The sequence below is a fragment of the Pseudomonas sp. MEJ086 genome, from assembly GCF_030209025.1.
GTDB classification, from domain to species: domain Bacteria; phylum Pseudomonadota; class Gammaproteobacteria; order Pseudomonadales; family Pseudomonadaceae; genus Aquipseudomonas; species Aquipseudomonas fulva_A.
In genome coordinates this window covers 57,672-106,282 of record NZ_JARVSV010000021.1, presented here as the reverse complement: position 1 = coordinate 106,282, position 48,611 = coordinate 57,672, and the positions used below count along the sequence as shown (strand labels likewise).

Genomic DNA, 48,611 nt, shown 5'->3' with positions numbered 1-48,611 from the left:
GTTGGCCCGGTGATGCGCCCGCAAGCGGGCTCCTACAGAAATGGGTGTTCGACACCCGCGAGGCAGCCGCGTCGACCGCGGCGCGCGGGGCGCCTACGAAAGCGTGAAGACTCCAGCCCGTAGGAGCCCGCTTGCGGGCGATGCGATGGCGGCCTTGCCGCGGAATCGGCATTGGCCCGGTGATTCGCCCGCAAGCGGGCTCCTACAGAAATGGGTGTCCGGCACCTGCGAGGCAGGCGCGTCGACCTCGGCGCGCGGGGCGTCTACGGAAGCATGAAGATTCCAGCCCGTAGGAGCCCGCTTGCGGGCGATGCGATGGCGGCCTTGCCGCGGAATCGGCGTTGGCCCGGTGATTCGCCCGCAAGCGGGCTCCTACAGAAATGGGTGTTCGACACACTCGAGGCAGACGCGTCGACCGCGGCGTGCGGGGCGCCTACGAAAGCGTGGAGACTCCAGCCCGTAGGAGCCCGCTTGCGGGCGATCCGATTGCGGCCTTACCGCTGAATCGGCATTGGCCCGGTGATTCGCCCGCAAGCGGGCTCCTACAGAAAGGGGTGTCCGACACACTCGAGGCAGACGCGTCGACCGCGGGGCGCCTACGGAAGCATGAAGATTCCAGCCCGTAGGAGCCCGCTTGCGGGCGATGCGATGGCGGCCTTGCCGCGGAATCGGCGTTGCCCCAATGATTCGCCCGCAAGCGGGCTCCCACAGAAATGGGTGTTCGACACCCGCGAGGCAAGCGCGTCGACCTCGGCGCGCGGCTCACACAAAAACGCGACTGCAGGCCAAACGCTGCTGCAGGAGCGGCGCCTGCAAGAAGCGCGGCCGCTGCCCGCTGATCAGATCCTGAAGCTGTCCACCAGTTGCTTGAGGCGCCCGACCTGCTGATCCAGCTCGGTACAGGCATTGAGGCTGGACTGCAGGTTGCGTACGCCATCCTGGTTGAGGGTGTTGATCTCGGTAATGTCCATGTTCAGGCTTTCGATCACCGAGGTCTGCTCTTCGGTGGCGGTGGCCACGGACTGGTTCATGCCATCGATCTCGCCGATACGACGGGTCACGCCGCGCAGATTCTCACCCGCCTGCCCACCGATGCGTACGCTGTCATCGCTGAAGCGACGGCTCTCGCCCATGGTCATCACGGCGTCACGAGCACCAGCCTGCAACTGCTCGATCATCTGTTGAATTTCCTGCGCCGAGCTCTGGGTGCGTTGCGCCAGGTTGCGCACTTCATCCGCGACCACGGCGAAACCACGCCCGGCCTCACCGGCACGAGCCGCTTCGATGGCGGCGTTGAGCGCCAGCAGGTTGGTCTGCTCGGAAATCCCCTTGATCACATCGAGAATCTGACCAATATCGTTGCTCTTCTGGCTCAGCACTTCGATATGGCTGCCGGATGCCTGAATCTTGTCAGACAGATCACCCATGGAGCCCAGCGTGCGCTCAACCATGTTCTGCCCTTCTTCGGCGTCACGACGGGCATCGCTGGCCTGCAGAGATGCATCGGCCGCATTGCGGGCGATCTCCTGGGCGGCGGCGCCGAGCTCGTTGATGGCTGCGGCAACGCTGTCAGTACGTGCCGCCTGCTCGCTGGAGTTGCCCATGGAGGCATTGGACGCTTCGACCACGGTGCTCACGCGGGCATGAACTTCGCGGGTCGCCGAGGCCACCTCGCGGATCGACTCGTGGATACGCTCGACGAAGCGGTTGAAGGCACCCGCCAGCTCGCCGAACTCGTCACCGGAATCGATCTTCAGGCGCTGGGTCAGATCGCCCTCGCCTTCGGCGATGCCGCCCATGGCGTGGCTCATCACGTGCAGCGGGCGCAACAGGATACGAATCAGCGCGCCCAGCAGCAGCAGGATGGCGATCACGCCGATGACCGTGGACATCAGCGCCGAGATGCGGAACTCCTGCAGAGCGGCGAACGCCTTGCCCTGATCGACGGAAAGGCCGACGTACCAGCGCACCCCTGACAGGCCCTGCACCGGCAGGAAGGTGACGATGCGCGCGCTGCCATCGACGGCCGCTACATCCTGCAGACCGGACTCGAGGCGCGGTGCACCACTGGGGAACAGATCAGGCAGCTTCTTGAGCACCAGGCTCTTGTCAGGGTGCACCAGCACCGTGCCTTTTTCGTCGACCAGGAAGGCATAGCCCATGCCACCCAGATCGAAGGAATTCAGAATGTCGTCAACCGTCTGCAACTTCAGGTCGCCACCCACCACACCTTGAAGGCTACCACCCGTGCTCACAGGGCGAGTGATGGTGATCAGCAGGCCGTCGCGGGGATCCGCCGCCAGGTAGGGCTCGGTCAAGCCCGGGCCGCTGCTGCCCGCAGCGCTCTTGTACCAGGGACGCTGGCGCGGGTCATAGCCGGCGGGCAACTCGCTGGGGGGAAACTGGGTGTAGGTGCCATCATTCTGGCCGTAATAGGCATACAGGAAGGCCGAAGCGATGCTGCGGTGCTGCAGATTCCTGGCCAGTGGCTCAGCCGCGCTGTCGTCCTGAACCGACTCGGCCAGGTTGTCCAGCAACTGCATGCGGCCATTGAGCCAGTGCTGAATGTTGCCGGTGGATACCTGACCGACGTCGTGCAGGTAGTTCGCCAGGTTGTCGCGAATCGAGGTGCGCTGCAGGTAGTCGTTGTACAGCGCGAACGATGCGAAGGCGGCAATGACCACCAATGACGCAGCCAGCATGATCTTGTGACTGAACTTGAGGGTGCGCATAGAAGGTCTCGCTGAAAGTAGGACTGAATACGGCTTGCGATCAGGCTATCGGCTCGAAGCGGCCAGCCTTTAGGAAGGCGAACATCAACAGGGCGACCAAAACGGCTGTCCATCGGACAGGCGAAAGGGAATTTTCCTGGGGCGCCCCACGTGCTAGTGTCGGCAACTTTGTCGCCGCCTTACAAAGGACACGTCGGATCATCATGAACCACGCCCTCGCCCAGCTGCAGCCCTACCCGTTCGAGAAACTGCGCGCCCTGCTCGCCGGCGTACAACCCGCCGCCGATCGTTCGCCCATCGCCCTGTCGATTGGCGAGCCGAAACACCGCTCCCCCGCGTTCGTTGCCCAAGCGCTGACCGACAACCTCGAACAACTGGCGGTCTACCCGACTACGCTGGGCATTGCTGCGCTGCGCGAAGCCATCGCCACCTGGTGCGAACGCCGCTTCAAGGTGCCGACCGGCTGGCTCGACCCCGCGCGCCACGTGCTACCGGTGAACGGCACCCGTGAAGCGCTGTTCGCCTTCACCCAAACCGTCGCCCAGCGTGACGTCGATGGCCTGGTGGTCAGCCCCAATCCGTTCTATCAGATCTACGAAGGCGCAGCCCTGCTCGCTGGCACCCAGCCGCATTACCTGCCGTGCCTGGCCGAACTCGGCTTCAATCCGGATTTCGATGCGGTGGCGCCCGAGGTCTGGCAACGCTGCCAGATTCTCTTCCTCTGCTCGCCCGGCAACCCGACGGGTGCGCTGATTCCCGTGGCAACGCTGAAGAAGCTGATCGCCCTCGCCGACCAGTACGATTTCGTCATCGCCGCCGACGAGTGCTACAGCGAGCTGTACTTCGACGAGACCAACCCGCCTGCCGGCCTGCTGACCGTCTGCGCCGAGCTGGGCCGTAGCGACTTCAAACGCTGCGTGGTGTTTCATAGCCTGTCCAAGCGTTCCAATCTGCCAGGCCTGCGTTCGGGGTTCGTGGCGGGCGACGCGGAGATTCTCAAGGCCTTCCTGCTGTACCGCACCTACCATGGCTGCGCCATGCCGGTACAAACCCAGCTGGCCAGCATAGCCGCCTGGCAGGACGAGGATCACGTACGCGCCAACCGCGATCTGTACCGCGAGAAGTTCGCCGCCGTGCTGGAAATCCTCGATGGCGTGCTCGACGTGCAACACCCGGATGGCGGCTTTTACCTGTGGGCCAGAACACCGGGCGACGATGCCGAATTCACCCGTGCACTGTTCGCCCGGGAGCACGTCACCGTGGTGCCCGGCTCCTATCTGTCGCGGGAAGTCGATGGCCTCAATCCCGGCAGCGGCCGTGTGCGCCTGGCACTGGTCGCACCGCTCGAGGAATGCGTGGAAGCCGCACGGCGTATCCGACGCTTCATCGAACAGGCCTAGGCCGCATGGCGGCGCCACCTCGAGGAGGCGCCGCCGTCAACTCGCTGTGCGAGTGACGGTGAGGACCACTGCCGCGATACGTTCTACGTCCTCGTAGCCCGGTTTTTCCAGCTCCTCACCGAACACGTCGGGGTCCACCTCCTCGTAGCGCCAGGCCAACGAGGAGTCGCCCAGCGTGCGCTGTATATAGGCGAGGAAGGGATCGCCGGCAGCGGTCATCGCCACACCGGTATAGAGCAGCAGACTGCCCCCCGCTGCCAGTCGGGTCACCGCGGCCTCGACGATGGCCTGCGACAATCCCGCTCCTAGCTCACCGCCACCGTCACGGTAAGCGCGGCTCTCGCTGTCGAGCATGTAAGGCGGGTTGGCCACGATCAGATCGAACTCACCCTGCACACCGTCGAGCAGATCACTGTGCAGGGCCCTGAGGTTTTCGGCGCCAGCCAGCGCAGCGTTGACCTGAGTGAAGGCCAGCGCCTGGGGATTGATATCCACGGCCAGCACCTCGGCCTCCGGACGCGCCAGCGCGATGCACTGCGCGCCAGGCCCGGCGCCGCAGCCGATATCCACCGCACGACGGATGGAAGTGGACGAAGGCGTGCCGAGAAATGCATCGATGGCTCGAACGAAACGATAGGTATCGGGACCGAAGAACACCGCATCGGCCTGCGTTGTCGGATAGCGCGAATGGACGAACAAGCGATCGCCCAGGCTGGAGTAACGCACGGCACTGCGCAGTTGCTCGGCGTCTTCGACCAGAACGCCTGCAGCGCGCATCAACTCGAGCAAATCAGCGCCGACCATGCCCCGCACGAAAGGGCGGCTCCAACCGAAGACCCCCTGCAGATCCTGAGCGAGCGCATTGCCCGGTCGGCCATTGACGCGCTCATGGGTCAGCGGTGTGACGGTGGTGAATCGATAGCCTCGCTCGGTGAGCGCCTGACCAAGTTGCACTAGAGCCTGCTGGGGTTCGTTAAGCATCGGTGCTCCGACAGCGATTACTGGAGATAGGTATTGAACAGGCGCGTTGCCAGCAACCCTGCGGGGGTGAAGTGGCAGGCAGGCGACATCAGCTCGATCAGCTTTTCCGCCTGCTGGCGGGCTGGCAGCGCACGCAGGGTCGCATGCAGGGCCTGAGCCTCGTCATCCAGGCCGCTCGTCTGCATGGCGTTGGGCTGCGCGGTACTTCGACGGTTGCGACCGCGACTGCGCGCGGCAGTCCAGTCGCCGGCAATCCAGTCATGCAGAATCTGCTGCTCGTAAGCGCTGAACACACCGAACATGGCCGCCCGATCACCCTGCACGAGCTGCCAGAAGCGGCTGTTCTGCGGGTCCTCGTTGCGACGAATCCAGCCGCGTTTCTCCAGCGCCTCGAGCAAACCGCGCACCTGACCCGGCTGGCTTAGCCATTGATTGATGGTGCGTCCCTCGATGCGGCAATAGTCGGAGTGCACCTGAGTGGCGACTTCGCGCTTGCGCTCCAGCATGCCGCACAGTTGTTCGTCGAGATCGAATGCGCCGATCACCGCCGTGGAACCGACACCCAGCTCATTGAGCTGATAGCCGCGCATCACCCGCTGATAGAAGGCATCACGGTCGCCCACTACCGGCAGATTCTCCAGCACGGCCTGCACGGCTTTTTGCGCATGGCCGGTGCTGGCATTGTCGATGGTCACGTGCAGCTGGAAATAATAGGGGTCGATATCCAGCTCGGTGAGCTCGTAGCTGGTGATCAGCAGGTGCAAGGGGAGTTGTTCATAGCCGAGGTTGTAGCCGATCACCTCCGGCAGATACTCATCAGCCAGGTGCCCGAGCGCCAGTTGCTGGGCACCCTGGAGAAAATGCTCGTCTTCCAGCTCCGCCAGCTCATCGCAACCGTTCTGGCTGAGCAGTTGCTTGTACAGCACCACATGGTTCATGGCGGCAACGCCATCGCCCAGTTCCTCGAGGTAGGTACGCAGCAGTGGCCGCAGACTCGGCTCCTGCCAGTGCTTGAACAAGCCATAGAGCCAGGCACCGTCCACCAGTTTGGTGGGCGCCACATGGCGCAGGAAATACACGGCGTGCGCCCGATTGCTGAAATAGCGCCGTGGCTCGCCCTGACGCCGCGCCTCCAGATACTGCGCATAAGCCTGCGTGGTGCGCTGCGCAGCATCGCGCATCCAGTTCAACAGCGCCTCCGGCTGGGCTGGCATGTCACAGGGCTGCCGCTCTGCCTGCTCCAACTGCGCATCGAGGAAGCTGCGCGCCTGATCCACGACACCGTCGGCCAACCGTGGCTGCAGCAATCGCTCATAGAGGGTGCGCGCAGGACCAGCCTGCAGAAAGCTGTAGCTTTCCCGAGGCGTTGTGAAGATCGGCATCAATGTGGTCATGGTCGGAGCCTTGCGTGGGCAGTTCGAAGGCGCTGTGGAAACGGTGAGGTCGAGAACAGCGCTCGGGTGATTCCATGGGTGGCCGTCTTGCCGACTTGCAGGATTGCTCCGGCGAATCGGCCTGGGCCTTATGGAATAAGGAGGACGCTGCGCGAAGAAAGATTCAACTCAGGGGATAGGCGGTAGCGGCCGTATCGAGGCCGCTCGTCAAGACCGCAGGTGTGAGACAGTCAGCCAGAAGGACGGCCAACGGACTGGCAGCGCAGACGCGAGAACGCCAGGCGACGGGCTGCCAGCCTGGCTGCGAGGCGAGCAGGCTCCTTGGCGGCGGAAACATCGAGTTCGCATGGCTCACAGGCATTCGAATCGGCGCACCGACGATTGGAAAGCTAGCGGCCTGCCGTCGCCGGTCTCAGGCTGGACGGCACAGCACCCAGTCATGCAGCAACACCCGCAGTTCGTCGAACTTCACCGGCTTGGCCAGGTAGTCGCTCATCCCGGCGGCCAGGCAGCGCTCGCGGTCACCAGACTGGCTGTGGGCGGTGATCGCCAATACCGGCAGCTCGGCGCAGCCAGGCAACAGGCGCAAAGCCCTGCAGGTGGCGAAACCGTCCATCACCGGCATCTGGCAATCGAGCAGCAATGCATCGACCGACTCGCGCTGCAGACACTCCAGCGCCTCGGCGCCGTTGTCCGCGGTGCGAACCCGGTAACCGAGCTTGAGCAACATACCGCGAATGACCAACTGGTTGATGGCGTTGTCCTCGACCACCAGCACGGTGCATTGCTCCGGCACCCGCACCGGGCTGCCCGTGGCGCGACGCACCACGGGCTCGCTGCCGCCCTTCTGCATCGGCAATGTCAGCGTCAGGCTGAGCCGGAAGATGCTACCGCCACCACCCGCGCGATTGGGCTCGTAGGCCAGGCTGCCACCGAGCAGATCGACCAGTTGTCGACAGATGCTCAGGCCGATGCCGAGGCCGCCATACTGGCGGGTCATCGACGTATCGAGCTGATGGAAGCGGCGGTACAGGTCGGACTCGCGGACATCCTCCAGGCCGATGCCGGCATCGATCACCTCGAAGCTCAACGGCAGGCTGTCCAGCGTCGCTTCGCCTTCCCCCCTTACGCGCAGACGCACCTTGCCGGCGGCGGTGAACTTGATGGCGTTATCCAGCAGGTAACCCAGCCCTTGGGCCAACTTCAGGGCATCGCCTTCCACGGTGTCGGGCAGGCGCTCGTCCAGGTCGAGGGAAAACGCCAACCCCTTGTCGCGGGCACGGCCTTCGTAATTGGCGCATACGCCGTCGAGCAGCCCGCGCAGGCTGAAGGTTTCACGCCGCGGGTAAAGTCTGCCGGACTGCAGTTCGGTGAGGGCCAGGATGTCGTTGACCATCTGCATCATGTCCCGCGCCGAACGCGTCGCGGTTTTCTGGTACTGCTCGACTTCCGGCTCCAGCCGCAAGGTCTGCATCAGCTCCAGAGAGCCGATCACGCCATTCATCGGTGTGCGCAACTCATGGGTCACGGTGGCCAGGAAGTCGTCCTTGAGGCGGTTGCTGTCGGCCAGTTCGTGGTTCAGCGCCTCCAGTTTGGCACTGGCACTCTGCAGAATGCGCGCGCGCTCCTCCTTCATGCCGTTGATACGATCCGCCAGGGCCAGCGACAGCAAAGCCACCTCGATCGCGCTACCGATCTGGCTCGCGTACATGGTCAGGAACACGTTGGGCAGGTAGCCGAGGACCATCAGGGTGTTGACCACACCGCCGATCAGAAAGGCCGCCCAGGCGATGATGAAGTAGCGCGCCACCCGCATGCCGCGCAACCAGGCCAGCCCCCCGGCAATCGACACCACCAGGGTGAACACCAGCGCCAGCACGGTAGCCAGACGTAACGAGACAGCGTAGCTGACGGTCAGCGCCAACACCATCACCGCCGTGCCCCAGAGCATCAGCAGCAACAGGCTGCGGTCTACCCAGGGGCTGTGCTCGCCGGTCTGCAGGAAACTGCGCGCGAACTGACAGCCGAACAGCGCCGTGGCACCGATCAGGAACGGCGTGGCGACGTTCGCCCACCAGGGGCTGTCAGGCCAGAAGAACTCGATGCCGGCACCGTTGACCGAGACCTGGTAGAGCCCGAACGAGGCGATGTAGAGGATGTAATAGAGGTAACTGGTATCACGTACGCTGATGAAGATGAACAGGTTGTAGATCAGCATCACCAGCAACACGCCGTAGATGACGCCCAGCACGTAGATGCGCGCTGGCTGCTCCTCGAGATAGGCGGTGGGCGACCAGAGAGTCAGCGGCGCCTGGATGGAGCCCTGGCTCTCGAGCCGCAGGTAGATTCGCCGTACCTGTTCCGGCTTGAAGTCGAGGGGGAACAGGTAGTTGTTCTGGCGGATCTCGCGGCTGGAAAACGGCAGCGCATCACCGGTTCGCTGGGTCAGGCGAAAGCGGCCATCTGCGCCCTCCTCATAGAGCTCCAGCCGATCCAGCGGTGGATAGGCCAGTTCCAGCAGCCAGTGCTGATTTTGGCGGCTGTGCTCGGAGTCGTGGGGCCGGTACTGCAGGTCGATACGTACCCAGAAGGCCGAGCGCGAATAGCCCGCATTGAGTACCGGTTTGTCGTGATCGCGAAAGCTGCCCTGCAGGGCGCTGGAGGTGACGTCGTCGATGCTCTTGTCGCCGCGCACATCCTCGAACACCGACATCGCCTGGCCGAGCGGCAGGGCTCGGGTGTTCTCGTCGAACACGGCCGGCCCCGCAGCGCTCGCCAGTACCGGGCAGATCGCCAGAAGAATGATCAGAAAAAAACGCATGAAGCCCCGCTGATGACCCTGTTGCACAGTACCGAAGAGCCCCACGCCCCCATGATGATACTGGCTTGCACGGTTCGAATTGCAAATTCGCGCAACTCTAGGGTTTGTTTGCGCCTAAGCGCAAGCCGCGTCGCTGCGCAACATCTCACCAGGCCGGACAGCGATCCGCTAGACGGGAGAGGCCGGGAATGGGCTGGCCGTCCGCGTCAGGCTCTGCAGCTCAGCGGGCGGGCAGACGCAGCAGCGCCTCGCTGATCGCTTCGGCCAGGTATTCGATGGAAAACACCCCGCCGTAGGTCCAAGTCGAACGCATGGCGCCGAAGCGGCCTTCGCGCACGAACGGCATGGCGTTCCAGAGCGGTGTATCGAACAGCTGGTCCTGTGCGGCGAAGGGCTCGATATGCAGAATCACACCGTCTTCGATGCGCCCCAGGGTGGTCACTGGCGATTGCACGATGCCCCAGGGACTACGCGGCAGCGGGTAGGCAGGCTGCAGATGCAGCAACTGCATGGCGTGATCGGCCATGGAGTTGGCGCCATTGATGAACACCGCCGTGGGCGATGAAAAGCGGATCACCGTAACCTTCGGCAAACGCCCGCGGAAATGCTCGACCAGACGGCGATGCAGTTCATCGACCCGTGCCTGCATCGCCGCCAACTCACGCAGCGCCTGTTCCTCGCGCCCGAAACGCTGCGCCAGCGCCAGGTAGTTGTCACGGGCGGTGAGATAATTGTCGTGCTGCTGGCTGAAACTGCTGTAAGCGGCCACCGGCGCGATGCGCTCCAGCTTGCCGCGGATGTCCTCGAGCAGCGGTGGAATGACGATCAGTTCCGGCTTCAGTTGCGCCAGCAATTCCAGATTCGGCTCGGTACGCGAGCCGGCGCTTGGCACCTCGTCCGGCAGGCGTGGGCGCACCACCCAGGTGCGGTAGTCCTCGGCGTCGGCCACGGCAATGGGGGTGATATCCAGTTTCAGCAGGTGCTCAGCCGCTTCCCAGCTCAACGCCACCACCCGCGGTTGTGCACCGGCGAAGCCGGCCACCAGGCACAACAGCAGCGACACAGCGCGCAACAGATCCTTCATGCCAGGCGCCTCTTGACCAGCAGGTAAACGAAATAGCTGCCGCACACCACCGACGCGACGATGCCGACCGGCAGTTGCAAGGGAAAGATCAGCACGCGACCGAACCAGTCTGCCAGCAACATCAGCACGCCGCCCAACGCCGCAGCGAGCAACAGCTGCGACACCACCCGCCGCGCACCAAGAATCGCCGCCATGTGCGGTGCCAGCAAGCCGAGAAAGGCCACCGGTCCCATCAGGCTGGTGACCAGCGCGCAGAGTAGCGACACCAGCACCAGCAGCGCCAGACGTGCAGCAGGTACGTTCAGGCCACGGCTCAGCGCCACTCCATCGCCGATGGAGATCAGCGTCAGTGCGCGGTGGCAGAGCAGGCTGAGCACGCCCAGTAGCAGCACCCCGGCAGCCAGCCACAGCGATTGCGCCGCCGAGACCCGGTAAGTCGAACCCGCCAGCCAGCCAAGCAGTGCGAAGGAATCGGCCGTGCCCTTGGCCAGACCAAACTGCAACGCCGCATTGAGCAGTGCCGTGAGGGAAATGCCCACCAGTGCCATCAGCGCCGGCGAATACTGATGGCGACGGCCTAGCAGCAGGAGCACGGCGAGCACCGCGAGGCTGCCGATGAAGGCCGCGATCGGCGCGGTGAAGCCCAGCAGCGAACCGCCAAAGATCATCAGCGCCAGCATCACCGCCAGGGTCGCGCCCGCCGAAAGACCGAGGATATCCGGGCTTGCCAGCGGGTTGCGCAGCAGTCGCTGCAGCAGTACCCCGGCGATGGCCAGGCCACAGCCCGCTGCGGCGGCGGTGAGCACGCGCGGCCAGCGCAACGCCCAGATCAGCGAAGACGGCCACTCGAACTGCCAGCCCGCGCTGCTGCGCCCCAGGCAGATGCTCAGCAGCACGGCCACCAGCGTCAGCCCCACCACCAGCAGCGCATGGCGTCGCCGCACTCGCTCCGGCCCCTCCGGCAACGCCAGACCACGGGCGTCATCGGCGGACAACTGGCGCCGCGACAACCACAGCAGAGCGGGGGCGCCGATCAGGGCCGCTGCCGCGCCACTGGGTACCAGGTCCGCCGTCCAGCGATTGGCCAGCAGTGCCAGGGCGTCGGTGGCGAGTAGCAACACGGCGCCTAGCAGTACGCTGTAGAGCAGTTCATCACGGGAGCGGCGGGCACCGAACAGACGTGCCAGATTGGGCGTGAGCAGACCGATGAAACCGATCAGCCCCACAGCGGTGATCGCCACGGAGGTCATCCAGATCGACACCATGAACAGTGCCAGCATCACCGGCCACAGGCTCAGGCCGCGGGACTGGGCGCCGTCACTGCCCAGTTGCAGCAGAGTCAGCGGGCGTGGTGCGAGCACAATGACCAGCAGCCCGATCAACAGCTTGGGCCATAACCAGCCTACCCAGTGCCAGTCGATCTGCGCGAGATCCCCGGCGCCCCAGACGAACAGCCCGCTGGTGTACTGGTTGTTGAGCAGCACCAGACCTGCAGCCAGCGCGCCGAGCAGCAGATTCAGGGCCATACCCGCCAGCACCACCGGCAACCCGGCGATGCCGTTGCGCCCGGCGATCACCAGCACCAGCCCCACCGACAGCAGCGCTCCACACAGCGCCGCCCAATGGCCATGAGTGGCCGCGACCGTCGGCACCAGCAAGGTGGCACAGACCAGCCCCAGCCAGGCACCGGACGAAGCGCCGATGGTCATTGGAGACACCAGGCGATTTTGCGTCAGTTGCTGCAGCACGCTGCCGGACAGCCCCAGCGCCGCACCGACCAGCAGGGCCATGACCAGCCGCGGCAGCGCCGAGAGGTTGAATTGCAGGGCATCGAAATCATTCTGCACCGCACCGCCGAGTACCGCCCATTGCTGTGCCAGCGGCAATGCAGTGCTCAATTGCAGGTGCACCACCATCAGCGCCAGCAGCAGGCCGAGGGTCAGGCCATAGCGCAGCGCTTGCCTGCCGGACGCTCTGGATAAAGCGTTCTGCCGCACTTCGCTGACGCCCATGCTCAGGCCACCACGGCGATCTTGCGGGCGCTGCCAGGCTGCTCGATCAGTTCGATGTCGATGTCGTAAAGCTGGCTGAGCAGCGGGTTGTTCAGCAGTTCCTCCGGGGAACCATCGAAGAACACCCGCCCCTGCTTGAGCGCGACGATACGGTCGGCATAGCGGGCTGTCAGATTGATGTCATGGAGGATGGCGACGATACCGCGGCCAGTCGCCAGATTGAGCTCGCGCAGCAGCGTCATCAGTTCGTACTGATGGGCCAGATCCAGCGCCGAGGTGGGCTCATCGAGCAGGATCAGCGGTGACTGCTGGGCCAGCAGCATGGCGATCCAGGCCCGCTGCCGTTCGCCGCCGGACAGGGTATCGGCGAGGTGATCGGCGTACTGTTCGACATCGGTCTGCGCCATGGCCTGTTCGATCATCCGTTGATCCTCGGCTTGCCAGCGGCCAAGCAGACCACGCCATGGAAAGCGCCCGAGGCGCACCAGTTCGCGTACGGTGAGCCCGGCCACATCCGGCAGGCGTTGCGGCAGGAAGGCCACCCGACGGGCGAACTCACGTTGACTGAAACTGGCCAATGGCTTGCCGTCGAGCTGCAGCGTACCGGTGTCGGGCTGCAACTGCCGGGCGATCAGGTTCATCAGCGTCGATTTGCCCGAGCCGTTGTGCCCGAGGATCACGGTGAACTGGTCGCCGGCCAGTTGCAGCTCGTCCAGCGCCAGGGTCAGGCGACCGTCGCGGCGGACCTCGATATCATTCATTCGCAGCATTCGAGACTCAGCTCCTGACGCAGGCGCGCCAGGCGCTCCTCCTGTTTGAGTTTCGGACAGGTACTACATAGCTGGCCATCGGCGCGGCGGAAGTGCTGGCAGCACACCTTGCGGCCCAGGGCCAGACGTTCGCGGCCGTCGTCCAGGCGGACGTCGATCAGCGTGCTGTCGCCCTGCAGATCGAGGGCCTCCAGCCAGCGCCGTTCCAGTTGGTGCAACTGGGCATTGCTCAGCGCCTGCTGACGCTGGATCAGCAGCAGCGCCGCCAGCACGTAGTCGGCTTCGAGGCGGCGCGCCATCTTCTGATGCATGGCGGCCACCGCGTTGTACTCCTGCAACTGGCGCGCCACCAGTTGCTGCAGTTGCCCGGCAGCGAAATCGATCAGGGCATCCTGGCTGGCCTGCCGCGGGCAGTGCTCGGGCAGGCAGAAGCCCGACACCACACCGTCGCACACGGACTGCCCCATGTCGTTCAGACAAGGCACGCGGCCGGCCAGATGCACGCCAAGCAGGCTCAGGTAGATCGGCTGCCAGATCAGCAGCGTCCAGGTGCGGGTGTTCCAGTAATGCGGCCCGGCTTCGGGACAGGCGAGCTGCCAGTGTTGGTAGAGCGCAGCAATGCGTGCGGGGTTATCGGAGGCTCCGCAGGCAAGCTCGTCGCGGCCACTCGAACCCACCCGTCCGGAAAGCCCCGGCAGGGTACGTGCGGTCACCTCGATAAGGTGCAGAAGATCGGCGTTGGCCTGGTACATCGCAGGTCGGCCCCGGAATGATTCGTGACGGCTGGCATCGGCGCGGCAGCGTGGCGCTGGTGCAAGACACGAATTTAACCACGCCCAACGCTAATGCACCAGATTATCATTCGCGCGAAGAGCCCGCCGTTGGCCCCGCCTTGATCAGCAGCGGAAACACTGCAGCGGTGATCAGCAAGCCAAGCGCCCCCACCCAGAACGGCATGTGCTGACCGTAATGGCTGACCAGCAGGCCGGCGCCGTAGGATGCCCCCATGGTGCCCAGGCACTGGAAGATATTGATCTTGCTGAAGTCCACGCCATAGTTCTCCGGCGTGCTCAATTCGAACAGCAAGGCATCCAGACGGACCGTGACCTGATACAGCGCCCAGCCGAACAGCACGCGCCCCAGCAGAATCAGCCACTGGTTGTCGAAACCCTGAATGAAGGTCGCAGCCGCCCCCAGCAGCAGACCGGCGAAGATGCCATCACGGGTCGCCCCCTTGACCGTCGAACGCCTGCTCCACCACAGCGCGAACACCGCCACGGCGCCGGGCAGCGAATACACGAAACCGGCCATCAGCTCGCTGTTCCAGCTCGCCACTTGCTGCCAGTACACGGCGAAGAATGGCCGGGTGACGTAGGCGACGAAGTAGAACAGCAACATCACCACGCACAGCCGGTAGATCGCCAGCAGGCTACGCTGCCCACTGCCGGCTGGCGTCTCACCCGTACTGCTGCCCGCGTCTCCGATCTCGCCGCTGCGCGGCAGGTGGCCGCGGATCAGGTGCATGCAGATGGCCATCTGAATGAAGTCGCCGGCAGCCATGATCAGAAATACATCGCCGATAGCCAGCACTTGCAGCACCAGCCCGCCCGCGGCTGCGCCGAGAATCGCGCCGAAGTGCACCACCACCGACAACGTACCGATGGTCTGGGTGTGGCTGTCGTGCTGCTGCAGACTCATCACGTAGGGGTACATCAGCAGGTAGCTGCCCTTGAACACGATCATCAGCAACGACACCACCCAGAACAGCGGCAGCGAATCGATGAAGGTCAGGGCCGCGGTCAGCGTGCCGGCCATGAACTGCGCGCCGATCAGAATGCGCACCGGATGCACGCGCCTGGCCAGACGCGCCCACAGCGGAAACACGGCCATCACCGTCAGGCTGATCGCCGCCAGATAAAGACCAACATGCTCCGGCGGGGGATTGTCGAAACGCTCGGCGAAATACTGCGGATAGAAGGGAATGATCAGGTTGTCGGTGACCACCGCCAGGGCGGTCATGGCAATCAGATAGAAGCGCAGGTTCATGGGTCGGCGACAGCGAGGGCTGGGCGTTGCATGATGCACGGGGCTACGCACAAATGCGAACCGTTACGCTTGATGGTGGGGATGCGCCAGTCCCTTCGCGAGACTATCCAGCCTCACCGCGGCGCATAAAATGTTAAGCTCGCGCCCCACGAAAATGCCGCCGGCCACCCGCTGGTGCGAGCCCGATAAACCAGGTAGGACGCCTGCCGCCCTACCCTAACAGGCTGTTGAAAACACCACCCAGGTAGCAGTTGCTTCGTGAAACAGGCTGAAAATGCTCGTATACAGCGGTGAACTCCGCTTTTCTCACCTGTTTTCGGGGCTGCCATCAGCCCCGCATCGGCTACCTCGCCCACGTTTTTCAATGACCTGGTAAACCGGAACCCGCGACACAGATGATCGACTTCGGCCTCCCAGATTATGAACGCAGCAGTGCTCGCCTTGCCCCCTCGCGCCCGGTAGTGCTGTGCCTGTCCGGCCACGACCCGAGCGGAGGCGCCGGCCTGCAGGCGGACATCGAAGCGCTGCTGGCACAGAGCTGCCATGCCGCCCCAGCGGTTACCGCCCTGACCGTGCAGGACACGGTCGATGTCAGCGACTTCCGCGTGCTCGACCGCGACTGGGTGCTGGCCCAGGCCAATGCGGTGATCGCCGACATGCCGGTAGCCGCAGTCAAGCTGGGTATGCTCGGCTCGGTGGAAATGGTCGAAACCGTGCTGATGATCATGGACAAGCTGCCAGGCGTGCCGCTGGTCTGCGACCCGGTACTGCGTGCCGGCGGTGGCGGCGCCCTGGGCAAGGACGAAGTTGGTTTCGCCATGCGCGAGCGTCTGTTCGCGGTATCCACCATCGCCACGCCCAACCTGCCGGAAGCACGCATCCTCGCCGACCTGCCAGACGGCACGGCCGATGAATGCGCCAACCGGCTGCTGCCGCACATCCGCCACCTGCTGATCACCGGTGGCCATGGCGACGAAAGCGATGTGGTGCATAACCGGCTGTACCTGCGCGATGGCAGCCAGCACACCTTCACCTGCCCGCGCTTGCCCGGCAGCTACCACGGCTCCGGCTGCACCCTGGCCAGCACCCTCGCCGGACGCATAGCCCTTGGACAGGATTTGATCAGTGCGGTCGAAACTGCCCTGGATTACACCTGGCGCACCCTGCGCGACGCCGAGCGACCGGGCCGCGGTCAGTACGTACCACGCCGCCTGCCACTGGACTTCTGCTGATGGCCGCGCCCATCAGGTTGCGCGGCCTGTACGCCATCACCGATAGCCAGTTGCTCGCCGGTGGCAAGCTGCTGCCCTATGTCGAGGCTGCCCTGGCTGGCGGCGCGCGCGTGCTGCAGTACCGTGACAAGTCCGGCGATGAAGCACGCCGCCTGCGCGAGGCCGAGGCCCTGCGCAGCCTCTGCGAACGCTACGGCGCTGCGTTGATCATCAACGACGATGCCGAGCTGGCCGCCCGCCTGGGCGTCGGCCTGCACCTGGGCCAGGAGGATGGCTCGCTGGCCGTGGCCCGCGCCCTGCTGGGACGCCAAGCGATCATCGGCGGCACCTGCCACGCCCGCCTGGAGCTGGCCGAGCAGGCGGCCCGCGAAGGCGCCAGCTATGTGGCCTTCGGGCGATTCTTCAACTCCCACACCAAACCTGGCGCACCGGCGGCCACTGCCGAGCTGCTGGCCAGTGCCAAGGCGTGCGTGCAACTGCCGATCGTCGCCATCGGTGGCATCGACCTGCACAACGCCGCCCCCTTGATAGAAAGGGGTGCCAGCATGCTCGCGGTGATCCACGCCCTGTTCGCCGCCGATTCGGCTGCAGAGGTCGAACGCCGCGCGCGCGCCTTCAGCGCCCTGTTCCAACCGGCCTAATTCATTTTCAAGAGGCTCCATCATGTCCCGCTCCGAAATCCTCTTCGCCAACGCCCAGAAACACATCCCCGGCGGCGTCAACTCGCCGGTTCGCGCCTTCAGGAGCGTTGGCGGCACGCCACTGTTCTTCAAGCACGCGGAAGGCGCCTACGTGACGGACGAGGACGACAAGCGCTATGTCGATTATGTCGGCTCCTGGGGGCCGATGATCCTTGGCCACAGCCACCCTGAAGTGATCGACGCAGTACGCCGCCAGCTCGACCATGGCCTGTCCTATGGCGCGCCGACCGCCATGGAAACCGAAATGGCCGACCTGGTCTGCGCACTGGTGCCGTCCATGGAAATGGTGCGCATGGTCAGCTCCGGCACCGAGGCGACCATGAGCGCCATCCGTCTGGCGCGTGGCTACACCGGCCGCGACAGCATCATCAAGTTCGAAGGCTGCTACCACGGCCACTCCGACAGCTTGCTGGTCAAAGCCGGCTCCGGTGCACTGACCCAGGGCGTGCCGAACTCCGCGGGCGTGCCAGCGGCCTTCGCCAAGCACACCCTGACCCTGCCGTTCAACGACATCGATGCGGTCGCCGACATGCTCGGCAAGGTCGGTAGCGAGGTCGCCTGCATCATCGTCGAGCCGGTCGCCGGCAACATGAACTGCGTACCGCCAGCACCCGGCTTCCTCGAGGGCCTGCGCAGCCTGTGCGACAAGCACGGCGTGGTACTGATCTTCGACGAAGTGATGACCGGCTTCCGGGTTTCCCTTGGCGGTGCCCAGGCGCATTACGGCGTGACGCCGGACCTGTCGACCTTCGGCAAGATCATCGGCGGCGGCATGCCGGTGGGCTGCTTCGGCGGCAAGCGCGCGATCATGGAACGCATCGCTCCCCTCGGCCCGGTCTACCAGGCTGGCACGCTGTCCGGCAACCCGCTGGCCATGGCCGCCGGCCTGACCACCCTGAAGCTGATCAGCCGGCCTGGCTTCCACGCCGAACTGAGCGACTACACCAGCACACTGCTGCAGGGCCTGCAGGATCGTGCCGATGCGGCCGCCATCCCGTTCGTCACCACCCAGGCGGGCGGCATGTTCGGGCTGTATTTCAGCGGCGCTGACGACATCGTCACCTTCGACGACGTGATGGCCAGCGATGCAGAGCGCTTCAAGCGTTTCTTCCACCTGATGCTGGAAGGCGGCGTCTACCTGGCACCGAGTGCTTTCGAGGCAGGTTTCACCTCCATCGCCCACGGCGAGGCCGAGCTGAAACTGACTCTGGACGCCGCCGAACGCGCGTTCGCCAACCTCAAACAGGCATGATGAGCGGTCAGCAGCGTGCGGCGGACCTTCATTGCCGCGCATAATGGTGGAACCTGTCGTTGTGCGGCTGATCGTCTATAAGAGGCGTCAGCCGCCGATTCGAGCCAAATCGGGGTACGATTCGCACGCGACAGCGATGCGCGCGCGCCACGATGGGGCAGAAAAGCAGGCAAACACTTTGTAAGAACGCTGCGGCTTATTTCATAATGTGATGGCGGACGCATTCTTTCCGCCGTCATTCACCCTGTCAGCACCTCGAGGTATCTGGATCTTCATGAAGCGCACCGGCCGCACCCTGTCTCTGGGCTGCCTGTTGCTCCTGCTGCCATTGCTTGCACTGGCGGACGGAAACTCATTGCTGATCCCGGCGACCGGCAGCTGTTCGCTGAACGTCGCCCCCGAAGACCTGCCAGACGCCCTGCAGGCCTGCCAGCAGAGTGCCGACGGCGGCGACGCCCAGGCGCAATACGAGCTTGGCGAATTCTATTACGACGGCAGGGCCACCGAGCGCGACCTCGCCCAGGCACTCAACTGGTTCGAGCGCGCATCGCTACAGGGGCATGCGCAGGCGCAATACCATCTGGGCATGATGTTCTTTCGTGGCGAAGGCGTGGCCGCCAACAACGTGCAGGCCTATATCGTGCTGAAGATGGCTGCGGTCAATGGCTCGGACGAAGCCATGGACAGCGCTGACGAAGTGTCCCTGCAGATGCCCAGAGCGGAACTGGAAGTGGCCACCCAGGTACTGGGGCAGATCTTCCGCAACTACCTGCAGGAACTGCAGGCCGCCGATGGCCTCTCCCCTTTCGCACCGCTGAAATAGCAACGGCGGTGCAACGAAAAGCCGTAGCGCGAGCTGCGGATCGCTTGCGCTGAAACCTATTTTTCCGGCATGGGCATGGGGAACGGCATGATGTTGCCTCCACCCTTGGCCTCGCTGATCTTCGGCGTACCCAGACGCTCGACTTCGTCGATGCGCACGATCGAATGCATGGGCACGAAACTGCGCACCACGCCATCGAACTGAGCCTTGAGCTTTTCTTCGCTTGGGTCGACGACGACCTGGGTACGTTCGCCGAAGACGAATTCCTCGATTTCCAGGAAGCCCCACAGATCGCTCTGGAAGATCTGCTTGGCATACATCTCGTACACCTGGCCCTGATTGAGGAAAATCACCTTGTAGATCGGTTCACGCTTGGTCATGGGTAACGATTGGCTGGCAGTCGAAAAGGGCGCGAATCTTAGCACGGCTCTCGACTGCTTCGTCGCCCCTCTTGTCCATCGATTGTGGCCTCTGTCGACCAAGCCCCCTATAATGCGCGGTCATTTTCCGGGCTGGCCTGCATGGCCGTCGCCGAGGCGACGTCGGAGATGTTTCCTGAACACCTTTTCAATCATTCCAGGCAGTGCCATGACCAAGAAGCTCTATATCGAAACCCACGGTTGCCAGATGAACGAGTACGACAGCTCGCGCATGGTCGACCTGCTGGGCGAGCATCAGGCTCTGGAAGTGACCGATCGCCCGGAAGACGCCGACGTCATCCTGCTCAATACCTGCTCGATCCGCGAAAAAGCCCAGGACAAGGTGTTCTCCCAGCTCGGCCGCTGGCGTGAGCTGAAGCTGGAAAACCCGGATCTGGTGATCGGCGTCGGTGGCTGCGTGGCCAGCCAGGAAGGCGCGGCGATTCGCGACCGCGCGCCCTACGTCGATGTGGTATTCGGCCCGCAGACCCTGCATCGCCTGCCGGAGATGATCGACGCCGCGCGCAGCACCAAGATCGCTCAGGTGGATATTTCCTTCCCGGAGATCGAGAAATTCGACCGCCTGCCCGAGCCACGAGTCGACGGCCCCAGCGCCTTCGTATCGGTGATGGAAGGCTGCAGCAAGTACTGCACATTCTGCGTGGTGCCCTATACCCGCGGCGAAGAAGTCAGCCGACCGCTGGACGATGTGCTGGCCGAAATCATCCATCTGGCCGAGAACGGCGTGCGTGAGCTCACCCTGCTCGGCCAGAACGTCAACGGTTACCGCGGCACCACGCGCGACGGCGGTATCGCCGACTTCGCCGAGCTGCTTTACCTGGTAGCCGCCGTCGATGGCATCGATCGCATTCGCTACATCACCAGCCACCCGCTGGAATTTTCCGACGCGCTGATCAAGGCTCACGCCGAGATCCCGGAGCTGGTGAAATTCCTTCATTTGCCCGTGCAGTCGGGCTCGGACCGCATTCTGGCGGCGATGAAGCGCAACCACACGGCGCTGGAATACAAGTCGCGCATCCGCAAACTGCGGGCGGCAGTGCCGGACATCGTCATCAGCTCGGACTTCATCATCGGTTTCCCGGGCGAGACCGAGAAGGATTTCCAGCAGACCATGAAGCTGGTGGAGGACGTCGGCTTCGACTTCTCCTACTCGTTCATGTACAGCTCGCGTCCCGGTACGCCGGCCGCCGACCTTGTCGACGACACCCCGGAAGAGGTGAAGAAAGAGCGCCTGCAGATGCTGCAGCACCGCCTCAACCAGCAAGGCTTCGAAAACAGCCGTCGCATGGTCGGCAGCGTGCAGCGCATTCTGGTCAGCGACTTCTCGAAAAAGGACCCGGGCAAGCTGCAGGGCAAGACCGAGAACAACCGTTTCGTCAACTTCCAGTGCGACAATCCGCGGCTGATCGGCCAGTTCGTCGATGTGCATATCGACGAAGCGATGCCGCATTCGCTACGTGGCACACTGATCGAGCGCCACTGAGCCCTTCGCCCAGCGAAGGCAGCCAGCCACAAGCGCAGCGCGGTCGTCGGCCGCGCTTTCCCCCGGCGACAGCTAGCGCTATTCTCTGCCTTCAACCCAGCCGACTGGCGGCCAAAATACGACTTTGAATACTTCCATAGAACCTCATCGCTTCACCCTCGAACCTTTCGAAGCCAAGCGCTTCGCCAATCTCAGCGGGCAATTCGACGAGCACCTGCGCCTGATCGAATCTCGTCTGGGTATCGAAATCCGTAATCGCGGCAATCAGTTCGAACTGCTTGGCGAGGCACAACAGACCCAATCTGCTGAAAATCTGTTGCGCCGTCTCTATCGCGAAACTGACAGCACCGAGCTGTCGCCGGATATGGTGCACCTGTTCCTGCAGGAGTCGGGCATCGAGGAGCTGAACAACCCCAGCGCCCATCTCAACATCGCCCTGCGCACCCGCAAGGGCATGATCCGGCCACGCGGCGCCAACCAGCAGCTCTACGTCAAGGCGATCCTCGACCACGACATCAATTTCGGCATCGGCCCGGCTGGTACCGGCAAGACCTACCTTGCCGTCGCTGCTGCAGTGGACGCGCTGGAACGTGAGCAGATCCGCCGTATCCTGCTGGTGCGTCCGGCGGTCGAGGCCGGCGAGAAGCTCGGCTTCCTGCCAGGTGACCTGTCGCAGAAGATCGACCCCTACCTGCGCCCGCTGTATGACGCGCTCTACGAGATGCTCGGTTTCGAGCAGGTCGCCAAACTGATCGAGAAACAGGTGATCGAGGTCGCGCCGCTGGCATACATGCGCGGCCGCACGCTGAACAACAGCTTCATCATTCTCGATGAAAGCCAGAACACCACGATGGAACAGATGAAAATGTTCCTGACCCGGATCGGCTTCGGCTCCACCGCAGTGATCACCGGCGACATCACCCAGGTCGACCTGCCGCGCGGAACCAAGAGCGGCCTGACTCACGTGATCGACGTGCTCAAAGGCGTGCCAGGCATCAGCTTCACCCACTTCAAGCCCAAGGACGTGGTGCGCCACCCCCTCGTGCAACGCATCGTCGAGGCCTACGAGCGCTTCGATGCCGAACATCAGCCGTTTGACCGCCGGCCGGCGGACAACGACCCGGGTGCCAGGTCCGACAGATGATCGAGCTGGATCTGCAAGTCGCCAGTGACGGCGACCACCTACCCACCATTGGTGCCTTTCAAGCCTGGTGTGAGCTGGCCCTGCGCCAGCGCACGGCAGACTCGGAGCTGACCATCCGCCTGGTCGACGAGACCGAAGGCCGCGAACTCAATCACACCTGGCGACACAAGGATTACGCCACCAACGTATTGTCCTTTCCCGCCGACGTGCCTGATGATTTGCTGGATATCCCGTTGCTTGGCGACCTGGTGATCTGCGTGCCGGTGGTCGAGCGCGAGGCTATCGAGCAAGGCAAGACGCTGGAGGCGCACTGGGCGCATCTGGTGATACACGGCTGCCTGCACCTGCTCGGCTATGACCACATCGATGATGAGGAAGCCGAGGAGATGGAAGCGCTGGAACGATTATTGCTCGCCGAGCTGGGTCATCCCGACCCGTACGCCGGCGACGAATGAAAGCAAGGATCCCGAGTAAACCCCCATGAGCGAAGACCGATCGAGCAACGAGCAAAAGTCCTGGCTGAACAAGCTGACCCAGGCTTTTGCTCATGAGCCGAAGAACCGCCAGGAACTGCTGGAAGTCCTGCGCGATGCGCATCAGAACAAACTGCTCGACAGCGAGGCCCTGGCCATCGTCGAGGGCGCCATTCAGGTCGCGGACCTGCAGGTCCGCGACATCATGGTGCCGCGCTCCCAGGTGGTCACCATCAAGGCCACCCAGTCCCCGAAAGAATTCCTCCCGGTGATCATCGAGGCGGCGCACTCGCGCTACCCGGTGATCGGCGAGAGCCTCGATGACGTACTCGGTATCCTCCTCGCCAAGGATCTGCTGCCGCTGCTGCTCGGCGACCAGCCCGACTTCAACATCCGCGACATGCTGCGCCCGGCCACCTTCGTGCCTGAGTCCAAGCGCCTCAACGTGCTGCTGCGCGAGTTCCGCGCCAATCACAACCACATGGCGGTGGTGATCGACGAATACGGCGGCGTCGCCGGCCTGGTGACCATCGAAGACGTGCTTGAGCAGATCGTCGGTGATATCGAGGACGAACATGACGTCGAAGAAGACAGCTACGTCAAGCCGCTGCCCAGCGGCGACTTCCTGGTCAAGGCGCTGACGCCCATCGATCACTTCAACGAAGCCTTCACCACCGACTTCTCGGATGACGAATTCGACACCGTCGGCGGCCTGGTGATGAGCGCCTTCGGTCATTTGCCCAAGCGCAACGAAGTGACGGTGATCGGCGAGTTCCGCTTTCGCGTGCTGAACGCCGACAGCCGCCGCGTGCACCTGCTGCGTCTGACGCCGCTGGCGCGCTGACACGCTGTAGCGCCCTGCCAGGCGGGGCGCCTGCCACTCTCCTCTTTCGAGCATTCCGATGAATCGACTGTTCCGCCCCGGCTGGCCCGGCAATCTGATCGCTCTGCTGGCAGGTGCGCTGACCACCCTGGCGCTGGCACCCTACGACATCTGGCCGCTGGTGCTGCTGTCGATCGCCCTGCTCTACCGCGGCCTGCGTGAACTGACAACACGCCAGGCAGCATGGCGCGGCTGGTGGTACGGTTTCGGCCTGTTCGCCTCCGGCACCAGCTGGGTATACGTGAGCATTCACGACTACGGCGCCGCTTCGCCGCCCCTGGCTGCCTTTCTGACTCTGGGCTTCGTCGCCGGGCTCGGTCTGTTCTTCGCACTGGCCACCTGGTTGTGGGCACGCTGGCTACGCCGCGATGCAGCGCTGGCAACCGATGCCTTGGCGTTCGCCGCCCTGTGGGTTGCCCAGGAAGCATTTCGAGGCTGGTTTCTCACCGGGTTCCCCTGGCTCTACGCAGGTTACAGCCAACTGGACGGGCCACTGGCCGGTCTGGCTCCGGTAGGCGGTGTGTGGCTGCTGTCTTTTGCCCTGGCGCTGAGCGCTGCACTGCTCGTCAACCTGCCACGCCTGTACCGGCACAAGCCGCAATTGGCCGTGGCTCTGGCGCTGCTGATCGCGCCCTGGCTGGTCGGCGCTCTGCTCAAGGGTCATGCCTGGACTTCACCTGCCGGCGAGCCGCTGAGCGTCGCGGCGATTCAAGGCAATGTGGAGCAGAATCTCAAGTGGGACCCGGCGCAGCTCAACGCACAATTGGCGCTGTACCGGGACATGAGTTTCAGCAGCAAACCGACCGACTTGCTGATCTGGCCGGAAACCGCCGTGCCGGTCCTCAAGGAACAGGCCATCGGCTACCTCAGCGTGATGGACCGCTTCGCCAGTGACCGTCAGAGCGCGCTGATCACCGGTGTGCCGATCCGCCAGCCCAACGAGCGTGGTGAGCTGCGTTACTACAATGGCGTCAGCGTGGTGGGCCAGGGCAGCGGCGATTACCTAAAGCAGCGCCTGGTACCGTTCGGTGAGTACGTGCCGCTGCAGGAAGTCTTGCGCGGCCTGATCGCTTTCTTCGACCTGCCGATGTCCGACTTCGCCCGCGGCGAGCACGACCAGCCCCTGCTGGAAGCCAAAGGACAGCGCATCGCGACCTTCATCTGCTACGAAGTGGTCTACCCGGAGTTCGCTGCCGAAATGGCCGCGCAGAGCGACCTGCTGCTGACGGTGAGCAACGACACCTGGTTCGGTAAATCCATCGGCCCACTGCAACATCTGCAAATGGCGCAGATGCGTGCTCTGGAAGCGGGTCGCTGGATGATCCGCGCCACCAACAATGGGGTGACCGCATTGATCGACCCGTTCGGCCAGATCACCGAGCGCCTGCCGCAGTTCGAACAGGGCACGCTGTACGGTGAAGTGCAGCCCATGCAGCACCTGACGCCATACCTGCAGTGGCGCTCCTGGCCGCTGATCGTCCTCTGCAGCCTGCTGGCGGCCTGGGCCCTGATTCAGCGCCGCCGGGATGCGGTATAACGCCAAGGGCAGACCGGGCTGAGCCGGACGGCGGGCTCGGCGGTGGGCTGAAGCCCACCCTACCCCAGGGCATGAACGTAGGGTGGCGCTTTAGCCCACCAAAACCATTCAACGCCGATAGTGGCCGGAGGTTCAAAGCATGCGCTTTGGCACCTCGGGCTGTAGGCGCTGTGGTGGTGGGCTGAAGCCCACCCTACTCCCAGGGGCATGAACCGTAGGGTGGCGCTTTAGCCCACCAAAGCCATTCAACGCCGATAGTGGCCGGACATTCAGAGCATGCGCTTCGGCACCTCGGGCTGTAGGCGCTGTGGTGGTGGGCTGAAGCCCACCCTACCCCCAGGGCATGAAACGTAGGGTGGCGCTTTAGCCCACCAAAGCCATTCAATGCCGATAGTGGTCGGAGGTTCAAAGCATGCGCTTTGGCACCTCGGGCGTGGGCGCGGTGGTGGTGGGCTGAAGCCCACCCTACTCCCAGGGGCATGAACCGTAGGGTGGCGCGTTAGCCCACCAAAGCCATTCAACGCCGATAGTGGCCGGAGGTTCAAAGCATGCGCTTCGGCACCTCGGGCTGTGGGCGCTGTGGTGGTGGGCTGAAGCCCACCCTACCCCCAGGGCATGAAACGTAGGGTGGCGCTTTAGCCCACCAAAACCATTCATGCCTATGGTGGCCGGACGTTCAGAGGATGCGCTTCGGCACCTCGGGCTCTGGGTGTTACGGCGGTGGGCTGAAGCCCACCCTACCCCAGGGCATAAAACGTAGGGTGGCGCTTCAGCCCACCAAAACCATTCAACGCCGATAGTGGCCGGAGGTTCAAAGCATGCGGTTCGGCACCTCGGGCTGTGGGCGGTTTGGGTGGTGGGCCGAAGCCCACCGGGGCGCGTGTGTCGCGGGCTTGACGCACCCCGGGAGCTTACGCCCGCAAGGCAACGGATAGGCTTGCGCCCCATCGAATCGTTCACCACTAACGCCGGTAAGCCAGCGGATAGGCCAGCGAGCCGATCGCTTCATTGAGCAACAAGGTGCTTTGCCAGAAAGCCTTGCCCTCTGGCAGCCAGCCACCCAGGGGGCGGTCATTGGGTACGCCGATGAACCCCACGGGTGCGGCTACCACCTCGAAGCCCGCCTGCTCGAAACTCCAGCGCGAACGTGGCATGTGCCAGGCCTGGGTAACCAGCACCACGCGGCGCACGCCTTCGGGCTGCAGCATGGCAGCGCTTTCCTGCGCATTTTCCCAGGTGGTGCGGCTGCGCTCTTCGCGCCAACGCACTTCGACCCCCAGATCCTCGCGCATCACCTCGGCCATCAGCGCCGCCTCGCTCGGCGGTCGACCGAAATGCAGCCCGCCAGTGGTCAGAACCGGCAACCCGGAGGCCTTGGCCAGGCGTGCTGCATAGCGGGTGCGCTCCAGCGCCATCGCACTGGGCTGATCGCCGCCCCAGGCCGGGTCAGCAGAATCGCGCCCGCCGCCCAGAACGATGATGGCGTCCGCATGCTGCGCCAGGCCAGCCCACTGTTCATGGGCAACCGCCGGCTCACGCTCTATCGCTCGCGCCATCCACTCCACGGTGATCGGCAGGCTCATCAGCCACAGGCCACCCAGGCCGACCGTGAAACAGCAGGCCGCCAGACGCGGAAAGCGCCGACGCAGAAACCAGGCGAGTAACAGCAGAAGCAGAAGAATGCCGGGCGGCATGAAGAATTGCTTGAGCATGTAGCGAAGCGGCATCGAGCACCTCCGGGAAAGGGTCGAAGCCTAGAGGCTGGCGCCGTTTCAGCGCAAGCCGGCAATCGTCGAGACGCAGAAGCGATGTCGACAGCAGCTACGCATCGGGCAGAACCACCGCGGATGGCCGCCACGGCTGGCCCGGACGAGAAACCTGGTGGCGCTTGAACGGAGGCGCCAGTGGCTCCAGGCTCACCATGCCTGAGCGATACTGCTGCGCAGCAGTGGCGTGCCAGCCCTTCAACCAGTCCTGATCACTGGCCAGATAGGCCCTGATCAGTTCCAACTCGGCAACGGACAGACCGCGCACCTCCATATCCCCGGACGGCTTGTCGGACAGACGCGCCAGACTGTCGGCATCATCGAGCGCCAGCGTCAGCCGCTGCAGCAATCGTCCGTAAGGATCGTCCTGGTTTTCAATACCTGTCGAATGCCCCATCGCACACCTCGTGGCTGGACGCCATCAGGCAAGCTTAGCGTTCGCTCCGCAGAGAGCCGGGTACCGCGACAAACGGTGATGCCCCCGCCCGACAGAGCAATCAGCGTTTCCCTCCGTCAAGGGGGGTCATGTATGCTACGGCGTTTCCCGAAAGCCCCTTTCCCTAGCGCAAAGTAGCCATGCACGAACAGTATCAGCCACGCGAAATCGAAGCCGCCGCGCAATCCCACTGGGATTCGCAGAACTCCTTTGTAGTCAGCGAACAGCCCGGCAAGGAGACGTTCTACTGTCTGTCGATGTTCCCCTACCCGAGCGGCAAGCTACACATGGGGCACGTGCGCAACTACACCATCGGCGACGTGATAGCGCGTTACCAGCGCATGCAGGGCAAGAACGTCCTGCAGCCCATGGGCTGGGACGCTTTCGGCATGCCGGCGGAAAACGCCGCGATGAAGAACAACGTGGCGCCGGCCAAGTGGACCTACGAAAACATCGATTACATGAAGACCCAGCTCAAGAGCCTGGGCCTGGCCATCGACTGGACCCGTGAAGTCACCACCTGCAAGCCGGACTACTACCGCTGGGAACAATGGCTGTTCACCCGCCTGTTCGAAAAAGGCGTGATCTATCGCAAGAACGGCACCGTCAACTGGGACCCGGTCGACCAGACCGTGCTCGCCAACGAGCAGGTCATCGATGGCCGCGGCTGGCGCTCCGGCGCGGTGATCGAGAAGCGCGAAATCCCCATGTACTACTTCAAGATCACCGCCTACGCGGATGAACTTCTGAGTAGTCTGGATGAACTGGATGGCTGGCCTGAACAGGTCAAGACCATGCAGCGCAACTGGATCGGCAAATCGCGCGGCATGGAAGTCCAGTTCCCCTACGATCAGGCGTCCATCGGCGAAACCGGCACCCTGAAGGTGTTCACTACCCGCCCCGATACCCTGATGGGCGCGACTTACGTCGCCGTGGCCGCCGAACATCCGCTGGCCACCCTGGCGGCGCAGAACGACCCCGAATTGCAAGCGTTCATCGCCGAATGCAAAGGCGGCAGCGTGGCTGAAGCCGACGTTGCCACCCAGGAGAAGAAGGGCCGGCCGACCTCGCTGTTCGTCGCACACCCGCTGACTGGCGAAAAGCTGCCGGTCTGGGTCGCCAACTACGTGCTGATGCACTACGGCGACGGCGCAGTCATGGCCGTACCCGCTCACGACGAGCGCGATTTCGAATTCGCCATCAAGTACCAGTTGCCGATCAAGGCCGTGGTACGGACCAGTGCCGGTGACGAAACACCTGCACCCTGGCAGGCCGCGTACAACGAACATGGTCAACTGATCAATTCCGGCGAATTCGACGGCCTGGATTTCGAAGGCGCATTCGACGCCATCGAGGCGGCGCTGATGCGCAAGGCGCTGGGCAAATCGCGCACCCAGTTCCGTTTGCGCGACTGGGGCATCAGCCGCCAGCGCTATTGGGGCTGCCCGATCCCGATCATCCACTGCGATACCTGCGGTGACGTGCCGGTGCCGGAAGATCAACTGCCGGTCGTGCTGCCCGAAGACGTGGTGCCGGACGGCGCCGGCTCGCCCCTGGCACGCATGCCCGAGTTCTACGCATGCAACTGCCCGAAATGCGGCGCACCGGCCAAGCGTGAAACCGACACCATGGACACCTTCGTGGAATCGTCCTGGTACTTCGCACGCTACGCCTCGCCACACTACACCGGCGGCATGGTCGACCCGGCCGCAGCCAACCACTGGCTGCCGGTGGACCAGTACATCGGTGGCATCGAACACGCGATTCTGCACCTGCTCTATGCGCGCTTCTTCCACAAGCTGATGCGTGACGAAGGCCTGCTGTCGTCCAACGAGCCGTTCAAGAACCTGCTGACCCAGGGCATGGTGGTTGCCGAAACCTACTACCGCACCCTGGATAACGGCGGCAAGGACTGGTTCAACCCGGCCGATGTCACCGTCGAGCGTGATGCCAAGGGCAAGGTGATCGCTGCCAAGCTGGCAAGCGACGGCCTGCCGGTAGAGATCGGCGGCACCGAGAAGATGTCCAAGTCGAAGAACAACGGCGTCGACCCCCAGGCGATGATCGATGCCTACGGTGCCGATACCTGCCGTCTGTTCATGATGTTCGCATCGCCGCCGGACATGAGCTGCGAATGGTCCGACGCCGGCATCGAAGGCGCCAACCGCTTCCTGCGCCGTGTCTGGCGCCTGGCCCAGAGCCACGTCAGCCAGGGCCTGCCGGGGGTGCTGGATACCACCAGGCTGGACGACGCGGGCAAGGAAGTGCGCCGCGCCATCCATCTGGCGATCAAGCAGGCTTCCCAGGATGTTGGCCAGCACCACAAGTTCAACACGGCCATCGCTCAGGTGATGACCCTGATGAACGTGCTGGAAAAGGCGCCTCAGGACACCGACCAGCAGCGCGCACTGCTTCAGGAAGGCCTGGAAACCGTCGCCCTGCTGCTCGCCCCGATCACCCCGCACATCAGCCACGAACTGTGGCAGGAGCTGGGTCACGAGGAAGCGATCATCGACGCCTCCTGGCCAGCCGTGGACGAATCGGCTCTGGTGCAGGACAGCCTGCAACTGGTGATTCAGGTCAACGGCAAGCTGCGCGGCCAGATCGACGTGCCGGCCGACGCCAGCCGCGAAGCGGTCGAAGCCGCTGCGCGCAGCAACGAAAACGTACAACGCTTCACCGAAGGGCTGACGATCCGCAAGGTCATCGTGGTGCCCGGCAAGCTGGTCAACATCGTCGCCAACTGAGGCGACAACTGAGGTGTCGGCATGCTGCCGGCACCGGGTCAACGTATCGGCAACGCAGGCACCCGTGCCTGCCCATGCTGGCCAGCGGAGCCGGCGGGACAAGGGGATAACGAGATGATCAAGCGCAATCTGTTGGTAATCGGTCTGGCTGGCCTGCTCGGCGCATGCGGCTTCCAGCTGCGCGGCACCGGTGACGTGCAGTTCGCCCTGAAGGAGCTGGAGGTCAGCGCCCGGGACAGCTACGGCGATACCGTACGTGACGTACGCGAAGTGCTGGAGAACAACGGCGTGCGCGTGTTCCCGGGGGCCGCCTACAAGCTGTACCTGGCCAACGAACAGGAAAGACAGCGCTCCGCCAGCTACACCAGCTCCGCGCGCAGCGCCGAGTACGAGCGCACCATGACCCTGAACTACGAGATTCGCGGTGCCAAGGATCTGTTGCTGCTGAGCAACCAGCTCGAAGTGCAAACCTATTACGTGCAGGACTCCAACAACCTGATCAGCAACGATCAGGAATCGGCGCAACTGCGCACCGAGATGCGTCGTGACCTGGTACAGCAACTGGCCCAGCGCCTGCAGCAGATCACTCCGGAGCAGCTCGACGCACTGCAGCAAACCGCTGAAGCCAAGGCCAAGGCTGAAGCCGAAGCCCTGGAAGCTGCACGCCAACGCGAAGCCGCACAGCCGCAGCAGTCGCCCATCGAACTGCCGGTGCAGTAAGAACCTTGTTCGCGATCTTGGTGTACTTGGCAAAGAGAACCCGTATCCCTATGGATCGACGGCAATAAGGCGCAAGCGCTCATCGGCGCAGTATCTGTGGGAGCGGGCCATGCCCGCGATTTTTCGCGCGCATGGCGCGCTCCCACAGTGGATCGGCGAACGGCTGCTTTAGCCATTGCGCTGCCAGTGCGCGTGAAGGCTCGTCGAAAATCGGGCCCCGGCTCCAAGACGGATGGGGTCGCTCCTTCGGCCCTTAGGTTTAGAAACTCATGAAACTCCCCCCCGCCCAACTCGGCAAACACCTTCAGGGTTCCCTGGCTCCGGTCTACGTGGTCTGCGGCGACGAAGCGCTGCTCTGCCAGGAAGCCACCGATGCCATCCGCAGTGCCAGTCGTGCTCAAGGCTTCACCGAGCGCGAGGTGTTTCACGCCGAGGCCAACTTCGACTGGGGCATGCTCTATGAAGCCGGCGCCAGCATGTCGCTGTTCGCCGACAAGCGCGTCATCGAACTGCGCATTCCCAATGGCAAGCCAGGCGACAAGGGTGCTGCAGTGATCATCGAGTATCTTGGCCGGCCGCCGGAAGACACCCTGCTGCTGATCAGCCTGCCCAAACTCGATGGCAGCGCGCAGAAGACCAAGTGGGCCAAGGCTCTGATCGATGGCCCGCACTGCCAGTTCGTGCAGATCTGGCCGGTGGACGCCAACCAGTTGCCGCAATGGATTCGTCAGCGCCTGGCCCAGTCGGGCATGAATGCCACTGCCGACGCGGTGGACCTGATCGCCGCCCGGGTAGAAGGCAACCTGCTGGCCGCCGCCCAGGAAATCGAGAAACTCAAGCTGCTCGCCGATGGCCAGCAGATCGATGCTGGCACCGTTCAGGCGGCCGTAGCCGACAGTGCCCGCTATGACGTTTTCGGCCTGATCGATGCCATCCTCAATGGCGAAGCCGCCCATGCCCTGCGCATGCTCGATGGCTTGCGTGGCGAAGGCCAGGAATCGCTGTTCATCGTGGTGATGCTGGCCCGCGAGCTGCGCCAGCTGGCCAACCTGTCCTACCAGTTCAGCCAGGGCATCCCGCTGGACAAGGCCTTCGCCTCGGCCCGCCCGCCGGTCTGGGACAAGCGTCGACCGCTGGTGAGCAAAGCCCTGCAACGTCACTCGCCGGCACGCTGGAATGCGCTGCTGATGGATGCCCAGCAGATCGATGCCCAGGTCAAGGGCCAGGCGGCGGGCGATCCGTGGGCGAGCCTGTCGCGCCTGGTGCTGATGATGGCCGGCCAGCGTCTCAAGCTCGGCACCTGAAGCCTCCAGCGCGTATGGACATGGCTCCCGCAGCGGCGCATCATTGCTGCCGCTCGCACCGGCGCGAGCACTGATCGAGGACCTGCCATGTGCAAGAAAGCACGCCCGAACAAGGCCAAATCCATCATCGCCCAGCCGCTGTTCCGCTCACGCCAGGAACGCCCCGGCAAAGGAAAAGGCAGCTACCGCCGCCAAGCCTCCCAGCAGAACTGGGAGGCTTTTTCGTTTCTGGGGCTGTCGAAAAAGGCGGCCTGACCACTCGCACAGCCCGCATTACCGCTCATCCGTGCTAAGGTGGTCGCCTGCAAAACGTGTTGAGATGACCATGCCCAACCTGTTCATTCGCGGCCTGCCTGCCACCGCTGCGGCCAGCTTCCTGCTTTTGCTCACGGCCTGTGCCGATGCCCCTGCCCAGCCCCTGGCCACCCCGAGCGCTACGCAGGGCAATACCCCGACCAACGCCGCATTCACCCAGCCCGTTCAGGAGCAGTTGAGCTTCGAACAATGGCGTGACCTGTTGCGCAGCGACGCGATCGCCGCCGGCATCAGCCCGACCCTGTTCGACCGTGCCTTCGCTGGCGTCGTGCCGAACCCGGACGTGGTCAAGGCCGACAGCAGCCAACCCGAATTCAGCCGCCCGGTGTGGGAGTACCTCAACGGTGCCGTCTCCCCCAGCCGTGTCGCTCGCGGTCGTATCCTGCTGACGCAAAACCGTGCCCTGCTCAATCAGATCGAGCAGCGCTATGGCGTCGACGCAGAGACCCTGGTCGCCATCTGGGGCATGGAAAGCAACTTCGGCAGCAACATCGGCAGCCACAACGTGGTGCGCTCCCTGGCCACGCTGGCCTATGAGGGGCGACGTCAGGCGTTCTGGCGCAGCCAGTTGCTGGCCGTGCTGCAGATTCTCCAACACGGCGACATCGCCCCGGAAAGCCTGGTCGGCTCCTGGGCCGGAGCCATGGGGCAGACCCAGTTCATGCCCACCACCTACAACGAACACGCGGTGGATTTCGACGGTGACGGCAAGCGCGACGTGTGGACGTCCTCGGCCGATGCGCTGGCCTCGGCGGCTCACTACCTGCAAGGCTCCAACTGGCAACTGCGTCAGCCTTGGGGCTTCGAGGTCGAGCTGCCGCAGGGCTTCGACTACGCCCTGGCCGACCCGGAAGTACGCCGCAGCCTCAGCGAATGGCGTGCCCTGGGCATTCACCCGGTGAGCCAACCGTTGAACACGCCTCGTGACGACGCCAGCGCCACCTTGCTGCTGCCCGCAGGCCACCGTGGCCCGGCATTCCTGCTGATGGGTAACTTCCGCAGCATCCTGCGCTACAACAACTCCACCTCCTACGCGCTGGCGATCGGGCTGCTGTCCGACAGCCTGCGTGGCGGCGGTGGCGTGCAAGGCACCTGGCCGGAAGGCGATCGGCAGTTGGGTCGCAGCGAGCGTGTCGAGCTACAGGAGCGCCTGAGCGCCCGTGGTTTCGATTCCGGTCATGCCGATGGCATCATCGGCGCCAACACCCGCAAGGCGATCCGTGCCTTCCAGCTGCACCTGGGCTGGCCAGCCGATGGCTACCCGGACAGCAACCTGCTCGACCAACTGCGCCAGCAGAACTGAGCGCCAGGGCCTGTTGACGTTTCACGCGAGGCCGCGTCGAAACGTCAGCAGCCCCTACAGCGCCGTGACGACCGTCACCGCGCGCACTCCGGCGTTTGCGATTAGCCCGTTCCTGGGCGACCCTGTAGTCAGGCCAGCCACGTGATCCGTGAGGGCCGCACCTGCCCGCTCGCCGTGATCCGGCGCGGGTCAATGACAATAGAGAGGTCGCTATGCACGACATCGAACTGGACGACGAACAACGCATGATCCGCGACTGCACCCGGCAGTTCGCCCGGCGCGCCATCGCCCCCCACGCCGAAGCATGGGAAAAGGCCGGCTGGATCGATGACGCGGTAGTGGCCCAGATGGGCGAAATGGGTCTGCTGGGAATGGTCGTCCCGGATACCTGGGGCGGCAGCTACCTCGACTATGTGGCCTACGCCCTGGCCATCGAGGAAGTCTCAGCCGCCGATGCCGCCACCGGCACCCTGATGAGCGTGCACAACTCGGTGGGCTGCGGCCCGCTGCTCAACCATGGCAACGACGCCCAGAAGAACGAATGGCTGCCGCGCCTGGCCAACGGCGCAGTGATCGGCTGCTTCTGCCTGACCGAACCCCAGGCGGGTTCCGAAGCCCACAACCTGCGTACCCGTGCCGAACTGCGCGACGGCCACTGGGTCCTCGATGGCGCCAAGCAGTTCGTCACCAATGGCCGCCGCGCCGGTCTGGCCATCGTCTTCGCGGTTACCGATGCCGCGCTTGGCAAGCAGGGCATTTCCGCCTTTCTGGTGCCGACCAACACCCCCGGCTTTCGCATCGAACGCAGTGAACACAAGATGGGCATTCGCGCTTCGGATACCTGCGCCATCGCCCTGGAGAACTGCCGCATCCCCGCCAGCAATCTGCTCGGCGAGCGCGGCAAGGGGCTGGGTATCGCCTTGTCCAATCTCGAGGGCGGGCGCATCGGCATTGCCGCCCAGGCGGTGGGTATCGCCCGCGCAGCCTTCGAGGCGGCGCTGCTCTACTCCCGTGAAAGGGTGCAGTTCGACAAGCCCATTGGCGAGCATCAGAGCATCGCCAACCTGCTCGCCGACATGCACACCCAGATCAACGCCGCACGCCTGCTGACCCTGCATGCCGCCCGCCTGCGCAGTGCCGGTCAGGCGTGCCTGTCGGAAGCCTCCCAGGCCAAGCTGTTCGCCTCGGAAATGGCCGAGCGCGTGTGTTCGAAGGCGCTGCAGGTGCATGGCGGCTACGGCTACCTGGAGGACTTCCCGGTGCAGCGTTACTACCGGGATGCGCGCATCACGCAGATCTACGAGGGCGCCAGCGAGATCCAGCGTCTGCTGATAGCCCGGGAGCTGAAGCATTACCAACCCTAACCCTTGAGCAGACGCGCCTCGGCGTTATCCAGGTCGCGAAGAATTTCCGCCAGCATGTCATCGTCCAACTGGTTCTCCTTGCGCATCCGGTACAGCTCCAGACGCTGGGTGCGCAGTGCATGCAGACGCATGCGGTACTCCAGCTGGTCGGCCTGACGCTGATAGTCACGCGACTCCTCGGCACGGCGCGTACGGGTGCGCTCGAGCAGGTCGCGGTACTCGCTCATCAGCTTGGCGCGGATTTCGGCCGCGGCGATCGCACCGTCGGTATCCGAGGCCTTTTCATCGTCGGCCTCCAGGCAGCGAATGGCCGCCTGCAGCACCTGAGCGCGGTGCCGATTGAGCTCGCCCTCCTGGCGCGCCACGTTGTCCTGGGGCAGCAGCGGCAGCAGACTCGGCAATGCCACGCTGGCGACCAGCAGCGACACCAGGATCACACCCGCGGCGATCAGGATCAGCAGGTCGCGCTCGGGAAACGCCTGGCCATTGTTGAGCAACAGTGGCAACGACATCACGCCGGCCAGCGTCACCGCGCCCCGTACGCCCCCCAGGGTCAGTACGGCCGTCAGGGCCAGGCGCGACTGCCCGGCGAAACGGGTCGACTTGCCGCGCCAGCGCCGCAGCATGCCCGAGGTACGCCAGTAGCTGTAGACCCAGACGAAACGCAGCGCCATCAGCACCCCGTACACCGCCAGCACATAGCCCAACGCCGGCAACAGCAGTTGCCAGGCGTCGGCGTGATCACCGATGACCGCCTTGATGATGTCCGGCAACTGCAGACCAAGCAGCAGGAAGATCAGGCCGTTGAAGGTGAATTCGAGCATCGCCCACACACCGCGATTGAGCAGGCGTGTGGTGGTCTGCCGTGGCAGCAGATCGAGACGGCTCTGCATCATGCCGGCGGCAACCGCCGAAAGAATGCCCGACAGTCCCAGATGCTCGGCGGCTACGTAGGCGGCGAAAGGCAGCAACAGCATCAGCAGCACGTGGGGCGCCGGCTCCTCCCAGCCACGGGCGATCATCCAGGCCCGCAAGCGGCCCAGCAGGTAGCTCAGCGCCATACCGATCAGCAGCCCGCCGACGGCCACCAGGACGAACTGCAGGCTGGCGTCGCCCAGGGAAAACACCCCGGTCAGGGTCGCCGCCACGGCGAACTTGAAGGCCACCAGGCCCGAGGCGTCGTTCATCAGCGCCTCGCCTTGCAGCAGGTTGTTCAGGGTGCCTGGCAGGCGACCGTGAGCGATCGCCGACACCGCCACTGCATCGGTTGGCGACAGCACTGCCGCCAGCGCGAAGCAAGCCGCCAGTGGCACCTGAGGCAGCAACCAATGAATGAAATAACCCGCACCCACAATGGTGAAGAACACCAGAGCGAAAGCCAGAAACAGGATCGGTGTACGCAGCTTGCGAAACTGCCCCTTGGGCATGCGCCAGCCGTCGACGAACAACAGCGGCGGGATGAACAGCAGGAGGAACAGCTCGGGGTCCAGCCGTACATGCAGCCCCAGTACCGGTATCGCCAGCAGTGCACCGATGAGAATCTGCAGGATCGGCAGTGGCAGCGGAATGAACTGGGCGCTGATACGGGTGCCGCTGACCACCAGCAACATGATCAGGATGGTGTAGAGAAGCTGCATGGCGGGGGAAATCCTTTACGAACAAGACCGCATGGCTCGCATGGGCCCTGCATTCTAACGCGTCGTACGACGCGTGCGGACCGACTTGTGCCCTGACAGCGCCGCAAGGCGAGTCGACGTGGCATAATCCACCGCTCGGTATTAACAAGGTATTGAGGAGGATTCGACGAGTGGAATCCTTCCGAGGGAAATCAATGAGTAACGTCCTTTATGGGATCAAGGCCTGCGACACCATGAAGAAGGCCCGCACCTGGCTCGACGAGCAAGGTATCGCTTACCAGTTTCACGATTACAAGACCGCCGGCATCGACCGCGGCAACCTGCAGAAGTGGTGTGACGAGCACGGCTGGGAAACCATCCTCAACCGCGCCGGTACCACGTTCCGCAAACTCGACGACGCCCAGAAGAGCGATCTCGATCAGGCCAAGGCCATCGAACTGATGCTGGCCCAACCGTCGATGATCAAGCGCCCCGTGCTGGATCTGGGCACGCGTAGGCTGGTCGGCTTCAAACCCGAGCGCTATGCCGCCGAACTGGCCTGATAGTCACCTCAATCGAATTCGTTGCAAGGAAAAGCCCATGTCCAACACCCTGTTCAGCCTGGCCTTCGGGGTCGGCACCCAAAACCGTCAAAGCACCTGGCTGGAAGTGTTCTACGCACAGCCCCTGCTCAACCCGAGCGCCGAACTGGTCGCCAAGGTCACCGAGAAGCTCGGCTACAGCGGCGGCAACCAGGCCATCGCGCTGACCAACCAGCAGGCCGGTGAACTGGCCAGTGCCCTGAAACACATCGACGCGGTACAGAGCGCCCTGCTCACCCGCCTGGCGGAAAGCGCCAAGCCGCTGGTCGCCACCCTGCTGGCCGAAGATGCCGCCCTGACCAGCACCCCCGAGGCTTACCTCAAGCTGCACCTGCTGTCCCATCGCCTGGTCAAGCCCCACGGCCTGAACCTGACCGGCATCTTCCCGCTGCTGCCCAACGTTGCCTGGACCAGCCAGGGTGCCGTGGATCTGCTCGAGCTGACCGAGCGCCAGCTGGAAGCGCGCCTGAAAGGCGACCTGCTGGAAGTCTTCTCGGTGGACAAGTTCCCGAAAATGACCGACTACGTGGTACCCACCGGCGTACGTATCGCCGACAGCGCACGTATCCGCCTGGGCGCCTACATCGGTGAAGGCACCACCGTGATGCACGAAGGTTTCGTCAACTTCAACGCCGGCACCGCTGGCCCCGGCATGATCGAAGGCCGCGTTTCCGCTGGCGTATTCGTCGGCAAGGGGTCGGATCTGGGCGGCGGCTGCTCGACCATGGGCACCCTGTCCGGTGGCGGCAACATCGTCATCTCCGTGGGTGAAGGCTGCCTGATCGGCGCCAACGCTGGCATCGGCATCCCATTGGGCGACCGCAACATCGTCGAAGCCGGCCTGTACGTGACCGCTGGCACCAAGATCGCCCTGCTCGACGACCAGAACAACCTGGTCAAGGTGGTCAAGGGTCGTGACCTGGCGGGTCAGGCCGACCTGCTGTTCCGTCGCAACTCGCAAACTGGCGCGGTGGAGTGCAAGACCAACAAGTCGGCCATCGAGCTGAACGAAGCCCTGCACGCTCACAACTGAGCCCAGGCTTCGCCCGAGCGGGCTGTGTGCGCGTTAGACTATCGGTCTTCGCGGGCACAGCCCGTTTTCACATTTAGCGTTACGAGATCCGGATGACCCTGATTTCCCCCTGGCGCGCCGATTTTCCCGGCCTGCTGGCCCTCGACCGCGAAGGCCAGACCTACCTCGACAGCGCTGCCACGGCGCAGAAACCGCAGACGGTACTGGATGCCTTGCTGGCCTACTACGCCGGCGGAGCCGCCAATGTGCACCGCGCCCAGCACCTGCCCGGCGAGCGCGCCACCCGGGCCTTCGAGGCAACCCGCGACAAGGCTGCGCGCTGGCTGAATGCCGCCGACCGCGAGGACATCGTCTTCACCCGCGGCGCCACGGAATCCCTCAACCTGCTCGCCTATGGGCTGGAACACCTGTTCGCGGCTGGCGACGAGATCGTCGTCAGCGCCGCCGAGCACCATGCCAACCTGCTTCCCTGGCAGCAGTTGGCAGCGCGCAGGTCCCTGAAGCTGGTGGTGTTGCCACTGACGCCCCAGGGCGATATCGACCTGCAGCAGGCGACCACCCTCATCGGGCCGCGCACCCGGCTACTCGCCGTCAGCCAACTGTCCAACGTGCTGGGCCGCAGGCAGGCGCTGCACACGCTGATCCAGCAGGCTCGCGACGGCGGCGCCCTGACGGTCGTGGACGGTGCCCAGGCTATCGTACATGGCCGCCAGGACATGCAGGCACTGGGCTGCGACTTTTACGTCTGCTCCAGCCACAAGCTGTATGGCCCGGATGGCGTCGGCCTGCTCTATGGCCGGCGCGGCGCACTGCAGCGCCTGCAGCATTGGCAGTTCGGCGGTGAGATGGTGCAGCAGGCGGGTTATCTCGCCTCGACCTTTCGCGACGCGCCGCTCGGCCTGGAAGCCGGTACGCCACCGGTAGCCGGAGTCATCGCCTTTGGCGCGGCCCTGGATTACCTCGGCAGCCTCGATGCCCAAGCCATCGGCAACCACGAAGCCGCGTTGCACCGCATGCTGCTGGCCGGCCTGCACGGCTACGCGGGCCTGCGCCTGCTCGGCGAGCCGGAAACGGCGCTGGCCTGCTTTACCGTAGACGGCGTGCACAGCGGCGACCTTGCCCACCTGCTCACCGAGCAAGGCATCGCCGTACGGGTCGGCCATCATTGCGCGATGCCGCTGCTGCAACGGCTGGGGGTGAACGGCGCGATCCGCGTGTCCCTCGCCCTGTACAACGACGAAAGCGATCTGCAGCGCTTCTTCGCCGCGCTGGACAAGGCGCTGGAGCTGCTGCGGTGAGCCTGCCCGACCATGCCCGTGAAGCCTTCGACGCGTTCAGCGCATGTTCCGGCTGGGAGCAGCGTGCACGCCTGCTGATGCAGTGGGGCGAGCGTCTGGAACCCTTGACCGAGCGGCGCGATGCCGATCGTGTGCACGGCTGTGAAAGTCAGGTGTGGCTGAGTGGCGAAATCCGCGACGGCCATTGGCACTTCCGCGCCAGCAGCGATGCCCGCCTCATCCGCGGCCTGCTGGCCGTGTTGCTGGCTCGCGTCGATGGCTTGAGCGCCGACGAACTGGCAAGCCTGAATATCGCCGAGTGGTTCGACAGCCTTGGTCTGTCCCGACAGCTCTCACCTTCGCGCGCCAATGGCATGAACGCGGTGGTGCGCCAGATGCGCCAGTTGATCGAGCCGACTTAGGCGTTCGCCACGGGCCGTTCGGAAGGCCGCCGTGCTCCGGCGACAAGGCGATCGACGATACGGGCGGCGGCGACCATGCCGAAGGTGGCGGTCACCATCATCACCGCGCCGAAGCCACCGGCGCAGTCGAGCTTCACGCCGTCGCCGACGAAGGCCTTGCTCAGGCAAATCCCACCATCGGCGCCGGGGTAACGCAACTGCTCGGTGGAGAACACACAGGGCACGCTGTAGTTGCGCCCCGGCGTACGGGAGAAGCCGTAATCGCGGCGCAACGTAGAACGCACCTTGGCTGCCAGCGGATCATTGAAGGTCTTGTTCAGATCCCCGACCTGAACCTGACTCGGATCGATCTGCCCCCCCGCACCACCGGTGGTGACAATGGCGATCTTGCGGCGCTTGCACCAGGCGATCAGCGCCGCCTTGGCTGCCACGCTATCGATGCAGTCGACCACCGCGTCGAGCTCGACGGTGATGTAATCGGCCATGGTGTCACGGGTCACGAAGTCGGCCACCTCATGCACCACGCAGGCCGGGTTGATGGCCCGCAGACGCTCGGCCATCACCTCGACCTTGGCGCGGCCGACCTGGCCCTGCAGGGCATGGGCCTGCCGGTTGGTGTTGCTGACGCAGACATCATCCAGGTCGAACAGGGAAATCTCGCCCACCCCGGAGCGCGCCAGCGCCTCGGCCACCCAGGAGCCGACGCCGCCGATACCGACCACCGCCACGTGGGCAGCAGCCAGCCGCTCTGCGCCTTCACGGCCATACAACCGGGCAATTCCGGCGAAACGTTGCTCATCGAACGACATGCGGGCTCCTCTTGGTGGGCGCGCATTATAGGTAGCCTGGGCGCTCATCCCAAGCACCATCGGGCAGGCATCGCGCAGCAGCGCCAAGAGCCGCTGGAAACGCTGACACGCCAGCTCAGGCAAGCACTCAGGGCTGTGCTATACAGTCATTCATCGACGGAGTAGCATGCGCGCCAATCGGCGTTCGCCGGTCTTCTCCCCGTTCCACCTTACGGAACCTGACACAGCATGCTTTCGCGCAAGTTCGTCCTCAATCTGGTTGTATTTCTGGCAATTGCCGCCCTGTTCACCGGTATCTGGGCGCTCTACAACCGCCCGGTCACCGCGCCGGACTGGCCCGAGCAGATTTCCGGTTATTCCTACTCACCATTCCGCCAGGGGCAGAACCCGCAAACGGGCGTCTACCCGAGCGACCAGGAAATGCGCACGGATCTCGAACTGCTTTCCAAGCAGACCGACAGCATCCGAACCTATTCGGTGGATGATGCCCTGGACAAAATTCCACTGCTCGCCGAGGAGTTCGGCCTGCGCGTGACGCTGGGGGTGTGGATCAGCCCTGACGAGGAGCGCAACGAGCGCGAAATCACCAAGGCCATCGAGATCGCCAATACCTCGCGCAGCGTCGTGCGCGTAGTGGTCGGCAACGAGGCGTTGTTCCGCCGCGAGGTTACCGTCAAGCAGCTGACCGCCTACATGGATCGGGTGCGCTCGGCGGTCAAGGTGCCGGTCACCACCTCCGAGCAGTGGCACATCTGGGAGGAGTACCCGGAGCTGGCCGACCACGCGGACCTGATCGCGGCCCACGTGCTGCCGTATTGGGAATTCATGCGCATGCAGGATTCCACGCAGTTCACCCTCGATCGCGCCCGTGACCTGAAGAAGCTGTTCCCGAAAAAACCACTGCTGCTCTCCGAGGTCGGCTGGCCGAGCAATGGCCGCGTGCGCGGTGGCGCCGAAGCGACCCAGGCGGACCAGGCCATCTACCTGCGGACCCTGGTCACCACGCTGAACGCCCAAGGCTACAACTACTTCGTGATCGAGGCGTTCGACCAGCCGTGGAAAGCCGGTGACGAAGGTTCCGTGGGCGCCTACTGGGGCGTCTACAACCTCGACCGCAATCCCAAATTCAACTTCGAAGGGCCGGTCGTGGCCATTCCGCAATGGCGCTTGCTGGCGGTTGCCTCGGTGGTCATGGCGCTGCTTTCCCTGGCCTTGATGCTCATCGACGGCAGTGCCCTGCACCAGCGTGGGCGCACCTTCCTGACCTTCGTCGCGTTCGCTGGCGGCTCGGCACTGGTGTGGATCGGCTACGACTACAGCCAGCAGTACAGCACCTGGTTCAGCATGCTGGTCGGGCTGCTGCTCGGCATTGGCGCCATCGGCGTGTTCATCGTCCTGCTCACCGAGGCCCACGAACTGGCCGAGACGGTGTGGACGCAACGACGGCGGCCCTTCACGCCGGTGCTCGGCGACAGCGATTACCGCCCCAAGGTGTCGATCCACGTGCCGTGCTACAACGAGCCGCCGGAGATGGTCAAACAGACCCTGGATGCCCTGGCCAACCTCGACTATCCGGACTTCGAAGTCCTGATCATCGACAACAACACCAAGGATCCCGCGGTGTGGGAGCCGGTGCGCGACTATTGCGAAGAGCTCGGCCCACGCTTCCGCTTCTTCCACGTGGCGCCGCTGCACGGCTTCAAGGGCGGCGCGCTGAACTACATCCTGCCGCACACCGCGCCGGATGCCGAAGTGGTCGCGGTGATCGACTCCGACTACTGCGTCGACCGCAACTGGCTCAAGCACATGGTGCCGCACTTCGCCGATCCGTCGATCGCCGTGGTGCAATCGCCGCAGGACTATCGCGACGGTGAGGAAAGCACCTTCAAGAAGCTCTGCTACGCCGAGTACAAGGGCTTCTTCCACATCGGCATGGTGACCCGCAACGACCGCAACGCGATCATCCAGCACGGCACCATGACCATGATTCGCCGCACCGTGATGGACGAACTGAAGTGGGCCGACTGGACCATCTGCGAAGACGCCGAGCTCGGCCTGCGCGTGTTCGAGAAAGGCTATTCGGCCGCCTATGCCCATGACAGCTTCGGCAAGGGGCTGATGCCGGATACCTTCATCGACTACAAGAAGCAGCGCTTCCGCTGGGCCTACGGCGCCATTCAGATCATGAAGGGGCACGCCCGCGAACTGCTTGCTGGCAAAGGCAGCGAACTCAAGCGCGGCCAGCGTTATCACTTCGTCGCGGGCTGGCTGCCGTGGGTCGCCGATGGCCTGAACATCTTCTTCACCGCGGGCGCCCTGCTCTGGTCGGCAGCGATGATCATCGTGCCGCAACGGGTCGACCCACCGCTGCTGATCTTCGCGATTCCGCCCCTGGCCCTGTTCCTGTTCAAGGTCGGCAAGATCATCTTCCTGTATCAGCGGGCAGTGGGGGTCAACCTCAAGGATGCGGCCTGCGCGGCGGTGGCCGGGCTGGCGCTGTCGCACACCATCGCCAAGGCGGTGCTGTACGGGGCCTTCACCAAGAGCATCCCGTTCTTCCGTACGCCGAAGATGCGCTCCAGCCATGGCCTGATGGTGGCCCTTGCGGAAGCTCGCGAAGAAGTCTTCATCATGCTCCTGCTGTGGGGCGGCGCGCTGGGTATCGCCATCGTTCAGGGCCTGCCCAGCTACGACGTGAAGTTCTGGGTGGTCATGCTGCTGGTGCAGTCGTTGCCTTACCTGGCCGCGCTGATCATGGCACTGCTTTCCTCGCAGCCCAAACCGCTGGAGATTCCCGTGGTGCAGAGCGAGGCCGAAAACGCCTGATACCGGTGAGCGACACGACGACGGCGGCCAATTGGCCGCCGTTTTCTTTTTCAGGCTGGTGAGCGGCAACCGCACGAACACCCTGGAGCCTTTACATCCTGCGCGAAAAGGCCGAACGCCTACGAGGCAGGCGCGTTTTGCTTTAAGCTATGCGCCCTTCCCGCCCTGCACTGCTTTACGAGCATTACTTTACCGGAGTTCCCATGACGGCCCTGTCCCCCACCCTCGAGCTCGCCTGCGATCTGATTCGCCGGCCATCCGTCACGCCACTGGATGAAGGCTGCCAGGAGCTGATGATGCGTCGTCTCGCGGCCCTGGGTTTTGCCATCGAAGCGATGCGCATCGAGGACGTGGACAACTTCTGGGCGAGCCATGGCAGCCAGGACGGTCCGGTGCTGTGCTTCGCCGGCCACACCGACGTGGTGCCCACCGGCCCGGTGCAGGCCTGGCAGCACGGCCCGTTCGAAGCGCTGATCGACGAGCAGGGCATGCTCTGCGGCCGTGGCGCCGCCGACATGAAGGGCAGCCTGGCGTCGATGATCATCGCCGTCGAGCGCTTCGTCGCCGAGCACCCGAACCACAAGGGCCGTATCACCTTTCTGATCACCAGCGACGAAGAAGGCCCCGCCCACCATGGCACCAAGGCCGTGGTCGAGCGACTGGCCGCGCGCAACGAGCGCCTCGACTGGTGCATCGTTGGCGAACCGTCGAGCACGTCGCTGGTCGGCGACGTGGTGAAGAACGGCCGCCGTGGCTCCCTGGGGGCGACCCTCACCGTACGCGGGATCCAGGGCCACGTGGCCTACCCGCACCTGGCGAAGAACCCGATTCACCTGGCCGCCCCGGCCCTGGCCGAACTGGCCGCCGAGCACTGGGACGACGGCAATGCGTTCTTCCCGCCGACCAGTTTCCAGGTTTCCAATCTGAATGCCGGCACCGGTGCGACCAACGTCATTCCTGGCGAGCTGAGCGCGGTGTTCAACTTCCGTTTCTCCACCGAATCGACCGTCGAAGGCCTGCAGCAACGGGTCAACGCCATCTTCGACAAGCACGGCCTGGACTATCACATCGAATGGGCGCTGTCGGGCCTGCCATTCCTCACCGAGCCCGGCGCCCTGCTCGATGCGGTCAGCGCCAGCATCCGTAGCGTGACCGGTCGCGAAACCACGCCAAGCACCAGCGGCGGCACGTCCGATGGGCGCTTCATCGCCACCCTGGGCACCCAGGTGGTCGAGCTCGGCCCGGTCAACGCGACCATTCACCAGGTCAATGAACGGGTACTGGCCAGCGATCTCGATGTACTCACCGAGATCTACTACCAGACTCTGGTCAAGCTGCTCGCCTGATGCTCAGCTGCCCGATCTGCCAGGCACCGCTGCAGGCCGTCGACAACGGCGTGGCCTGCCCGGCCAACCACCGCTTCGACCGTGCGCGCCAGGGTTACCTCAACCTGCTGCCGGTACAGCACAAGAACAGCCGTGACCCGGGCGACAATGCCGCCATGGTCGAGGCACGCCGACGCTTTCTCGATGGCGGTCACTACGCGCCGCTGGCCGCCAGACTGGCACAGCTGGCAGCCGGTTACGGCCCGCAGCGGTGGCTGGATATCGGTTGCGGCGAAGGTTATTACACCGCGCAGATCGCCGCGGCGCTGCCAGAGGCCGATGGTTATGCCCTGGATATCTCCCGTGAAGCGGTGAAGCGTGCCTGCAAGCGTGCCCCCCAGTTGAGCTGGTTGATCGCCAGCATGGCCCGCGTGCCGCTGGCCGACGCCAGCTGTCAGTTGCTGGCCAGCGTATTCAGCCCACTGGACTGGCAGGAGGCCAAACGCCTGCTCGCCCCCGGTGGCGGCCTGCTGCGCATGGGGCCGACTCGCGACCACCTGATAGAGCTTCGTCAGCAGCTCTACGATGAGGTGCGCGACTACGATGACCAGAAACACCTCGAGCTGATCCCGCCGGGCATGCACCTGGCGCACAGCGAAACCCTGAGCTTCCCGCTGCTGCTCGCCACGCCAGAGGCGCGGGCCGACCTCCTGGCGATGACACCCCATGGCTGGCGCGCCAGCGCGGAACGCCGCGCTGCGGTGATTGCCGAAAGCTTCGAAGTGACCGTCGCCATCCGCTACGATTGGATCGAGCGTGACGCCCCCTAAAAACCTGTGCACGATCTTGCGAGCTGGAGCCCTACAATGCCTAGGCGGCCCCGCAAAAACAGACGAGGAAGCGGAGTGTACTTTTGTACATGAGCATGACTCACTTCGTTCGCCCCTTCGGGGCCGCACTGAAGTGCGTTAATCGCAAACGACTTCCGAGTCTGTTTTTAACGCGGCAGGGCCGACGCGCAGCAGATCGAGATGAGGATGAAAATGCGCCAACCGGATATCGAGATATACCTCAAGGACGCCGATCACCAGGCCATCGCCGCCTGGCTGACAGAGGCCCTGGGCCCCTGCTCCGAGTGGCAACAGAAAGGTCAGACCTTCCAGTGCCGCGCCGGCGAAGTCCCTGTGACCTGGCTGCCCAAGGCCGTGGGCAAATGGCACAGCCTGTACCTGGAGAGCGACGCCACGCCATGGCAGGATGACCTGGCCTGCGCCCAGGCGGCCTACGCCGTACTGGACGTGGAAATCCGCTGCGCACCTGGCAGCTGGGAAGAGGAAGAAAGCGATGAGCAGGCCGATCAGTGGCTGCGCATCAGCGCCGACGGCGTGCAGGAAATCACCTGGCGTACGGGCTGATCGGGCCAGGACTGCGCCCGGGCATCGCTTCGTTCAACCCGGGCGACGTTAGCGATCACCCCGCAGGCGTGCCATTCGGCTGCACGCCTCATGCACAGCTTTAAGCCTGCTCCCGTTCATATCCCCCATCGACTTTGGCAAGCCCCCCCTCAATACCCCCGTGGCCTGACGGCGAGCGAAGCGACACTCAGGCTCCAATGCCCAGCAATAGGGCCTCCGCACCTTGTAGCTAAAACACAATAACGCTACATAACGACCTAAAAACCTGTTCAATGCCCCGTAAATGATATTGAACGGTGTGACACCGCGTCGCAGGCTCGCCGTTAGCTCACTATCATATTTTCAGACATTTATTCCTGATAACGCCTTATTCTCAGATATTGCCTACATAATTCGATTATTTATCCGAATAATTCCGCATGAAAAATAACAATATCTCCGATAACTTGTAGTCATGACAAATAAACGCTCCATGAATATTGCTTACTGATCCCCTTCCTTTGCAGAATGCGGGCTATCGACTTTAGTCGATACCGTACCTCCGTCGCCCCCGGGTGAATCTGCAACGATCGCAGGAGATGCAAGCGTGCACATTGGTGTTCCTCTCGAAACCCATGCAGGCGAAACGCGGGTTGCCGCGACGCCGGAAACCATCAAGAAGCTGATAGGCCAGGGCCATCAGGTCACCGTTCAAAGCGGTGCCGGCATCGCAGCCAGCATTACCGACAGCGCCTATGAAGCGGCGGGTGCGAGCATTGGCGATGCCACGGCAGCATTCAACGCAGCCCTGATCCTCAAGGTGGTAGCGCCGGACGACACCGAGCTGGCGCGCATGCAGCCCGGCACCGTGCTGGTCGGCATGCTCAACCCGTTCAGCGTCGAGACCATCGAGCGCATGAACGCGCGCGGCATCACCGCCTTCGCTCTGGAGGCGGCGCCGCGTACCTCCCGTGCCCAGAGCCTGGACGTGCTGTCGTCCCAGGCCAACATCGCCGGCTACAAGGCGGTGATGCTGGCAGCCAACCACTACCCGCGCTTCATGCCGATGCTGATGACTGCCGCCGGTACGGTGAAAGCCGCTCGAGTGCTGATCCTAGGTGCCGGGGTCGCCGGCCTGCAGGCGATCGCCACGGCCAAACGACTGGGCGCGGTGATCGAGGCTTCCGATGTGCGTCCTGCGGTGAAGGAGCAGATCGAATCCCTGGGTGCCAAGTTCGTCGACGTGCCGTTCGAGACCGATGAGGAGCGCGAATGCGCCGAAGGCGTCGGCGGTTACGCCCGCCCGATGCCTGCCTCGTGGATGGAGCGCCAGGCCAGGGCCGTGCACGAACGGGCCAAACAGGCCGACATCGTCATCACCACGGCGCTGATTCCAGGCCGCAAGGCGCCCACGCTTTTGCACGAAGCCACCGTCGCCGAAATGAAACCGGGCTCGGTCGTCATCGATCTGGCTGCCATTCAGGGCGGCAACTGCCCCCTGACGGAACTGGACAAGGTGGTGATCAAGCACGGCGTAACCCTGGTCGGCCACGGCAATCTGCCGGCCCTGGTCGCCGCCGATGCCTCGGCGCTGTATGCCCGCAACCTGCTCGACTTTCTCAAGCTGGTGATCGACGAGAAAGGCGCCTTCCACCTCAACCTGGAAGACGACATCGTCGCTGCCTGCCTGATGTGCAAAGACGGCGAGATCGTGCGCATCAATAAATGATGGCCTCCCTCTCCTCATGGAGAGGGTCAATCACTACAAAAAGGATCACTCCGATGGATCTGATTTCCGACGGCATCTACAACCTGATCATCTTCGTGCTGGCCATCTATGTCGGCTACCACGTGGTATGGAACGTCACCCCGGCCCTGCACACCCCGCTGATGGCCGTGACCAACGCGATTTCCGCCATCGTCATCGTCGGCGCCATGCTCGCCGCCGCACTGACCGTCACCCCCCTGGGCAAGACCATGGGCACCCTGGCCGTGGCCCTCGCGGCGGTCAACGTCTTCGGTGGCTTTCTGGTCACTCGGCGAATGCTGGAAATGTTCAAGAAGAAGGCCCCGAAAGCCCCGGTGGAGAAGTAATCGATGAGCATGAACCTGATCACCCTCCTCTACCTCGTGGCCTCGGTGTG

The 48,611-nt window shown here is 64.0% G+C and carries 41 protein-coding genes and 1 pseudogene (1 of these 42 only partly in view); 27 read left to right on the top strand and 15 right to left on the bottom strand.

Annotation, left to right across the window (positions count from 1 at the left end; translation table 11 throughout):
• Nucleotides 1–839: 839 nt before the first annotated feature.
• Together QRN22_RS26645 and QRN22_RS26640 are read right to left on the bottom strand one after the other, a co-directional pair.
• The gene (locus QRN22_RS26645) at nucleotides 840–1,604 is read right to left on the bottom strand and encodes a methyl-accepting chemotaxis protein (RefSeq protein WP_373565132.1); all 765 of its coding nucleotides are present in this window, start codon (nucleotides 1,602–1,604) and stop codon (nucleotides 840–842) included.
• Between the two features lie 90 nt (nucleotides 1,605–1,694).
• Nucleotides 1,695–2,702 (bottom strand): annotated as a pseudogene (locus QRN22_RS26640) (HAMP domain-containing protein); the annotation flags it as partial.
• A gap of 233 nt (nucleotides 2,703–2,935) precedes the next feature.
• Here QRN22_RS26640 and dapC point away from each other — a divergent pair.
• Nucleotides 2,936–4,132, top strand: coding sequence for a succinyldiaminopimelate transaminase (dapC, locus tag QRN22_RS14170; RefSeq protein ID WP_042555166.1), 1,197 nt, complete (start codon nucleotides 2,936–2,938; stop codon nucleotides 4,130–4,132).
• A gap of 36 nt (nucleotides 4,133–4,168) precedes the next feature.
• Here the strand turns inward: dapC and QRN22_RS14165 are convergent, their stop codons facing one another.
• The 8 genes from QRN22_RS14165 to QRN22_RS14130 all read right to left on the bottom strand — a co-directional run bounded on the left by QRN22_RS14165 (nucleotide 4,169) and on the right by QRN22_RS14130 (nucleotide 15,240).
• On the bottom strand, nucleotides 4,169–5,113 hold the full coding sequence (locus tag QRN22_RS14165; protein WP_042555165.1) for a methyltransferase: 945 nt from the start codon (nucleotides 5,111–5,113) through the stop codon (nucleotides 4,169–4,171).
• 17 nt (nucleotides 5,114–5,130) lie between these two features.
• On the bottom strand, nucleotides 5,131–6,507 hold the full coding sequence (locus QRN22_RS14160; protein WP_042555164.1) for an iron-containing redox enzyme family protein: 1,377 nt from the start codon (nucleotides 6,505–6,507) through the stop codon (nucleotides 5,131–5,133).
• Nucleotides 6,508–6,919: 412 nt separating this feature from the next.
• The gene (locus tag QRN22_RS14155) at nucleotides 6,920–9,328 is read right to left on the bottom strand and encodes a hybrid sensor histidine kinase/response regulator (protein WP_042555163.1); all 2,409 of its coding nucleotides are present in this window, start codon (nucleotides 9,326–9,328) and stop codon (nucleotides 6,920–6,922) included.
• 220 nt (nucleotides 9,329–9,548) lie between these two features.
• Complete coding sequence (locus tag QRN22_RS14150; RefSeq protein ID WP_042555162.1) at nucleotides 9,549–10,412, bottom strand: ABC transporter substrate-binding protein; 864 nt, start codon at nucleotides 10,410–10,412, stop codon at nucleotides 9,549–9,551.
• On the bottom strand, nucleotides 10,409–12,424 hold the full coding sequence (fhuB, locus tag QRN22_RS14145; protein ID WP_042555161.1) for a Fe(3+)-hydroxamate ABC transporter permease FhuB: 2,016 nt from the start codon (nucleotides 12,422–12,424) through the stop codon (nucleotides 10,409–10,411). Before fhuB ends, QRN22_RS14150 begins: the two co-directional genes overlap by 4 nt.
• 2 nt (nucleotides 12,425–12,426) lie before the next feature.
• Nucleotides 12,427–13,194, bottom strand: a complete 768-nt coding sequence (locus QRN22_RS14140; RefSeq protein WP_042555160.1) for an ABC transporter ATP-binding protein — start codon at nucleotides 13,192–13,194, stop codon at nucleotides 12,427–12,429.
• On the bottom strand, nucleotides 13,182–13,946 hold the full coding sequence (locus QRN22_RS14135; RefSeq protein ID WP_042555159.1) for a siderophore ferric iron reductase: 765 nt from the start codon (nucleotides 13,944–13,946) through the stop codon (nucleotides 13,182–13,184). Before QRN22_RS14135 ends, QRN22_RS14140 begins: the two co-directional genes overlap by 13 nt.
• Nucleotides 13,947–14,052: 106 nt before the next feature.
• Nucleotides 14,053–15,240: an MFS transporter gene (locus QRN22_RS14130; protein WP_042555158.1), complete on the bottom strand. Its 1,188-nt coding sequence runs from the start codon at nucleotides 15,238–15,240 to the stop codon at nucleotides 14,053–14,055.
• A 395-nt stretch (nucleotides 15,241–15,635) separates the two neighbouring features.
• Between QRN22_RS14130 and QRN22_RS14125 the strand changes: the two genes are divergently transcribed.
• From QRN22_RS14125 to QRN22_RS14110, 4 genes are all read left to right on the top strand, one after another.
• Nucleotides 15,636–16,472, top strand: a complete 837-nt coding sequence (locus QRN22_RS14125; RefSeq protein ID WP_042555157.1) for a bifunctional hydroxymethylpyrimidine kinase/phosphomethylpyrimidine kinase — start codon at nucleotides 15,636–15,638, stop codon at nucleotides 16,470–16,472.
• A gap of 11 nt (nucleotides 16,473–16,483) precedes the next feature.
• Complete coding sequence (thiE, locus tag QRN22_RS14120; protein ID WP_156152760.1) at nucleotides 16,484–17,113, top strand: thiamine phosphate synthase; 630 nt, start codon at nucleotides 16,484–16,486, stop codon at nucleotides 17,111–17,113.
• Between the two features lie 22 nt (nucleotides 17,114–17,135).
• Nucleotides 17,136–18,425, top strand: a complete 1,290-nt coding sequence (hemL, locus tag QRN22_RS14115) for a glutamate-1-semialdehyde 2,1-aminomutase (protein WP_042555155.1) — start codon at nucleotides 17,136–17,138, stop codon at nucleotides 18,423–18,425.
• A 274-nt stretch (nucleotides 18,426–18,699) separates the two neighbouring features.
• On the top strand, nucleotides 18,700–19,248 hold the full coding sequence (locus QRN22_RS14110; protein ID WP_042555154.1) for a tetratricopeptide repeat protein: 549 nt from the start codon (nucleotides 18,700–18,702) through the stop codon (nucleotides 19,246–19,248).
• Between the two features lie 56 nt (nucleotides 19,249–19,304).
• On the opposite strand, the gene QRN22_RS14105 is transcribed toward QRN22_RS14110, so the two are convergent.
• Nucleotides 19,305–19,628, bottom strand: coding sequence for a DUF1820 family protein (locus QRN22_RS14105; protein ID WP_042555153.1), 324 nt, complete (start codon nucleotides 19,626–19,628; stop codon nucleotides 19,305–19,307).
• 208 nt (nucleotides 19,629–19,836) lie between these two features.
• Here QRN22_RS14105 and miaB point away from each other — a divergent pair, with 208 nt between their 5' ends.
• The 5 genes from miaB (at nucleotide 19,837) to lnt (ending at nucleotide 25,208) form a co-directional block, all read left to right on the top strand.
• A complete protein-coding gene (gene miaB, locus QRN22_RS14100) occupies nucleotides 19,837–21,171 on the top strand; it encodes a tRNA (N6-isopentenyl adenosine(37)-C2)-methylthiotransferase MiaB (protein ID WP_042555152.1) in 1,335 nt (444 codons plus the stop codon).
• Between the two features lie 124 nt (nucleotides 21,172–21,295).
• Nucleotides 21,296–22,315 (top strand): PhoH family protein, encoded by a 1,020-nt coding sequence (locus tag QRN22_RS14095; RefSeq protein ID WP_042555151.1) that lies wholly within the window; start codon nucleotides 21,296–21,298, stop codon nucleotides 22,313–22,315.
• On the top strand, nucleotides 22,312–22,770 hold the full coding sequence (gene ybeY, locus QRN22_RS14090) for an rRNA maturation RNase YbeY (RefSeq protein ID WP_042555150.1): 459 nt from the start codon (nucleotides 22,312–22,314) through the stop codon (nucleotides 22,768–22,770). The genes QRN22_RS14095 and ybeY overlap by 4 nt, the downstream gene beginning before the upstream one ends.
• A 25-nt stretch (nucleotides 22,771–22,795) precedes the next feature.
• Nucleotides 22,796–23,632, top strand: a complete 837-nt coding sequence (locus QRN22_RS14085; RefSeq protein ID WP_042555149.1) for a CorC family transporter — start codon at nucleotides 22,796–22,798, stop codon at nucleotides 23,630–23,632.
• Between the two features lie 58 nt (nucleotides 23,633–23,690).
• Nucleotides 23,691–25,208 (top strand): apolipoprotein N-acyltransferase, encoded by a 1,518-nt coding sequence (gene lnt, locus QRN22_RS14080; RefSeq protein ID WP_042555148.1) that lies wholly within the window; start codon nucleotides 23,691–23,693, stop codon nucleotides 25,206–25,208.
• Nucleotides 25,209–26,170: 962 nt separating this feature from the next.
• On the opposite strand, the gene QRN22_RS14075 is transcribed toward lnt, so the two are convergent.
• Complete coding sequence (locus tag QRN22_RS14075) at nucleotides 26,171–26,935, bottom strand: YdcF family protein (protein ID WP_042555147.1); 765 nt, start codon at nucleotides 26,933–26,935, stop codon at nucleotides 26,171–26,173.
• 94 nt (nucleotides 26,936–27,029) lie between these two features.
• Nucleotides 27,030–27,371: a hypothetical protein gene (locus QRN22_RS14070; protein ID WP_052493831.1), complete on the bottom strand. Its 342-nt coding sequence runs from the start codon at nucleotides 27,369–27,371 to the stop codon at nucleotides 27,030–27,032.
• Between the two features lie 179 nt (nucleotides 27,372–27,550).
• Here QRN22_RS14070 and leuS point away from each other — a divergent pair, with 179 nt between their 5' ends.
• The 6 genes from leuS to QRN22_RS14040 all read left to right on the top strand — a co-directional run bounded on the left by leuS (nucleotide 27,551) and on the right by QRN22_RS14040 (nucleotide 35,163).
• Nucleotides 27,551–30,157 carry a leucine--tRNA ligase gene (gene leuS, locus QRN22_RS14065; protein WP_042555146.1) on the top strand — a complete coding sequence of 869 codons (2,607 nt, stop codon included), beginning with the start codon at nucleotides 27,551–27,553 and terminating at the stop codon, nucleotides 30,155–30,157.
• A 114-nt stretch (nucleotides 30,158–30,271) separates the two neighbouring features.
• Complete coding sequence (locus tag QRN22_RS14060; RefSeq protein WP_042555347.1) at nucleotides 30,272–30,877, top strand: LPS-assembly lipoprotein LptE; 606 nt, start codon at nucleotides 30,272–30,274, stop codon at nucleotides 30,875–30,877.
• Nucleotides 30,878–31,146: 269 nt separating this feature from the next.
• Nucleotides 31,147–32,181 (top strand): DNA polymerase III subunit delta, encoded by a 1,035-nt coding sequence (gene holA / locus QRN22_RS14055; protein ID WP_042555145.1) that lies wholly within the window; start codon nucleotides 31,147–31,149, stop codon nucleotides 32,179–32,181.
• A gap of 87 nt (nucleotides 32,182–32,268) precedes the next feature.
• Nucleotides 32,269–32,436, top strand: coding sequence for an alternative ribosome rescue factor ArfA (gene arfA / locus QRN22_RS14050; RefSeq protein WP_042555144.1), 168 nt, complete (start codon nucleotides 32,269–32,271; stop codon nucleotides 32,434–32,436).
• A 70-nt stretch (nucleotides 32,437–32,506) separates the two neighbouring features.
• Complete coding sequence (locus QRN22_RS14045) at nucleotides 32,507–33,799, top strand: lytic murein transglycosylase (RefSeq protein WP_042555143.1); 1,293 nt, start codon at nucleotides 32,507–32,509, stop codon at nucleotides 33,797–33,799.
• 212 nt (nucleotides 33,800–34,011) lie between these two features.
• Nucleotides 34,012–35,163 (top strand): acyl-CoA dehydrogenase family protein, encoded by a 1,152-nt coding sequence (locus QRN22_RS14040; protein ID WP_042555142.1) that lies wholly within the window; start codon nucleotides 34,012–34,014, stop codon nucleotides 35,161–35,163.
• Here the strand turns inward: QRN22_RS14040 and QRN22_RS14035 are convergent.
• Entirely contained in the window at nucleotides 35,160–36,800 is a 1,641-nt protein-coding gene (locus QRN22_RS14035) for a Na+/H+ antiporter (RefSeq protein ID WP_042555141.1), read from the bottom strand. The two genes, QRN22_RS14040 and QRN22_RS14035, sit on opposite strands and share 4 nt — an antisense overlap.
• Before the next feature lie 194 nt (nucleotides 36,801–36,994).
• On the opposite strand from QRN22_RS14035, the gene QRN22_RS14030 reads away from it, so the two are divergent.
• From QRN22_RS14030 to QRN22_RS14015, 4 genes are all read left to right on the top strand, one after another.
• Nucleotides 36,995–37,342, top strand: a complete 348-nt coding sequence (locus QRN22_RS14030) for an ArsC family reductase (RefSeq protein WP_042555140.1) — start codon at nucleotides 36,995–36,997, stop codon at nucleotides 37,340–37,342.
• A gap of 37 nt (nucleotides 37,343–37,379) precedes the next feature.
• A complete protein-coding gene (gene dapD / locus QRN22_RS14025; protein ID WP_042555139.1) occupies nucleotides 37,380–38,414 on the top strand; it encodes a 2,3,4,5-tetrahydropyridine-2,6-dicarboxylate N-succinyltransferase in 1,035 nt (344 codons plus the stop codon).
• A 92-nt stretch (nucleotides 38,415–38,506) separates the two neighbouring features.
• Complete coding sequence (locus QRN22_RS14020) at nucleotides 38,507–39,712, top strand: aminotransferase class V-fold PLP-dependent enzyme (protein WP_042555138.1); 1,206 nt, start codon at nucleotides 38,507–38,509, stop codon at nucleotides 39,710–39,712.
• Nucleotides 39,709–40,113: a SufE family protein gene (locus QRN22_RS14015; RefSeq protein ID WP_042555137.1), complete on the top strand. Its 405-nt coding sequence runs from the start codon at nucleotides 39,709–39,711 to the stop codon at nucleotides 40,111–40,113. The genes QRN22_RS14020 and QRN22_RS14015 overlap by 4 nt, the downstream gene beginning before the upstream one ends.
• Here QRN22_RS14015 and tcdA read toward each other — a convergent pair.
• Nucleotides 40,110–40,922 carry a tRNA cyclic N6-threonylcarbamoyladenosine(37) synthase TcdA gene (tcdA, locus tag QRN22_RS14010; RefSeq protein ID WP_042555136.1) on the bottom strand — a complete coding sequence of 271 codons (813 nt, stop codon included), beginning with the start codon at nucleotides 40,920–40,922 and terminating at the stop codon, nucleotides 40,110–40,112. The two genes, QRN22_RS14015 and tcdA, sit on opposite strands and share 4 nt — an antisense overlap.
• A gap of 228 nt (nucleotides 40,923–41,150) precedes the next feature.
• On the opposite strand from tcdA, the gene QRN22_RS14005 reads away from it, so the two are divergent.
• The 7 genes from QRN22_RS14005 to QRN22_RS13975 all read left to right on the top strand — a co-directional run.
• Nucleotides 41,151–43,748 (top strand): glycosyltransferase, encoded by a 2,598-nt coding sequence (locus QRN22_RS14005; RefSeq protein ID WP_042555135.1) that lies wholly within the window; start codon nucleotides 41,151–41,153, stop codon nucleotides 43,746–43,748.
• A 203-nt stretch (nucleotides 43,749–43,951) separates the two neighbouring features.
• The gene (dapE, locus tag QRN22_RS14000) at nucleotides 43,952–45,094 is read left to right on the top strand and encodes a succinyl-diaminopimelate desuccinylase (RefSeq protein ID WP_042555134.1); all 1,143 of its coding nucleotides are present in this window, start codon (nucleotides 43,952–43,954) and stop codon (nucleotides 45,092–45,094) included.
• Nucleotides 45,094–45,903, top strand: coding sequence for a putative RNA methyltransferase (locus tag QRN22_RS13995; protein ID WP_042555133.1), 810 nt, complete (start codon nucleotides 45,094–45,096; stop codon nucleotides 45,901–45,903). The genes dapE and QRN22_RS13995 overlap by 1 nt, the downstream gene beginning before the upstream one ends.
• Nucleotides 45,904–46,116: 213 nt before the next feature.
• The gene (locus tag QRN22_RS13990; RefSeq protein ID WP_042555346.1) at nucleotides 46,117–46,488 is read left to right on the top strand and encodes a hypothetical protein; all 372 of its coding nucleotides are present in this window, start codon (nucleotides 46,117–46,119) and stop codon (nucleotides 46,486–46,488) included.
• 586 nt (nucleotides 46,489–47,074) lie between these two features.
• Nucleotides 47,075–48,196 carry a Re/Si-specific NAD(P)(+) transhydrogenase subunit alpha gene (locus QRN22_RS13985; RefSeq protein ID WP_042555132.1) on the top strand — a complete coding sequence of 374 codons (1,122 nt, stop codon included), beginning with the start codon at nucleotides 47,075–47,077 and terminating at the stop codon, nucleotides 48,194–48,196.
• Nucleotides 48,197–48,249: 53 nt separating this feature from the next.
• Nucleotides 48,250–48,561 (top strand): NAD(P) transhydrogenase subunit alpha part 2, encoded by a 312-nt coding sequence (locus QRN22_RS13980; RefSeq protein ID WP_042555131.1) that lies wholly within the window; start codon nucleotides 48,250–48,252, stop codon nucleotides 48,559–48,561.
• 3 nt (nucleotides 48,562–48,564) lie between these two features.
• Nucleotides 48,565–48,611, top strand: the 5' portion of a protein-coding gene (locus tag QRN22_RS13975) for an NAD(P)(+) transhydrogenase (Re/Si-specific) subunit beta (RefSeq protein WP_042555130.1). 1,390 nt of this gene lie beyond the right edge of the window; 47 of the gene's 1,437 nt are visible here — the first part of the coding sequence; it begins with the start codon at nucleotides 48,565–48,567; its stop codon lies beyond the right edge, outside the window.

What these genes read in the sequence shown, in the direction of transcription:
- QRN22_RS26645 (WP_373565132.1), bottom strand. Translation starts at nt 1,604, where the DNA reads ATGGGCAACTCCAGCGAGCAGGCGGCACGTACTGACAGCGTTGCCGCA.
- dapC (WP_042555166.1), top strand. Translation starts at nt 2,936, where the DNA reads ATGAACCACGCCCTCGCCCAGCTGCAGCCCTACCCGTTCGAGAAACTG.
- QRN22_RS14165 (WP_042555165.1), bottom strand. Translation starts at nt 5,113, where the DNA reads ATGCTTAACGAACCCCAGCAGGCTCTAGTGCAACTTGGTCAGGCGCTC.
- QRN22_RS14160 (WP_042555164.1), bottom strand. Translation starts at nt 6,507, where the DNA reads ATGACCACATTGATGCCGATCTTCACAACGCCTCGGGAAAGCTACAGC.
- QRN22_RS14155 (WP_042555163.1), bottom strand. Translation starts at nt 9,328, where the DNA reads ATGCGTTTTTTTCTGATCATTCTTCTGGCGATCTGCCCGGTACTGGCG.
- QRN22_RS14150 (WP_042555162.1), bottom strand. Translation starts at nt 10,412, where the DNA reads ATGAAGGATCTGTTGCGCGCTGTGTCGCTGCTGTTGTGCCTGGTGGCC.
- fhuB (WP_042555161.1), bottom strand. Translation starts at nt 12,424, where the DNA reads ATGGGCGTCAGCGAAGTGCGGCAGAACGCTTTATCCAGAGCGTCCGGC.
- QRN22_RS14140 (WP_042555160.1), bottom strand. Translation starts at nt 13,194, where the DNA reads ATGCTGCGAATGAATGATATCGAGGTCCGCCGCGACGGTCGCCTGACC.
- QRN22_RS14135 (WP_042555159.1), bottom strand. Translation starts at nt 13,946, where the DNA reads ATGTACCAGGCCAACGCCGATCTTCTGCACCTTATCGAGGTGACCGCA.
- QRN22_RS14130 (WP_042555158.1), bottom strand. Translation starts at nt 15,240, where the DNA reads ATGAACCTGCGCTTCTATCTGATTGCCATGACCGCCCTGGCGGTGGTC.
- QRN22_RS14125 (WP_042555157.1), top strand. Translation starts at nt 15,636, where the DNA reads ATGATCGACTTCGGCCTCCCAGATTATGAACGCAGCAGTGCTCGCCTT.
- hemL (WP_042555155.1), top strand. Translation starts at nt 17,136, where the DNA reads ATGTCCCGCTCCGAAATCCTCTTCGCCAACGCCCAGAAACACATCCCC.
- QRN22_RS14110 (WP_042555154.1), top strand. Translation starts at nt 18,700, where the DNA reads ATGAAGCGCACCGGCCGCACCCTGTCTCTGGGCTGCCTGTTGCTCCTG.
- QRN22_RS14105 (WP_042555153.1), bottom strand. Translation starts at nt 19,628, where the DNA reads ATGACCAAGCGTGAACCGATCTACAAGGTGATTTTCCTCAATCAGGGC.
- miaB (WP_042555152.1), top strand. Translation starts at nt 19,837, where the DNA reads ATGACCAAGAAGCTCTATATCGAAACCCACGGTTGCCAGATGAACGAG.
- ybeY (WP_042555150.1), top strand. Translation starts at nt 22,312, where the DNA reads ATGATCGAGCTGGATCTGCAAGTCGCCAGTGACGGCGACCACCTACCC.
- QRN22_RS14085 (WP_042555149.1), top strand. Translation starts at nt 22,796, where the DNA reads ATGAGCGAAGACCGATCGAGCAACGAGCAAAAGTCCTGGCTGAACAAG.
- lnt (WP_042555148.1), top strand. Translation starts at nt 23,691, where the DNA reads ATGAATCGACTGTTCCGCCCCGGCTGGCCCGGCAATCTGATCGCTCTG.
- QRN22_RS14075 (WP_042555147.1), bottom strand. Translation starts at nt 26,935, where the DNA reads ATGCCGCTTCGCTACATGCTCAAGCAATTCTTCATGCCGCCCGGCATT.
- QRN22_RS14070 (WP_052493831.1), bottom strand. Translation starts at nt 27,371, where the DNA reads ATGGGGCATTCGACAGGTATTGAAAACCAGGACGATCCTTACGGACGA.
- leuS (WP_042555146.1), top strand. Translation starts at nt 27,551, where the DNA reads ATGCACGAACAGTATCAGCCACGCGAAATCGAAGCCGCCGCGCAATCC.
- QRN22_RS14060 (WP_042555347.1), top strand. Translation starts at nt 30,272, where the DNA reads ATGATCAAGCGCAATCTGTTGGTAATCGGTCTGGCTGGCCTGCTCGGC.
- holA (WP_042555145.1), top strand. Translation starts at nt 31,147, where the DNA reads ATGAAACTCCCCCCCGCCCAACTCGGCAAACACCTTCAGGGTTCCCTG.
- arfA (WP_042555144.1), top strand. Translation starts at nt 32,269, where the DNA reads ATGTGCAAGAAAGCACGCCCGAACAAGGCCAAATCCATCATCGCCCAG.
- QRN22_RS14045 (WP_042555143.1), top strand. Translation starts at nt 32,507, where the DNA reads ATGCCCAACCTGTTCATTCGCGGCCTGCCTGCCACCGCTGCGGCCAGC.
- QRN22_RS14040 (WP_042555142.1), top strand. Translation starts at nt 34,012, where the DNA reads ATGCACGACATCGAACTGGACGACGAACAACGCATGATCCGCGACTGC.
- QRN22_RS14035 (WP_042555141.1), bottom strand. Translation starts at nt 36,800, where the DNA reads ATGCAGCTTCTCTACACCATCCTGATCATGTTGCTGGTGGTCAGCGGC.
- QRN22_RS14030 (WP_042555140.1), top strand. Translation starts at nt 36,995, where the DNA reads ATGAGTAACGTCCTTTATGGGATCAAGGCCTGCGACACCATGAAGAAG.
- dapD (WP_042555139.1), top strand. Translation starts at nt 37,380, where the DNA reads ATGTCCAACACCCTGTTCAGCCTGGCCTTCGGGGTCGGCACCCAAAAC.
- QRN22_RS14020 (WP_042555138.1), top strand. Translation starts at nt 38,507, where the DNA reads ATGACCCTGATTTCCCCCTGGCGCGCCGATTTTCCCGGCCTGCTGGCC.
- tcdA (WP_042555136.1), bottom strand. Translation starts at nt 40,922, where the DNA reads ATGTCGTTCGATGAGCAACGTTTCGCCGGAATTGCCCGGTTGTATGGC.
- QRN22_RS14005 (WP_042555135.1), top strand. Translation starts at nt 41,151, where the DNA reads ATGCTTTCGCGCAAGTTCGTCCTCAATCTGGTTGTATTTCTGGCAATT.
- dapE (WP_042555134.1), top strand. Translation starts at nt 43,952, where the DNA reads ATGACGGCCCTGTCCCCCACCCTCGAGCTCGCCTGCGATCTGATTCGC.
- QRN22_RS13995 (WP_042555133.1), top strand. Translation starts at nt 45,094, where the DNA reads ATGCTCAGCTGCCCGATCTGCCAGGCACCGCTGCAGGCCGTCGACAAC.
- QRN22_RS13990 (WP_042555346.1), top strand. Translation starts at nt 46,117, where the DNA reads ATGCGCCAACCGGATATCGAGATATACCTCAAGGACGCCGATCACCAG.
- QRN22_RS13980 (WP_042555131.1), top strand. Translation starts at nt 48,250, where the DNA reads ATGGATCTGATTTCCGACGGCATCTACAACCTGATCATCTTCGTGCTG.